59 protein-coding genes and 1 pseudogene (1 of these 60 running past the window's edge) are annotated in these 54688 nt (G+C 62.6%); 30 read left to right on the forward strand and 30 right to left on the reverse strand.

Features of this window, described 5'->3' with window-relative positions; all coding sequences use genetic code 11:
- Positions 1-797: the 5' portion of an aldo/keto reductase family oxidoreductase gene (locus FJ423_RS14735; RefSeq protein WP_140842762.1), read on the reverse strand. 76 nt of this gene lie to the left of the window's left edge; only the first 797 of its 873 coding nucleotides appear in the window; the start codon lies at positions 795-797; its stop codon lies off the left edge, out of view.
- A 95-nt stretch (positions 798-892) separates the two neighbouring features.
- Here FJ423_RS14735 and FJ423_RS14740 point away from each other — a divergent pair, with 95 nt between their 5' ends.
- Positions 893-1801, forward strand: coding sequence for a LysR family transcriptional regulator (locus tag FJ423_RS14740; RefSeq protein ID WP_140842764.1), 909 nt, complete (start codon positions 893-895; stop codon positions 1799-1801).
- Between the two features lie 91 nt (positions 1802-1892).
- On the opposite strand, the gene rpsI is transcribed toward FJ423_RS14740, so the two are convergent.
- From rpsI to FJ423_RS14760, 4 genes are all read right to left on the reverse strand, one after another.
- Positions 1893-2363, reverse strand: a complete 471-nt coding sequence (gene rpsI, locus FJ423_RS14745; RefSeq protein WP_040983171.1) for a 30S ribosomal protein S9 — start codon at positions 2361-2363, stop codon at positions 1893-1895.
- Positions 2363-2827 carry a 50S ribosomal protein L13 gene (gene rplM / locus FJ423_RS14750; RefSeq protein ID WP_040983169.1) on the reverse strand — a complete coding sequence of 155 codons (465 nt, stop codon included), beginning with the start codon at positions 2825-2827 and terminating at the stop codon, positions 2363-2365. Before rplM ends, rpsI begins: the two co-directional genes overlap by 1 nt.
- Positions 2828-3098: 271 nt before the next feature.
- Positions 3099-3710, reverse strand: coding sequence for a LysE family translocator (locus tag FJ423_RS14755; protein WP_246680169.1), 612 nt, complete (start codon positions 3708-3710; stop codon positions 3099-3101).
- Positions 3711-3790: 80 nt separating this feature from the next.
- Positions 3791-4255 carry a PaaI family thioesterase gene (locus FJ423_RS14760; RefSeq protein ID WP_095767634.1) on the reverse strand — a complete coding sequence of 155 codons (465 nt, stop codon included), beginning with the start codon at positions 4253-4255 and terminating at the stop codon, positions 3791-3793.
- Between the two features lie 150 nt (positions 4256-4405).
- Between FJ423_RS14760 and FJ423_RS14765 the strand changes: the two genes are divergently transcribed.
- The 4 genes from FJ423_RS14765 to FJ423_RS14780 all read left to right on the forward strand — a co-directional run bounded on the left by FJ423_RS14765 (position 4406) and on the right by FJ423_RS14780 (position 7650).
- Positions 4406-5227, forward strand: coding sequence for an enoyl-CoA hydratase (locus FJ423_RS14765; protein WP_140842768.1), 822 nt, complete (start codon positions 4406-4408; stop codon positions 5225-5227).
- A 117-nt stretch (positions 5228-5344) separates the two neighbouring features.
- A complete protein-coding gene (locus FJ423_RS14770) occupies positions 5345-5866 on the forward strand; it encodes a CoA-binding protein (protein WP_140842770.1) in 522 nt (173 codons plus the stop codon).
- Between the two features lie 157 nt (positions 5867-6023).
- Positions 6024-7304, forward strand: coding sequence for an O-acetylhomoserine aminocarboxypropyltransferase (locus FJ423_RS14775; protein WP_140842772.1), 1281 nt, complete (start codon positions 6024-6026; stop codon positions 7302-7304).
- A 1-nt stretch (position 7305) separates the two neighbouring features.
- On the forward strand, positions 7306-7650 hold the full coding sequence (locus FJ423_RS14780) for a cupin domain-containing protein (protein ID WP_140842774.1): 345 nt from the start codon (positions 7306-7308) through the stop codon (positions 7648-7650).
- 13 nt (positions 7651-7663) lie between these two features.
- Here FJ423_RS14780 and FJ423_RS14785 read toward each other — a convergent pair whose 3' ends face one another.
- The 3 genes from FJ423_RS14785 to FJ423_RS14795 all read right to left on the reverse strand — a co-directional run bounded on the left by FJ423_RS14785 (position 7664) and on the right by FJ423_RS14795 (position 10544).
- Positions 7664-8371, reverse strand: coding sequence for a transporter substrate-binding domain-containing protein (locus FJ423_RS14785; RefSeq protein WP_140842776.1), 708 nt, complete (start codon positions 8369-8371; stop codon positions 7664-7666).
- Between the two features lie 51 nt (positions 8372-8422).
- Positions 8423-9670, reverse strand: a complete 1248-nt coding sequence (locus FJ423_RS14790) for a cytochrome P450 (protein WP_140842778.1) — start codon at positions 9668-9670, stop codon at positions 8423-8425.
- A 145-nt stretch (positions 9671-9815) separates the two neighbouring features.
- Positions 9816-10544 carry a hypothetical protein gene (locus tag FJ423_RS14795; protein ID WP_140842780.1) on the reverse strand — a complete coding sequence of 243 codons (729 nt, stop codon included), beginning with the start codon at positions 10542-10544 and terminating at the stop codon, positions 9816-9818.
- Positions 10545-10654: 110 nt separating this feature from the next.
- Between FJ423_RS14795 and FJ423_RS14800 the strand changes: the two genes are divergently transcribed.
- Complete coding sequence (locus FJ423_RS14800) at positions 10655-10999, forward strand: hypothetical protein (RefSeq protein WP_140842782.1); 345 nt, start codon at positions 10655-10657, stop codon at positions 10997-10999.
- A gap of 19 nt (positions 11000-11018) precedes the next feature.
- Positions 11019-11546 carry a gamma carbonic anhydrase family protein gene (locus FJ423_RS14805; RefSeq protein WP_140842785.1) on the forward strand — a complete coding sequence of 176 codons (528 nt, stop codon included), beginning with the start codon at positions 11019-11021 and terminating at the stop codon, positions 11544-11546.
- 28 nt (positions 11547-11574) lie between these two features.
- Here FJ423_RS14805 and FJ423_RS14810 read toward each other — a convergent pair whose 3' ends face one another.
- From FJ423_RS14810 to FJ423_RS14830, 4 genes are all read right to left on the reverse strand, one after another.
- On the reverse strand, positions 11575-12126 hold the full coding sequence (locus FJ423_RS14810; protein WP_140842787.1) for an ankyrin repeat domain-containing protein: 552 nt from the start codon (positions 12124-12126) through the stop codon (positions 11575-11577).
- Positions 12127-12883: 757 nt separating this feature from the next.
- Positions 12884-13489: a transglutaminase-like cysteine peptidase gene (locus FJ423_RS14820; protein WP_140842791.1), complete on the reverse strand. Its 606-nt coding sequence runs from the start codon at positions 13487-13489 to the stop codon at positions 12884-12886.
- Positions 13490-13746: 257 nt separating this feature from the next.
- Positions 13747-14364: a PilZ domain-containing protein gene (locus FJ423_RS14825; RefSeq protein ID WP_095767620.1), complete on the reverse strand. Its 618-nt coding sequence runs from the start codon at positions 14362-14364 to the stop codon at positions 13747-13749.
- A gap of 172 nt (positions 14365-14536) precedes the next feature.
- The gene (locus tag FJ423_RS14830) at positions 14537-15175 is read right to left on the reverse strand and encodes a PAS domain-containing protein (RefSeq protein ID WP_140842794.1); all 639 of its coding nucleotides are present in this window, start codon (positions 15173-15175) and stop codon (positions 14537-14539) included.
- A 431-nt stretch (positions 15176-15606) separates the two neighbouring features.
- On the opposite strand from FJ423_RS14830, the gene FJ423_RS14835 reads away from it, so the two are divergent.
- The gene (locus FJ423_RS14835; protein WP_140842796.1) at positions 15607-16344 is read left to right on the forward strand and encodes a rhomboid family intramembrane serine protease; all 738 of its coding nucleotides are present in this window, start codon (positions 15607-15609) and stop codon (positions 16342-16344) included.
- A 205-nt stretch (positions 16345-16549) separates the two neighbouring features.
- Entirely contained in the window at positions 16550-16981 is a 432-nt protein-coding gene (locus FJ423_RS14840; RefSeq protein ID WP_040983461.1) for a CBS domain-containing protein, read from the forward strand.
- A 47-nt stretch (positions 16982-17028) separates the two neighbouring features.
- Here FJ423_RS14840 and FJ423_RS14845 read toward each other — a convergent pair.
- Positions 17029-17285: pseudogene (locus FJ423_RS14845) on the reverse strand (YjhX family toxin).
- A 309-nt stretch (positions 17286-17594) separates the two neighbouring features.
- On the opposite strand from FJ423_RS14845, the gene gatB reads away from it, so the two are divergent.
- The 3 genes from gatB to FJ423_RS14860 all read left to right on the forward strand — a co-directional run bounded on the left by gatB (position 17595) and on the right by FJ423_RS14860 (position 20415).
- Positions 17595-19097 (forward strand): Asp-tRNA(Asn)/Glu-tRNA(Gln) amidotransferase subunit GatB, encoded by a 1503-nt coding sequence (gene gatB, locus FJ423_RS14850; RefSeq protein WP_140842798.1) that lies wholly within the window; start codon positions 17595-17597, stop codon positions 19095-19097.
- A gap of 2 nt (positions 19098-19099) precedes the next feature.
- A complete protein-coding gene (locus tag FJ423_RS14855) occupies positions 19100-19588 on the forward strand; it encodes a GNAT family N-acetyltransferase (RefSeq protein ID WP_140842800.1) in 489 nt (162 codons plus the stop codon).
- 128 nt (positions 19589-19716) lie between these two features.
- Positions 19717-20415 carry an AIM24 family protein gene (locus FJ423_RS14860; protein WP_140842802.1) on the forward strand — a complete coding sequence of 233 codons (699 nt, stop codon included), beginning with the start codon at positions 19717-19719 and terminating at the stop codon, positions 20413-20415.
- A 29-nt stretch (positions 20416-20444) separates the two neighbouring features.
- Here FJ423_RS14860 and panC read toward each other — a convergent pair whose 3' ends face one another.
- Together panC and panB are read right to left on the reverse strand one after the other, a co-directional pair.
- Positions 20445-21296: a pantoate--beta-alanine ligase gene (panC, locus tag FJ423_RS14865; RefSeq protein WP_140842805.1), complete on the reverse strand. Its 852-nt coding sequence runs from the start codon at positions 21294-21296 to the stop codon at positions 20445-20447.
- The gene (panB, locus tag FJ423_RS14870) at positions 21293-22132 is read right to left on the reverse strand and encodes a 3-methyl-2-oxobutanoate hydroxymethyltransferase (RefSeq protein WP_140842807.1); all 840 of its coding nucleotides are present in this window, start codon (positions 22130-22132) and stop codon (positions 21293-21295) included. The genes panC and panB overlap by 4 nt, the downstream gene beginning before the upstream one ends.
- Before the next feature lie 270 nt (positions 22133-22402).
- Between panB and FJ423_RS14875 the strand changes: the two genes are divergently transcribed.
- From FJ423_RS14875 to FJ423_RS14885, 3 genes are all read left to right on the forward strand, one after another.
- Positions 22403-22801, forward strand: coding sequence for an NADH:ubiquinone oxidoreductase subunit NDUFA12 (locus tag FJ423_RS14875; protein ID WP_140541355.1), 399 nt, complete (start codon positions 22403-22405; stop codon positions 22799-22801).
- Between the two features lie 134 nt (positions 22802-22935).
- Entirely contained in the window at positions 22936-23508 is a 573-nt protein-coding gene (locus tag FJ423_RS14880) for a DUF2155 domain-containing protein (protein WP_140842809.1), read from the forward strand.
- Positions 23509-23569: 61 nt separating this feature from the next.
- A complete protein-coding gene (locus FJ423_RS14885) occupies positions 23570-23959 on the forward strand; it encodes a hypothetical protein (protein WP_095767611.1) in 390 nt (129 codons plus the stop codon).
- On the opposite strand, the gene aat is transcribed toward FJ423_RS14885, so the two are convergent.
- The 6 genes from aat to FJ423_RS14915 form a co-directional block, all read right to left on the reverse strand.
- Positions 23950-24567, reverse strand: coding sequence for a leucyl/phenylalanyl-tRNA--protein transferase (gene aat / locus FJ423_RS14890; RefSeq protein WP_140842811.1), 618 nt, complete (start codon positions 24565-24567; stop codon positions 23950-23952). The two genes, FJ423_RS14885 and aat, sit on opposite strands and share 10 nt — an antisense overlap.
- A gap of 12 nt (positions 24568-24579) precedes the next feature.
- Positions 24580-25923 (reverse strand): acetyl-CoA carboxylase biotin carboxylase subunit, encoded by a 1344-nt coding sequence (gene accC / locus FJ423_RS14895; protein WP_140842813.1) that lies wholly within the window; start codon positions 25921-25923, stop codon positions 24580-24582.
- Between the two features lie 19 nt (positions 25924-25942).
- Positions 25943-26407: an acetyl-CoA carboxylase biotin carboxyl carrier protein gene (gene accB / locus FJ423_RS14900; RefSeq protein WP_140842815.1), complete on the reverse strand. Its 465-nt coding sequence runs from the start codon at positions 26405-26407 to the stop codon at positions 25943-25945.
- A 26-nt stretch (positions 26408-26433) separates the two neighbouring features.
- A complete protein-coding gene (gene aroQ, locus FJ423_RS14905; RefSeq protein ID WP_095767887.1) occupies positions 26434-26868 on the reverse strand; it encodes a type II 3-dehydroquinate dehydratase in 435 nt (144 codons plus the stop codon).
- 133 nt (positions 26869-27001) lie between these two features.
- Complete coding sequence (locus tag FJ423_RS14910; protein WP_140842817.1) at positions 27002-27829, reverse strand: DsbA family protein; 828 nt, start codon at positions 27827-27829, stop codon at positions 27002-27004.
- 58 nt (positions 27830-27887) lie between these two features.
- On the reverse strand, positions 27888-29300 hold the full coding sequence (locus FJ423_RS14915) for a M48 family metalloprotease (RefSeq protein ID WP_140842819.1): 1413 nt from the start codon (positions 29298-29300) through the stop codon (positions 27888-27890).
- A 183-nt stretch (positions 29301-29483) separates the two neighbouring features.
- Here FJ423_RS14915 and FJ423_RS14920 point away from each other — a divergent pair, with 183 nt between their 5' ends.
- Together FJ423_RS14920 and FJ423_RS14925 are read left to right on the forward strand one after the other, a co-directional pair.
- Positions 29484-30632: an aminotransferase class I/II-fold pyridoxal phosphate-dependent enzyme gene (locus FJ423_RS14920; RefSeq protein WP_140842821.1), complete on the forward strand. Its 1149-nt coding sequence runs from the start codon at positions 29484-29486 to the stop codon at positions 30630-30632.
- Positions 30633-30637: 5 nt separating this feature from the next.
- Positions 30638-31567, forward strand: a complete 930-nt coding sequence (locus FJ423_RS14925; RefSeq protein WP_140842822.1) for a glutaminase — start codon at positions 30638-30640, stop codon at positions 31565-31567.
- Positions 31568-31692: 125 nt separating this feature from the next.
- On the opposite strand, the gene FJ423_RS14930 is transcribed toward FJ423_RS14925, so the two are convergent.
- Positions 31693-34641 (reverse strand): ribonuclease E/G, encoded by a 2949-nt coding sequence (locus tag FJ423_RS14930; RefSeq protein WP_140842824.1) that lies wholly within the window; start codon positions 34639-34641, stop codon positions 31693-31695.
- A 92-nt stretch (positions 34642-34733) separates the two neighbouring features.
- Between FJ423_RS14930 and FJ423_RS33535 the strand changes: the two genes are divergently transcribed.
- From FJ423_RS33535 to FJ423_RS14970, 10 genes are all read left to right on the forward strand, one after another.
- Positions 34734-34871: a hypothetical protein gene (locus FJ423_RS33535; protein WP_176477023.1), complete on the forward strand. Its 138-nt coding sequence runs from the start codon at positions 34734-34736 to the stop codon at positions 34869-34871.
- 473 nt (positions 34872-35344) lie between these two features.
- Positions 35345-36544, forward strand: a complete 1200-nt coding sequence (locus FJ423_RS14935; RefSeq protein ID WP_224712837.1) for an N-acetylmuramoyl-L-alanine amidase — start codon at positions 35345-35347, stop codon at positions 36542-36544.
- Positions 36545-36775: 231 nt separating this feature from the next.
- The gene (locus FJ423_RS14940; protein WP_140842825.1) at positions 36776-39232 is read left to right on the forward strand and encodes a penicillin-binding protein 1A; all 2457 of its coding nucleotides are present in this window, start codon (positions 36776-36778) and stop codon (positions 39230-39232) included.
- A gap of 17 nt (positions 39233-39249) precedes the next feature.
- Positions 39250-39441, forward strand: coding sequence for a hypothetical protein (locus tag FJ423_RS33540; RefSeq protein WP_181174803.1), 192 nt, complete (start codon positions 39250-39252; stop codon positions 39439-39441).
- Positions 39370-40501, forward strand: a protein-coding gene (gene prfB / locus FJ423_RS14945) for a peptide chain release factor 2 (RefSeq protein ID WP_140842915.1) whose coding sequence is annotated in 2 segments (ribosomal slippage) — positions 39370-39435 and positions 39437-40501 — 1131 coding nt in all. Because the reading frame shifts where the segments join, the coding sequence is not laid out codon by codon here. The genes FJ423_RS33540 and prfB overlap by 72 nt, the downstream gene beginning before the upstream one ends.
- Positions 40502-40526: 25 nt before the next feature.
- Positions 40527-40931, forward strand: coding sequence for a GFA family protein (locus FJ423_RS14950; RefSeq protein WP_140842827.1), 405 nt, complete (start codon positions 40527-40529; stop codon positions 40929-40931).
- Between the two features lie 293 nt (positions 40932-41224).
- Positions 41225-41602, forward strand: a complete 378-nt coding sequence (locus FJ423_RS14955; RefSeq protein ID WP_095767886.1) for a hypothetical protein — start codon at positions 41225-41227, stop codon at positions 41600-41602.
- 320 nt (positions 41603-41922) lie between these two features.
- Positions 41923-42291 (forward strand): GFA family protein, encoded by a 369-nt coding sequence (locus tag FJ423_RS14960; RefSeq protein ID WP_140842828.1) that lies wholly within the window; start codon positions 41923-41925, stop codon positions 42289-42291.
- Between the two features lie 137 nt (positions 42292-42428).
- A complete protein-coding gene (locus tag FJ423_RS14965) occupies positions 42429-43079 on the forward strand; it encodes an OmpA family protein (protein WP_027170410.1) in 651 nt (216 codons plus the stop codon).
- A 251-nt stretch (positions 43080-43330) separates the two neighbouring features.
- Positions 43331-43939: a hypothetical protein gene (locus FJ423_RS14970; RefSeq protein ID WP_140842830.1), complete on the forward strand. Its 609-nt coding sequence runs from the start codon at positions 43331-43333 to the stop codon at positions 43937-43939.
- 94 nt (positions 43940-44033) lie between these two features.
- Here the strand turns inward: FJ423_RS14970 and FJ423_RS14975 are convergent, their stop codons facing one another.
- Together FJ423_RS14975 and FJ423_RS14980 are read right to left on the reverse strand one after the other, a co-directional pair.
- The gene (locus tag FJ423_RS14975) at positions 44034-45575 is read right to left on the reverse strand and encodes a DEAD/DEAH box helicase (RefSeq protein WP_176477022.1); all 1542 of its coding nucleotides are present in this window, start codon (positions 45573-45575) and stop codon (positions 44034-44036) included.
- A gap of 290 nt (positions 45576-45865) precedes the next feature.
- The gene (locus FJ423_RS14980) at positions 45866-46639 is read right to left on the reverse strand and encodes an NAD kinase (RefSeq protein ID WP_140842832.1); all 774 of its coding nucleotides are present in this window, start codon (positions 46637-46639) and stop codon (positions 45866-45868) included.
- Between the two features lie 245 nt (positions 46640-46884).
- On the opposite strand from FJ423_RS14980, the gene FJ423_RS14985 reads away from it, so the two are divergent.
- Positions 46885-47049 (forward strand): hypothetical protein, encoded by a 165-nt coding sequence (locus tag FJ423_RS14985; protein ID WP_224532355.1) that lies wholly within the window; start codon positions 46885-46887, stop codon positions 47047-47049.
- A 19-nt stretch (positions 47050-47068) separates the two neighbouring features.
- On the opposite strand, the gene FJ423_RS14990 is transcribed toward FJ423_RS14985, so the two are convergent.
- The 5 genes from FJ423_RS14990 to FJ423_RS15010 are packed head-to-tail and all read right to left on the reverse strand — an operon-like array spanning position 47069 to position 51613.
- Positions 47069-47827: an MBL fold metallo-hydrolase gene (locus FJ423_RS14990; protein ID WP_140842834.1), complete on the reverse strand. Its 759-nt coding sequence runs from the start codon at positions 47825-47827 to the stop codon at positions 47069-47071.
- 3 nt (positions 47828-47830) lie between these two features.
- A complete protein-coding gene (locus FJ423_RS14995; RefSeq protein WP_140842836.1) occupies positions 47831-48895 on the reverse strand; it encodes an ABC transporter ATP-binding protein in 1065 nt (354 codons plus the stop codon).
- The gene (locus FJ423_RS15000) at positions 48892-49674 is read right to left on the reverse strand and encodes an ABC transporter permease (RefSeq protein ID WP_140842838.1); all 783 of its coding nucleotides are present in this window, start codon (positions 49672-49674) and stop codon (positions 48892-48894) included. The genes FJ423_RS14995 and FJ423_RS15000 overlap by 4 nt, the downstream gene beginning before the upstream one ends.
- A 2-nt stretch (positions 49675-49676) precedes the next feature.
- Entirely contained in the window at positions 49677-50522 is an 846-nt protein-coding gene (locus FJ423_RS15005; protein WP_140842841.1) for an ABC transporter permease, read from the reverse strand.
- Between the two features lie 8 nt (positions 50523-50530).
- Positions 50531-51613 carry a spermidine/putrescine ABC transporter substrate-binding protein gene (locus tag FJ423_RS15010; RefSeq protein ID WP_140842843.1) on the reverse strand — a complete coding sequence of 361 codons (1083 nt, stop codon included), beginning with the start codon at positions 51611-51613 and terminating at the stop codon, positions 50531-50533.
- Positions 51614-51706: 93 nt separating this feature from the next.
- Here FJ423_RS15010 and FJ423_RS15015 point away from each other — a divergent pair, with 93 nt between their 5' ends.
- Complete coding sequence (locus FJ423_RS15015) at positions 51707-52321, forward strand: TetR/AcrR family transcriptional regulator (RefSeq protein ID WP_140842844.1); 615 nt, start codon at positions 51707-51709, stop codon at positions 52319-52321.
- A gap of 27 nt (positions 52322-52348) precedes the next feature.
- Here the strand turns inward: FJ423_RS15015 and FJ423_RS15020 are convergent, their stop codons facing one another.
- On the reverse strand, positions 52349-52549 hold the full coding sequence (locus FJ423_RS15020; RefSeq protein ID WP_140842846.1) for a DUF2905 domain-containing protein: 201 nt from the start codon (positions 52547-52549) through the stop codon (positions 52349-52351).
- 330 nt (positions 52550-52879) lie between these two features.
- On the opposite strand from FJ423_RS15020, the gene FJ423_RS15025 reads away from it, so the two are divergent.
- Positions 52880-54151, forward strand: a complete 1272-nt coding sequence (locus tag FJ423_RS15025; protein WP_181174800.1) for a site-specific integrase — start codon at positions 52880-52882, stop codon at positions 54149-54151.
- The last annotated feature ends 537 nt before the right edge of the window (positions 54152-54688 follow it).

Consider the following 54688-nt stretch of genomic DNA (forward strand, 5'->3'; position numbering starts at 1 on the left):
TCGCGCAGATGCTCGACCGACGACGTGCCCGGGATAAGCAGGATGTTGGGCGAGCGCTGCAGCAGCCATGCCAGCGCAACCTGCATCGGCGTCGCACCGAGCCGTTCCGCGACGTCCGAGAGCGTCGACGACTGCAGCGGGCTGAAGCCGCCGAGCGGAAAGAACGGCACATAGGCGATACCGTCGCGCGCGAGCTCATCGATCAGCGCATCGTCGTCTCTGTGCGCGAGATTGTACTGGTTCTGCACGCAGACGATGTCGCAGATCTTTCGGCCTTCCGCGATCTGCGCGCGGGTGACGTTGCTCAAGCCGATATGGCGCACGAGGCCCTTGCGCTGAAGCTCGGCAAGCTTGGTGACCTGCGCTTCGATGGAGCCCTCCGCTGGACCGTGCACACCGAACATGATGCGCAGATTGACGACGTCCATCACCTCGAGGCCAAGGTTGCGAAGATTATCGTGCACGGCCTGTTCGAGCTCATCAGCTGTAAAAGCCGGCAGCCAGGAGGCGTCTTCCCCACGACGGGCGCCGATCTTGGTGACGATGGTGAGATTGTCGGGGTAGGGCGCCAACGCCTCGCGGATCAGCTTGTTGGTGACATAAGGCCCGTAGTAGTCGCTGGTGTCGATATGGTTCACACCTTGCGACACCGCTTCGCGCAGCACGGCGATGGCCGCGTTATGGTCTTTCGGCGGGCCGAACACGCCTTTGCCCGCAAGCTGCATGGCGCCATAGCCGAGCCGATGCACCGAGCGGTCGCCGAGTTTATAAGTACCGGATTTGTCTACACTGGACATTGTTGCTCTCCTTCGCTGTCGGCGAGGGAGATAAAGGATGGCTGCTGTCCTGAAAACCGGGTATAACCAGTACGACCTGTGCGGAAATAAGAACAATGGCGGCTGATCTCAACGATCTCCAGGCATTCATGGCCGTCGCTCGCGCCGGCGGCTTTCGCGAAGCGGCCCGCGTGACTGCAGGCAGCGCCTCAGTGCTCAGCGAAGCCGTCCGCCGTCTGGAAACCCAACTTGGTGTGCGGCTCTTCAATCGCACCACGCGCAGTGTTGCACTGACCGAGGCAGGCGCCAGCCTGCTGGCGCGTCTTGGCCCCGCGCTAGGCGAGGTGGAGGCCGCGCTCGACATCGTGAACGGCTTTCGTGACCGACCTGCCGGCACCTTGCGCCTCAACGTGCCGATAAGTGCGTCGCGGCTGGTGCTGCCGAAGATTGTTCCGGGATTTCTCGCTGCATATCCGGCCATCCGGCTGGAGGTGATCGCGGAGGAGAACTTTGTCGACCTGCTGGTGGCCGGCTGCGATGCTGGCATCCGCTATGACGAACGGCTGGAGCAGGACATGATCGCTGTGCCGATCGGGCCACGCGCGCAGCGTTTCACCACCTCGGCCGCGCCAGCCTATCTCGATCGGCACGGCCGGCCGCAACACCCGCGTGACCTGCTTGGGCACGCGTGCGTGCGCGGCCGCTTCCCGAGCGGGGTCATGACGCCCTGGGAATTCGAGCGCGACGGCGAGGTGGTGCGGGTCGATACCACGGGACCATTGCTCGTCAGCATCGGCGGCGGCGTCGATCTCGCCATCGATGCGGCGATCGCCGGGGTCGGCATTCTCTGGCTCTTCGAGGATTGGATACGCCCGCATTTCGAGAGCGGCGCGCTGGAACCTGTGCTGGAACCGTGGTGGCAGGAATTCTCCGGGCCGTTTCTCTACTATCCCGGGCGGCGGCTAGTGCCGGCCCCGCTGCGCGCCTTCATCGATTACATCAGGACCCCGGCCGGGCACTGGTAAGAAAAACAAAAAGGCCGCCCGGAGGCGGCCTTTTCGAAATGCTTGGATTTCGCGGCGCTTAGCGCTTCGAGAACTTGCCCCCAAGCGCTCCTTAGCGCTTGGAAAACTGGAAAGAGCGGCGGGCCTTCGCCTTGCCGTACTTCTTGCGCTCGACCACGCGGCTGTCGCGGGTCAGGAAGCCGCCCTTCTTCAGCACCGAGCGCAGGCCCGGCTCGTAGTAGGTCAGCGCCTTGGAGATGCCGTGACGCACCGCACCCGCCTGGCCGGAGAGGCCGCCGCCGATGACGGTGGCGACGATGTCGTACTGGCCGGCGCGGTTGGCCGCGACGATCGGCTGGTTGAGGATCATCTGCAGCACGGGACGCGCGAAATAGCTCGCGAATTCCTTGTCGTTGACGGTGATCTTGCCGGAGCCCGGCTTCACCCAGACGCGCGCGATGGCGTTCTTGCGCTTGCCGGTGGCATAGGCGCGGCCCGATTTGTCGAGCTTCTGGACATGCACGGGCGCGGCCGGCTGCGCGGCGACTGTGCCGAGTTCTGCGAGCGAGGAAAGCTCAGCCATTACGAGGCCCTCTTGTTCTTGGAGTTCAGCTTGGCCACGTCGAGCGTGACGGGCTGCTGGGCGGTGTGCGGATGCTCGGCGCCGGCATAGACGCGGAGATTCTTCATCTGGCGGCGGCCAAGCGGGCCGCGCGGGATCATGCGCTCGACGGCCTTCTCGACGACACGCTCGGGGAAACGGCCCTCGAGCAGCTGGCGCGCGGTGCGCTCCTTGATGCCGCCGGGGTGGCCGGTGTGCCAGTAATAGACCTTGTCGGTGTATTTCTTGCCGGTGAACACCACCTTGTCGGCATTGATGACGATGACATTGTCGCCGTCATCGACATGCGGGGTGAAGGTGGGCTTGTGCTTGCCGCGCAGATGGTTGGCGATGACAGTGGCCAGACGACCGACGACGAGACCTTCGGCGTCGATCAGCACCCACTTCTTCACCACATCCGCAGGCTTCTGCGAAAAGGTAGCCATGTTTTGCTCTCAGGTTTGACCTTTCCCGTCCAGGAGGGACAGAGAAGGCGTTTCTTGTTGCTTGGATTGACGGGATGACCGGAGCCGCTCCGCCAATAACAAAACGGCGGCCTTTGCGGGCCGCTGCTTCGGGTCGGCTTATAGGCGAGGGTGTTTGGCGCGTCAAGCGTCGGTTACGGTTTATGGTCGCGAAAAGCCGTTTAAATTCAACAACTAAGGTAGAAGGTATTATTTTACCTCACGCCTATTTGTCAAAATAGCTCTCTTTCGTTCACCGCCGCCCGGTCACGGCGACAAGGAGAAGCTTGACGCCGATCGCGATCATCAAGGCTCCTGCCAGCCTTTCTTGCCAAACGACGAACGTGCCTCGGCGCCCCAGCCAGCCGCCAACCGCGCCCGAGGTCAACGCGACGGCACTGAGGACAACCAGTCCCATCATCTTCATGGTCGTACCGAGAATGATGAACTGCAGTGCAGGCGAACCGACCCACGGATGAACGAATTGCGGCAGCACCGCCAGCATGAAAGCGAGCGTCGTCGGATTGGTGAGATTGCAGATCACGCCTTGCCGGAAAGCGGCTGGGATACTGCTCGTCTCGGCAAAGGTAGACGCGCCGCCACGTTTGCCCGACCGACGGGCCAACAGGAATTTGATCCCGATGGCGATCAGATAGATGGCGCCGACGATCTGAAGGAAGCTGTAAAGAGATGGGGAGGATGTGATCAGCGAGGCAAGCCCCATTGCCAGTAATGGAATCTGGACGACGCCGGCCGATACGCAGCCCGCTGCAGTCGCCAGGGCATGGCGCCAGCCTTGCCCGACGCCTTGGCTGATCACCAGCATCATGTCCGGACCGACACCAGAAAGCTGATAGGCGAGCACGGCGCCGACGAAGGCAAGGTAGGTCGTAACATCGGGCATGCCGCAGAACGAACCTATCGACTGGGAGTTCCGGCAAGACGTCAGGCCGGCTTGTCGCTTATTCGCTTCCTCGGGATCGAATAGGTGCCGGTGGCGTGCGCGACAGTGTGTCCGTCCGGGCCCGCGACAATATCGATATCGAACACCATCAGGCTCTTGCCAAGCTTCAGGATACGGCAATGGCCGTCGATCGGACCGGCTTCGGCCTTGCGCATGAAATTGATGTCGAGGTTGACCGTCACCGAAAGCGCGTCCGGGCCGGCGTGGCTGAGCACGCAGACATAGCCGCCGATGTCGGCCAGCGTGAACAGCGCCGGACCGGATACCGTGCCGCCGGGGCGCAGATGCCGCTCGTCGGCATTCAGCCGCACTGTGCAGCCGCCCGGAAAAACGTCGATCGCCTCATAGGAGGTGAAATTGTCGTTGAGCTGCGGATAGACGCTTGCCATCAGTGCATTGACTTCCGCCGCGTTGAGCATTGGCTTCAGATCGCTTTGGGCGGGCATGGCGACGTCCTATATGAATGAGCAGCTCCGGGCGGTGCGCCTGGACCAAACGGTGCGACGGAGAAAACACGTCTCGCGGCTGTTCTTCAACCGGCAGCATGGTAGTTCTGTTGCTCCATAAGCCGCGAGCGCTGATCGAGAGGTTTAAAAATGGCCGAAGTCGTCGCCATCAAGCCCGCCGTCGCCGACGGCCCCGTTCTTGTCAGCCAGGACAAGGACATCTTGCGCCTCACGCTCGCCAGCCCGCCGGCCAATGCGTTGTCGCTGGCGACGATGGCGGCGCTGCAGGCCGAATTCGATCGCGTTAAGACCGATAGATCCGTGCGCGTCATCATCCTGGCGGCGTCGGGAAAAGTGTTCTGTGCCGGCCATGACCTCAAGGAAATGACGGCGCACCGCGCCGAGCCGGATCGGGGCAAGGCCTTCTTCGAAAGGACCTTCGCGGCTTGCGCGAACCTGATGCAGACGATCGTGCGCCACCCGAAACCGGTAATCGCTGAGGTCGACGGCCTCGCCACCGCCGCCGGCCTGCAGCTGGTCGCCAGCTGCGACCTTGCCATCGCTTCGCACGAGGCGAGTTTCTGCACGCCTGGCGTCAACATCGGCCTGTTCTGCTCGACGCCGATGGTGGCGCTGTCGCGCAACGTCTCACGCAAGCAGGCGATGGAAATGCTGCTCACCGGCGAGACGATCGATGCGGCGACCGCCAAGGAGTTCGGGCTGATCAACCGCATCGTGCCGCGCGAATATCTGATTCAGGTTGTCAACAAATACGCGCAAACCATTGCATCCAAATCCTCTTTGGTGATCAAAACCGGCAAGGAGGCTTTCTATGCCCAGGCCGAAATGGGGTTGGCCGACGCTTATGCCCATACCGGCCGCGTGATGGTGGAAAACATGCTGGCGCGCGACGCCGAGGAAGGCATCGGTGCCTTCATCGGCAAGCGCAAGCCCGAATGGACCGACGAATAGTTCTTCCGCATGCCCGGCTTTTCTATCGCTGAACACGCCCGCACGCGCGCTCTACGCCTCTCTCGGCTTCAACCGCGAACTCTATCGCTACCATTACCGCAGGAAGACCATCGCAGCATGAATCACGATAGCTACGACAACAGCTACATCGCCGGCATCCTGAATTCGGTGAAGACGATCGCAATGGTCGGCGCTTCGCCCAACGATGTGCGGCCAAGCTACTTCGTGCTGAAATATCTTTTAGCCAAGGGCTTTTCGGTGCTCCCGATCAATCCCGGTCATGCCGGCAAGCAGATCCTCGGACAGACGGTCTATGCGAGCCTCGAAGATCTGCCGCATCCGGTCGACATGGTCGATATTTTTCGAGGCTCGGCGGCCGTGCCTGGCGTCGTCGACCAGGTGCTGCAGCTCGATCCGCTGCCCAAGGTCGTCTGGATGCAGCTTGGCGTGCGCAACGATGAGGCGGCTGCCCGCGCCGAAGCTGTAGGCATCAAGGTGGTGATGAACCGCTGCCCGAAGATCGAATACGGCAAGCTATCCGGCGAGATCGGCTGGACCGGCGTCAACTCCGGCGTGCTGTCGTCGAAAAAACCCCTGATGCGCCAGGGATTTCAGAGCTTTGGCGTAAGACAGAAATAAGCATGCGGTAGTTCGCGCAAAATTATTCCGGGACGAAATGGATTTTCCCGGGCGTTCGTCGCAGATCGCGCCCCGAACGGTATTTTCTTCTTTGCATTCCCCGCCGCGCTTCGCCAAGAATGCCCGGCGATTTTCGAACGTTAGGAGAGGGATTTCGATGACCCGTACGCCTGGTTTCAGCACTTTAGCCGTTCATGCAGGCGCAAAACCCGACCCGGCGACCGGCGCCCGCGCCACGCCGATCTACCAGACCACTTCCTTTGTCTTCGACGACGCCGACCATGCCGCCTCGCTGTTCGGGCTGAAGGCCTTCGGCAACATCTACACGCGTATCATGAATCCGACCCAGGCGGTTCTCGAGGAACGCGTCGCGGCGCTCGAAGGCGGCACTGCGGCACTTGCCATCGCCTCGGGCCACGCCGCGCAGGTCATCGTCTTCCACAATCTGATGCAGCCGGGCGACAACTTCATCGCCGCCAACAAGCTTTATGGCGGCTCGATCAACCAGTTCGGCCATGCCTTCAAGAACTTCGGCTGGGAAGTTCGCTGGGCAGAAGCAAACGACCCTGCGACTTTCGAGAGCCAGATCGACGACAGGACCAAGGCGATCTTCATCGAGAGCCTTGCCAACCCGGGCGGCGTCTTTGTCGATATCGAGAAGATCGGCGATATCGCCCGCAAGCACGGCCTGCCGCTGATCGTCGACAACACGTTGGCCTCGCCCTATCTGGTCCGGCCGATCGAGCACGGCGCCGACATCGTTGTGCACTCGCTGACCAAGTTCATCGGCGGCCACGGCAATTCGATCGGCGGCGTCATCGTCGATGGCGGCACCTTCGACTGGTCGAAGTCCGGCAAATACCCGATGCTGTCGGAGCCGCGCCCTGAATATGGCGGCCTCGTCCTGCACGAGACTTTCGGCAACTTCGCCTTCGCGATTGCCGCCCGCGTGCTTGGTCTGCGCGACATCGGCCCGGCGATCTCGCCCTTCAACGCCTTCCTGATCCTGACCGGCCTGGAAACGCTGCCGCTGCGCATGCAGCGTCATTGCGACAATGCCGCGAGCGTTGCCGGCTGGCTGTCGAACCATCCGAAGGTAGCCTGGGTGAACTATCCCGGCCTTCCAGGTGACAAGAACAACGCGCTGCAGAAGAAATATTCGCCGCAGGGCGCAGGCGCGGTGTTCACCTTCGGCCTCAAGGGTGGCTACGAGGCCGGCATCAAATTCGTCGAGGCGCTCGAACTGTTCTCGCACCTCGCCAATGTCGGCGACACCAAATCGCTGGTCATTCATCCGGCCTCGACCACGCACCGCCAGCTTTCCGACGAGCAGAAGGTCAAGGCCGGCGCCGGACCTGACACCGTCCGCCTTTCGGTCGGCATCGAGGACGTCAACGATATCGTTGCCGATCTCGAGCAGGCACTCGGCAAGGTCTGATATGTCGGCCTTTCTTGCGCTCAACATCGATGCGGTCGAACCTGAGGCCGGCGCGCCGGCCCGGGACCGGGTGATTTCGGGCGATCCCAAATTCCGCACCTGGAATGTCGAGGAGCGCGACGGCGGCCTCTATGCCGGCGTCTGGGAAGCGACGCCGGGCAAATGGCGCATCGTCTATGACGAATGGGAGTTTTGCCACATCCTGTCCGGCGTCTCGGTGATCGCTGAGGACGGCGGCGAGGCCCGCACCGTGCGGGCCGGCGACAGTTTCGTGCTGAGGCCAGGGTTCAAGGGCACATGGGAAGTGCTCGAGAAGACGCGCAAGGAATATGTGATCCGGCTTTGAATGCTTCCAGCAATCAAAGCAGCCGATCGACATCGCCGTCGGAAAAGCCGTATTTGCTCATGATCTCCCGGTGCCAGGCACTTCCGAGCAGATCGTCGAGACATTGATCGACGCGCCGGCGCAGCGCGTCGTTGCCCTTGGCGAGGGCGAAAGCGCCTGCCGCAGGCTGCTTTTCAAAGGCCGGGATGTCGATGACAGCAAGCGGTACGCCAATCCGTCCGTTGACATAGCCGCGATGCGCCATGGCGACGCTGGCATACGCATCGGCATGGCCTGCCGCAACGGCTTCGGCTGCTTCGGCCTGCGTGGCGAATATCCTGATCCGCTGGGGCGGAACGCCGTTCTGCAGCGCGGTCTGGTGCTGGATCTGGCCCGATATAACTGCGAGCACGGCGGAAGGATGTTGGGCGACGGAGCGATAGCCGTTCAGCTCCAGCGGATTGCCTTTGGCGACCATCAACCCGTCCGGCAGTGACCAGATCGGCCGCGTGAAGTCCACGAGCTTGCTGCGCTCCTCGGAGATGAACAGGCCGGTCGTCATGTCCCAGCGGCCGTCCACCAAACCGGGGAGCAGTTCGGCGAATTCCGCCTCGATCGGCGAGAAGTTCTCCAGGTCAACCATCTGGCAAACTTTCTCGGCGAGCACCGCGTCGCAACCGCCGAGCTTGCCCGCGGCATCGGTGAAGCAGAAGGGTGGCTCTTGCAGGAAGGCGAATCTCATTTCTGAATTCCGAATGACAATTTCAGCTGTTCGAGTCGCATCGTCCGCCGGTCAAAAGGTGACGGCGACCCGTTCCAGCCCGTGAAAATGGTAAGTGTCGCGGAAGCGCGGTGTCTCCGCCAGGCGCAACTCCGGAAGCCGATCGAACAGCGTCTTCAGCGATACTTGCAACTCCAGCCTGGCCAGCGGCGCGCCGATGCAGAAATGGATGCCGGCGCCGAAGGAAACATTCTTCTGGTCCGTGCGGGCCGGATTGAAGGTGTCGGGCTCAGCAAAGGCAAGCGGATCGTGGTTCGCCATGCCGAGCAGCAGCGCCACCATCTCCCCGGGCTTGACCAGGATGCCTGGCGAAACCTCCATCTCCTCATAGGCATAGCGCAGAAACATATGCAGCGGCGGGTCGTAGCGCAGGCATTCCTCGACCGTCGCGACATTCGCCTCCGGTGTCGCAAAGAAGCGGCGCGGATCGCCGCCTTGCGCGAGGATCGAGCGCACCGCATTGCCGGTCTGGTGCACGGTCGCTTCATGGCCGGCATTGAGAAGCAGGATCGCTGAGGAAACCAGCTCGTCTTCCGAAAGCTTCTGGCCGTTGTCCTGGGCTTCGATGAGCAGCGACAGCAGGTCGTCGCCGGGTTTCTTCCGCCGCTCCGCAATATAGCCCCGCAGGAAGTCGGAAAAATCGCGCGCGGCGTGGTTCGCCGTCTCCTCGGTCTCGCGCGTGCGGCCATGCATGTACATGGCGACCATCCGATGCGACCAGTCGAGCAGTTGCGGCCCCATCTCCACCGGTACGCCGAGCATTTCCGCAATGATGGTGATCGGCAAAGGCGAGGCGTAGGCGGGCAGAAGGTCGATGCCGCTTGGCTCGAAGCGGTCGACCAGCTCGTTGGCCAAAACCTCGATGCGTGGCCTGAGCCGCTCGACCTGACGTGAGACGAAGGCGCGATTGACCAGCGTTCTGAGCCGCGTATGCACCGGCGGCTCGAGCTCCAGCAGGGAATTGGCCTCGATCGCGTCGAAGGCGACGAGGTGCGAGCGGTCGTCGCCGACGCCGCGGCTGTCAGGAATGCCGGCGGGATTCTGCCGGCCGAAACGGCGGTCGCGCAGCAGACGGTTGACGTCATCGAAGCCGCCAAAGCACCAGAACCCGTAGTCTTCCCAGAAAAACGCGTTGGCAGTGCCGTGCAGGAAGGCGTAGGCCTCATAAGGGTTCTGCACGAAGGCTGGTTCGTGCGGATCGAGATTCAGGCGGCGGCTGGCGAGATCAAACGCGAGATAGGAAGGCATTAAATCGGTCATGCCCGACCATTAGCGCGCCTTGTCAGCCCGATGCCAGACCGTATTTTTGGCGCCCGTGAAATCGAACCGTTGAGCCAGATTGCCGGTTTGAAGCGCTGGCCATGCACCGAAATGATGTCGTTGGATATTCGGCTAGCCGCCAGCGTCAGTGGCCCGTCTTCAAGATGCTCGCCACTTTGGCTGCAATCGCCGCGTCGAGCGCCGGCCAGTTCGCGAGCAGCTCGCGCGGAAAGCGATAGGTGAGGCTGAGATCGTCGCCGACCTGGATGTCGCGCTCGCAGGGCGCCAGCGATTCCTCGGCACTCGGGCCGCTCAGGCAGCGGGCGACGAACGGATCCTTGCCGGGGCGTTCGGCAACAGCCAACACTTCATTCAGATAGCCTGATTTTTCGCTGAAGGCGTAAACCGTCGTGGCGCCCGGGCCGGGCGTCCCCGGCCTTTCGATCAGAGCGCTGTAGATGGGCGCGAAACGGCCGCTCATGTCGCGCGACATCATGCGCGGCTCGAACGACAGGAAGATGATCTTCCTGGTCGTCGCATGGTTGAAGTCGTCGCGCGCGGCCGTGCTGTAGCCGTCCATTTCGGGATAGCGCAGATAGAGGTCGAGCCGCGAGGCGATGCCGTCGCGCCTGGCCTGGTCGAAGCGGATGAAGTTTGCCGGCACGCTGATGAGATTGTTGCCCATGACGATCCGGCGCACCGTCGTGTCATCCGTATAGCCGGCCATGGCGATCGATCGTCCAAGCCATTTGCCGCCGACGCTGATGGCAATCGAAAGCAGCGCCAGCGCCGCGGAGATATAAAAGACCCGCTTCATCAAGGTCGAGTTGACGACCTCGAAGTCAGCGCCCTCGGCAACATTTGCCTCTCTCATTTGCTCTTCCCCGATCCGCCCACCTGTCCTTCGGCGGCACAGCTTGCGCGGCATGGCTCTTGCAGCGCGTTGGCACGACTGTGTGTCTTCATGGTAAACGGTTGGTAAACATGGATCCCGTTGTGCTTGTTCTTTACGCTTTCGCGGTTGGTCTCACGGCTTGCGGGCTGGCCGGATCAGCCATGGAATTGCTGGCCGGCCGACGCCTGGCCTTTGCCGAGCCTTATGTTTCGCCGGTCCATATCCTGCGTTCGCTTGCGGCAACGGCCTGCGCCGGGCCGTTCATGCTCACCAACGAGGCCTTGGCCGCCCGCCGCGAGGGTCGCATCGGCACGATGGCGCTGTTGTCCTGCGGCTGCACGGCCATTGCCTGGGCGCTGGCGCTCGGCATCGTGCTCATCGCCATTGCATCCTGGGCGACGGAAAACTTAGGGTCTTTCGAATTCGCTGGTTGAGACGATTCGGAGACGAACAATGCCGGTCTATGCGATCGATGGGAAAGCGCCTGAGTTCGAGGACGCCGATACGAACTGGATCGCGCCGGACGCCACGCTGATCGGCAATATCCGGATCGGCCGCAATGTCGGCTTCTGGTTCGGCGTCGCCATCCGCGGCGACGGCGAGCCCATTACGATCGGCGCCGATACCAATGTGCAGGAGCATACAATCATGCACACCGATCCGGGCTTTCCGCTGACCATCGGCGAAGGCTGCACGATCGGCCACCGCGCTCTGCTGCATGGCTGCACGATCGGTGACAACAGCCTGATCGGCATGGGCGCCATCGTGCTGAACGGCGCCAGGATCGGCAACAACTCGCTGGTCGGCGCCGGCGCGCTGGTGACGGAAAACAAGGTGTTTCCGGACAATTCGCTGATCGTCGGCTCGCCCGCCAAGGTGATAAGGACGCTGGACGAAGCGGCGATCGAGCGGCTGCGCGTCTCGGCGGCCCACTACGTGGCCAATGCCAAACGCTTCAAGACCAAGCTCAAGACAGTGTGACGGCGGCGGGCGGCAACTCCGCCTGCCTTCATCCGCGGCGGCTGTTCATCGCTTCACGCAACAGAAGGGCGCCAGCTTCGAAGCCGGCCTGCTCGGCGCCTTCCAGGGCCGTCTCATAGTCGTCGATGCGGGTCCTCAGCGAAGCGTCCGCGCCTGACAGGAGCAGCAGACGGATCGCCTCGGCGTCGCGCCGGGACACCGCGTAGTGCAGGGCGGTCCAGTCGTTCACGCCGCGCATATCCGGGTCGGCGCCATGCGCGAGCAGGATATGGATGACGTCCAACCGGTCCGGCCGTTCCGTCGACAGCGCGGCAATGATCGATGGAAACCCGGTCGGGTCTTCATAATTCGGGTTTGTGCCGGCATCGAGAAGCGCGGTGATGAACGCGGCCGGGCTCCAGTAGATCGCGTATTCCAGCGGGTGGCCAAGTCCGAGCTCGGACGGCATCCGCTCGTCGAACCAGCGCGGTGAACCGCCGAGCGCCTTGCCAAGGCCTTCGACGTCGCCGGCCTTAAAGGCGTCGTCTATGGCCTTGAAAAGCCGATGGCGCTCGCAGCGATCCTCAGGGACTTGCAGCATCTATCCTGTCACCCAATCGGTCGGGTAGGTTGTTGAGCCTTTGCTAAGAGGTGATGCAGGGACCGCGGGTGCCATTTGCCGGCCTTTACGCGTTTTTGCACCCGCCTTTGGTACTCTTCCGGGGATAGCGTCACTTTCGCTCGATGCCGAGTTTCATTGCAAAACTGGCACGCCGCAACAATGTTATCGATAGTTCCTCCACCGCCATTCGTTCTCGGCGTTAGATGCTCCGCAGTGCAACGGAAACGGTCCAGCAAGCCGGTCGGGATCTGATAGGTCGCCGCAAATTCCGCCGCGTTTCGGGACCACATTAGGAACTTGCAATAGAAACATCGCCATTGTTGTCTGTGGGCGAGCGCGGTTCTGAGTGATTTGATCGATCTATGCATTTTGCACACCCTTTGCTTCATCAACGTGAAGCGGATGTGCAGCAAGGCTTGAGCCGTTGCCCCTCTTTCGGAAGGATATTCCTCGCACGAGACAGCACTCACATGAGTGCCACTCCGCAGTATCAACGGTAGATGGAGATCCTTCGATCAACATCTGTACCCATTGTCGGAGACGGCTTAAGCTCATCTCCGCAATTGTTCTAATACTTTAAATTTATTCGGCTTGCAAGAATGGCGGAGCCGGCCCCGGGGACAGGGGCCGGCTCCTAAAACCCGGTCGTTGGGGACGGGGAGGGTGGGGACTCGACCGGGCTTTCTTCCTGGGCGCGCCGCCGCGTCACGGCGACGTACCCGATCGCTTTGGCGCTTTAGCGGACGCTGGCGACCGCGTCGTCGCGGCCGTCGTTGATCGTCACCCAAACGCCCGAATTCTCCGTCGATTGACGCTTGAGGTAAGTGTAGACCGTGTCGTTCCAGGCGAGCACTTTCGGCTCGAGATTGTCGAGGATGAATTCGCCGAGGCTGGTGCGCACCGTCAGCACCGCATGGCCGTCGCCATTCGGCTGGCGCACCACCGTCATCAGCAGATTGCCGGCTGGCACGCCCACCGCCATCAGCTCACGGCGCTTCTCCAGCGCGTAATCCTCGCAGTCGCCATAACCTTTGTCGGGATAGGCCCAGTATTCCTCGACACCGTAGATCTCCATGTCGGTGCGCGGCTTGACGCGGGTGTTGACCGAATTGTTGACGTTGACCATCGTCGCCCACAGCTTGCGCGTCAGCTCGACCGGCGAACCCTTCGGCGTCCGTTCATTGCATTCGACCGGAATGCGCTGGCAGAAATCGTAGTGACCGACCGGCTGGGTGGTGCGGCCACCCGTATGCATGAAAGCCGGTCCTGCGCTTGCCGTACCCCAGGCGGAAAGCTGCATCGCCATTGCCAAGAGCAACAGCTTGCCCCTCGTCATTTTCATTGTTGTAGTCTCCCCGTTTGCGGAGACTGTGCCACGTTGGGATTTATTTGACGCAAAAACCCGAAGTAGACATTGAGTAAAACGCCAGTAGAATAAACATAAAATTTGAGCTACCGCGATTTCGGATTATTCAGATTTCGCCGGCTCGCGTGAGATCTGGATAGCGCTGGCGATCCGCGTCCGACCCGCCAAAATCAGGCAACAAAAAACCGGCCGCTACCGGCCGGCTCGCTTCGCGCTTGCGGTGCGGGTTTGCGTCAGGACCGCGGCGCGTTGAATTCCTGATCCAGAGTTTCCGGCCGCTGGATGACGGCGAATTCGATGGCGACGCCGTCCTCGAAATGGCGCACGATCTGGCCGCGCATCGTGCCTAACGTGACCTGGACGCCGATTGCCGGCTTGACATCGATCTCGATGGCGGCACCGGAGAGCGACAGGTCGATGATGCGGCACTGATACTGGCGCCCATCGGTGAGCTGCAGGACGCTCATCGGATTGCGCGGCGCCACGCGCTCGTGGCGGCGATCCTCGGGCAGGTCGAGCTCATGCTTGTTGGCAAGCCAGGTGAGCTGCGCGGCAAGCTTGTCTTTCTTGCGCTCCGAGGCGATGACGGTCATGGCGAACCCGTCCTGCGACGTACGCGTCACGATGCCTTCGACACGACCGATATGGTCGATATAGGCGATAACCTTCTCGCCCGGCATGCCGATCCGGTCCGTGCGCAACGCAACGTTGCCGGGCGACATATCGATCACCTGGCAAGGATGCTCGGTGCGGTCTTCCAGCATGAAACGTCCGTAGATCTTGACGCGGACACGCTGGAAGTTGCGCCGCTCAGCTCGTGACGGCGCATATTCTACCGCCGCTGACCTCATGACTGCCTACACCCGGTTGGCATTCCGCGCGACGATGCGAGGAATTTCGCCCGAAAAGCTACAGCAAAGCAGGTTAACAAACGGGAAAAGTCGGCCGCAAAAGCCTGGGCCTGGGGCACGCGCAGCGCTGAAAAATCTAGCGAGAGCGGCGGGAAACCTCACACGGCGGGGCTCACTCGTGACGCCCGCCGTCGAGGACGACGAGATGGCGGATGCGGCGCACGCGGCCGAGCGCCGAAATGGTCTCCGGAGCATCGAATTCGGTCGGAACGAGCGAGGGGACCTCGATCGCCGGACGGTTCTTCAGGAACATCGGCTCCTTCTCGGGGTCTATCACCCGAATCGAATCGATGAGCGCGTCTGCGAGCGGGTCGGCGCCAAGCCAGAACGGCTTGTCGGCGGTGCTGATGATGCCCAGGCAGCGCGGGTTCTCGGCGCCGCCGTCCAACGGCAGCGCAAGGAGCTCGAATTTGTTGGAGCGGCCGTTCCGGCTGAATCCCTCATAGGTCATGAGCAGAACCGACTTCTGATCGAAAACGCCCTGCATGAGCCGCGACACCAGCCGTTGATCCTTCTCGCGCCAGAGCGAAGGGAAGGAGAAGCCCTTGAGCTCCCGGCCATAATAGGCGCAGAGCCTCGTGCCGGCCAGCCGGAACACCGCCTCGCCGCGCGTATCGCGCTCGAGGATGAAGGTGTCGGCCAGAAGCGACTTGATGTCTGCCGGCTCCACCTCCGATCGCTTCGGGGCAAGGCGGCCATCACGCAGCTGGTTCCAATATTGGAACAGCGCGATCGATCCTTTTTCGTTCATGTCCATCCTGCTCCGCACAACCTGTCTTTATGATGTCCCATCGGCGAACAGACAGGGCGCCCTCCGATGACCTTCATGCGGTGCGGAGCAGGATGCGTGCCAGTATCGTTAACGTTTGTTCACGCCTCGGGGTCGTTAAGGTTAACAAACGGTTTACATTGTGTGCCGCCGAGGCCTGTGGCACATCAAAACCACTCCAAAACGGTCGTTTCAGCAGCGATCGGCAGCACTTCAGTCACGAGTTTATGGGGAGCAGGGGGCTCGACCGGCCGTTCAGGGGGACACCTGAACGGCCTTCTTTTTGATTCGGCCTTTGCTCTTCTGATTCGCCTTTTTCTGCGCGGGCGCTGTGGCGATTAGCCGTTTGTGATTCCAAAGCGCGTGATCTACATGCTCGTCGAAAACGCCGAGTCCCGGACCTGCAAGGGTGCATGAGCGAGCCCGTAAGCCCCACTGAAAACGAACCACAGCCGGACGAGGCTTCCGAGCCGCGGCGGCGCGAACCTGTGTTCAACCTGCCGCCGGTGGTGCTTGCCGTGATCGGCATTTGCGCGGTCGTCTATCTGCTGCAGCAATATGTGCTGAACGAAACGCAGCAAATGACGCTGCTCTATGACGGCGCCTTCATTCCGGTGCTGTACACCGGCCAATACGGCTTCGACTGGTTCTTGTTCACGCGCCCGTTCACCTATGCGTTCATGCATGGGGGCGTCGCCCATATCGCCATCAACATGATCTGGCTTGCAGCCTTCGGCTCGCCGCTCGCCAATCGTCTTGGCGCGCTACGTTTCGCAATGTTCTACGCTGTGACCGGACTGGCCTCGGTCGCTCTGTTCTGGGCACTGCATCCCTATGGCGAGATGCCGCTCGTCGGCGCATCGGGCGCGATCTCCGGGATGATGGGCGCGGCCGCGCGCTACGGCTTCCGCGTCGACCGTTCGTCGGGCCGGGGTGCCTTCGCCGGCGAGCCGCTGCCGGTCGCATCGGTGTTGCGTTCGCGCGGCGTCATGACCTTTCTTGGCGTTTGGATGGTGATCAATCTGGCCACGGGCCTGCTCGGCTTCGCGCCGGGCATCGACGGCCAGATCGCCTGGGAAGCCCATATTGGCGGCTTCGTCGCCGGCTTTTTCGGACTGCGTTTCTTCGACCGTCCGCTGGCTGCCGCTTAGGGCATGATCCCGAGAAGTGGGAACCGGTTTCGGAGAAGATCATACTCCAACAAGAGATAGATCAGGATGGTGATTCAACGAGACGCCATCCTGATCTACTCCTTAGGCGCACTTGAAATGCAACCAATCACGGCGCACGATGTTGCCCAAGCACCCAGTGTCTTCCTAAGGGGCGCCGGGAGCGTCAAAGGCAGTGGAGGACGCCATGACGGTTAAGGCAATTCTTGAAAGCAAGGGCCATGACGTGTTCACGCTCGGGCCCAATGAAAAGCTCAGCGAGGCCATTCGCATGCTGGCCGAGCACAGGATCGGCGCGCTCGTCATCACGAATGGCGATCGCAAGATCGTCGGCATTCTCTCGGAACGCGATATCGTCAGGGTGGTGGCCAAGGAGGGCGCCGCCGCGCTCGACATCGCCGTGCGCTCGGCGATGACGCCGAAGGTCAAGATCTGCAACGAAAACCACACCGTCAACGAGGTGATGGAGATCATGACGCGCGGCCGCTTCCGCCATCTGCCGGTGGAGAAAAACGGGCTGCTCGACGGCATCGTCTCCATCGGCGACGTGGTCAAGCGCCGCATCGAGGATGTCGAGCGCGAAGCCGAAGAGATCAGGGCCTACATCGCCACGGCCTGAAGCAAACGGAAAGGTGCCGCCGGCGTTTCGGCCGGCGGCATTGGACATTAGCGATTGTCGAGTTCGGCGCGCACGAGCGCGAGCCCACGTCGGGTGATGCGGTAAGGGCCGCCGTTCGTCGAAGAAACTGCCTTCTTGCGCCTCAATTTCCGAAAGAGTTCCAGGTCGAAGCCCGGATAGCGCCAGCCATCGCGGGTCAGGCACAGGACCGAGGCGATCTTCCTGCTTTCGTTCTTTTCGATTTCAATGCGCCGCCCTGCGCGAGCAGGTGCAGGATGCGCTGCTCGTTACGCGAAATGTCCATTGGAGAAGTCCCGGGAAAAACAACAAAAGCCGCCGCTGCGAGACATCGCGGCACGGGGTTTCAGGTTTTCTGCCCTGCCTCGCTTAGGAGGTCAGGGCTTCACCGGGACTGAGCGTAAGTGGACATCCACTCTCCATTGGAATGGGGTATCCTATAAGCGAACGTGGCGGAAAAGGCCAGCGTGCGGGCTTTGCGCTTGTCTCGCAGGGCGGTTTGGACTAGCGAAGTTGCGCACCCAAAATGTGCATTAATGCATCTCAATGAGTACATTAATTGCAACTCCGAGAATTCAAAGTCTGCAGGCCATCCATGAGCATCATCGACACCCGCACCCCCGACGCAAAACGCCTGATCCCTGGCGCCACCGGCGACTGGGAGATCATCATCGGGCTCGAAGTGCATGCGCAAGTGATCTCGGAGGCAAAACTCTTTTCCGGCGCCTCGACGTCGTTCGGCGGGGCGCCCAATGCCAATGTCAGCCTTGTCGACGCGGCGATGCCGGGCATGCTGCCGGTCATCAACGAGGAATGCGTCAAGCAGGCGATCCGCACAGGGCTCGGCCTGAAGGCCGCGATCAATCATAAATCGGTCTTCGACCGGAAGAACTATTTCTATCCGGACCTGCCGCAGGGCTACCAGATTTCGCAGTTCAAGCAGCCGATCGTCGGCGAGGGCAAGGTGATCGTCTCCGTCGGGCCCGACCGCCAGGGCGAGTTCGAGGATATCGAGGTGGGCATCGAGCGCCTGCATCTGGAACAGGATGCAGGCAAGTCGATGCATGACCAGCATGCGACCATGTCCTATGTCGACCTCAACCGTTCCGGCGTGGCGCTGATGGAGATCGTCTCCAAGCCCGACATCCGCTCGGCCGACGAGGCCAAGGCATATGTGACGAAGCTGCGCACCATCATGCGCTATCTCGGCACATGCGACGGCAACATGGATGAAGGCTCGCTGCGCGCCGACGTCAACGTCTCGGTGCGCCGCCCGGGCGGCGCATTCGGCACACGCTGCGAAATCAAGAACGTCAACTCGATCCGCTTCATCGGCCAGGCGATCGAATCCGAGGCGCGCCGGCAGATCGCCATTCTGGAGGATGGCGGTAAGATCGACCAGGAGACCCGCCTGTTCGACCCGGTCAAGGGCGAGACGCGCTCGTTGCGCTCCAAGGAGGAGGCGCATGACTATCGCTATTTCCCGGATCCCGATCTTCTGCCGCTGGAATTCGACCAGGCCTATGTCGATGCGTTGGCGCAGCACCTGCCGGAACTGCCCGACGACAAGAAGGCGCGGCTGATTTCGTCGCTTGGCCTGTCGATCTATGACGCCTCGGTGCTGGTGTCGGAAAAGCCGATTGCCGACTATTTCGAGAAGGTGGCATCCGGCCGCGACGGCAAGCTCGCCGCCAACTGGGTCATCAACGACCTGCTCGGCGCTCTCAACAAAGCCGGCAAAGACATTGAAAATGCTCCGCTTTCGCCAGAGCAGCTAGGCGCCGTCATCGACCTGATCAAGGAAGGCACCATCTCCGGGAAGATCGCCAAGGACCTGTTCGAGATCGTCTGGAACGAAGGCGGCGATCCGCGCCAGCTCGTCGAGAGCCGCGGCATGAAGCAGGTCACCGACACCGGCGCCATCGAGAAGGCCGTCGACGAGGTGATCGCCGCCAACCCCGACAAGGCCGAGCAGGCGCGCGCCAAGCCGACCATGGCCGGCTGGTTCGTCGGCCAGGTGATGAAGGCGACCGGCGGCAAGGCCAACCCGCAGGCGGTCAACGACCTCGTCAAGGCCAAGCTCGGCATCGAGGGCTAGCGATGTTCGTGCGGACGGCCAGCGAACGCGATCTCGCAGCCATCCGTGCGTTGCTGGTCGAGACTTGGCATGCCACTTACGACGCCGTCTATGGCACCAAGCGGGTAACTGAAATCACCGATGACTGGCATTCGATCGCCTCGCTCAAGGCGCGGCTGGCGCGGCCGAATTCCGAGTTCCTGGTCGCTGACGACGGCAAGCGGCTCGGCGGCATGGCGTTCGCTGCCGCCACCACCGACCCGAAGATCGTCCTTTTGAACCAGCTTTACGTCCATCCGGCCTGCCAACGGCAGGGGATTGGCCAGTCGCTGCTCGATGACGTTGAAGCCAGCTTTCCGGAGATGCATACGCTGCGCCTCGAGGTCGAAGAAGCAAATGCCGCGGCGATCGCCTTCTACGAGGCGAACGGGTTTCGCGCGACAGGCAGAACCGCCGATTGCGGCGGCAATTCGGGACTGCCCGCCCTCATCATGGAGAAGCGGCTCCGCTAGGTCGGCGGCGAGCCCCCATTCATCGCGCGGTTTTGATTTGATAGCGCCGACCCGCGTGGTCAAGGCTGCGCATCGCCGGTGTCCCGCTCCCACTAGCCAGAGGCGTCGCCGGCAAATGAGGGATTGCCATGCCGAGCTTGCCTGAACTGATGCCGACAGAGGTGTCGGACGAGACTTTTGGCGGCGTGACCTATCACGTCGCCGGCGAACTTGTGCCGGTGCTGTCGGTCGATGTGACCAACATGCCGGTCTATTTCGAGCACCATATCCTGCTCTGGAAGAACACCGCCATCACCATCGGCCTGAAATCGCTGAAGGGCGCGCTGAAGCGCATGATCGCCGGCATGCAGATATTCGTCACCGAGGCGTCGGGGCCGGGCATCATCGCCTTCAGCCGCGACGGACCGGGCCATATCGTGCCGATCCATCTTCGGCGCGGCGAGGAAATCCAGGTGCGCGAGCACCAGTTCCTCGCCGCGACCGCCAGCGTCGACTACACGTTCGAGCGCGTGCGCGGGCTGGGAACGATGCTGTTTGGCCAGAGCGGCTTCTTCATCGACCGCTTCCGCGGCGAGACAGGCGACGGCATCGTCTGGCTGCACGGTTACGGCAATGTCTTCGAGAAAGTGCTGGCGCCCGGCGAGACCATCGACATCGAGCCGGGCGGCTGGCTGTTCAAGGACGCATCGATAAAGATGGATACGAGGGTCGACCGGCTTTCCAGCGGCTTCTTCGGCGCCGCCAAGAATTTCGTCGTCAATCGCTTCACCGGGCCAGGCCGCGTCGGCATCCAGTCGATGTATCTGCATATGCCGTCGGAAGAGTAGGCGGCGAGCCTGGTCGAACGAAGGTCCGATCAGGCGGAGGGAATTTCCACATTATCGATCAGGCGTGTCGTGCCGAGCCAGGCGGCCGCCAGCAGACGGCCGTCGCGGTCTTTCCGCCAGGGGCTGAGCGTCGCGGCTTCGCGCGCGGCGACATAGTCGACCTTCTGGAAGCCCGCGGAGACGAGGGCCTTCACTGCGGCATCGGTGGCGCCGGTTTCATCCGCGCCGCCCGCAAGCGCCGCCGCGGTGCGGCGCAGGATCACGTTGAGCTCGCGTGCTATGCCGAGCTCGGCCTCGCCGAGATAGGCATTGCGCGACGACATTGCGAGGCCATGGACGTCGCGCACCGTCGGCGCGCCGACGATCTCGACCGGCAGGTCGAGGTCGCGGCAGAGCTGCCTGACGACGCAAAGCTGCTGGTAGTCCTTCTCGCCGAACACGGCGCAATCGGGCGCGGCCTGCAGGAAGAGTTTTGCTACCACGGTCGCGACGCCGTCGAAGAAACTCGGCCTGAAGTCGGTTTCCAGGCCGCGAGAGGGGCCGCCCACCGAGATCTTCGTGGCGAAGCCGGCGGGGTACATTTCGTTTACGCCCGGCGTGAAGGCGAGATGCGCACCCGCATCCCGCAGCCGGTCGAGATCGTGCGCCAGCTGGCGTGGGTATTTGTCGAGATCCTCCGTCGGCGCGAACTGGGCCGGGTTGACAAAGATCGAGACGACGCAGCGATCGGCCCGTTCGAGCGCGATCCTGACCAGTGAGATATGGCCATCATGCAGCGCACCCATGGTCGGCACCATGGCGACCTTCAGGCCGGCCTGTCGCCAGTTCCTGACCTGTGTCCGAAGCGCGGCGACGCTGTCGACGACGATTGGCGCGTTCATGTGTCGTCCTTGCCGGATGCTGTCGTGAAGACGTGGTCGGGGCCAGGAAAGGCACGGCTGCGCACCTCGGCGGCATAGCGGGCCGCCGCATTCGCGATCATGCTGCGCAAGTCGGCGTATTCCTTGACGAATTTCGGCACGCGGTCGACGGTCATGCCGACCATGTCGTCGATCACCAGGATCTGGCCGTCGCAGTCGGCACTGGCGCCGATGCCGATGGTCGGTATGGAAATGTGACGGGTAAGCTTCGCAGCCACGGCCTCCATCGTGCCCTCGATGACCACCGAGAAGGCGCCGGCTTTTTCCACCGCCTCTGCATCGCGCAAGAGCGCTGCGATATTGTCGTCTGTCCGGCCCTTGATCTTGTAGCCGCCGTCCTTCTCCACCGATTGCGGCTGCAGGCCGATATGACCCATGACTGGTATTCCTTCGGCGACGATCGCCGCGATCTGGGCTGCCATGTCGACGCCGCCCTCGAGCTTCACGGCCTGGCAGCCTGTTTCCCCGACGATGCGCCGCGCCGAAGCGACGGCCTGGGCGGCCGACGTCTCGTAGCTGCCCGCAGGCATGTCGACCACCACGCAGGCCTTGGCCGAGCCGCGCATCACAGCCTGGCCGTGCGCGCTCATCATCTCCAGCGAGGCGCCGAGCGTGGTGGCGTGGCCGTGCAGGACCATGGCGACGCTGTCGCCGACCAGCAGCAGGTCGACATGCGGATCGAGCAGGCGGGCGACAGGATAGGTGTAGGCGGTAAGGCAAACGATCGGCACGCCGCCCTTGCGGCGGCGAATGTCTTCGGCGCTGATCCGGCTGTCTGCGGACGGATCCCGGCTCAATCGTCACCTCCTCAAGGCGTGCCCCGAACGGGCGGGCCGAGCTTTAGAAAGACAGGCGGCGCTTGGCAAGCCGCACTGCCGCCGGCAGGACAACTGCATCGATTAATGCATGTCGGCCGGAAGTGTGGAGCGGTTCTGGGACGACGACATGCATCAAGATATGAACGCATGGGGCATTTCCTTTCGGCACATGGCAAAACCCTTGCCTTCGCGATGACGTGACGCCATAAGCAGGGGAAAGGCGCAGCCGCTGCCGCCGCGAGGATTTGGATGAAGACTTTCCTGCTGCAGTTTTTCACCTGGTGGAACAGCCAGACGCTCGGCACCCGCTTCCACACCTGGCGCTTCGGCAAGCGGGTCGGCGAGGACGAAGCCGGCAACGTCTATTACGAGGGCGGCATCGATTCGGAAGGCCGCACGCGCCGGTGGGTCATCTATCGCGACTATTCGGAAGCCTCGAAGATCCCGCCGGGCTGGCATGGCTGGATCCACCACCGCGTCGACACCGCTCCCTCCAGCGAGAACTACAAGGCGCGCGAGTGGCAGAAGGAGCATCGGCCGAACCTGACCGGAACGCCCGGCGCCTATCGTCCGCAGGGTTCCATCCTGACCAACCAGCATCGCCCGCAGGTGACCGGCGACTACGACGCCTGGACGCCGGGGTCGTAATCCCTCGGATTGTAATCCAAGGCGCCGCTCCGGTCCGTTATCGCCACAATTGGCATTTAGCTGCTTGCTGACTGCGCAGCCATGACTAGCCTTGGGCGTTGAGAATCACCCGGGCGCAACCACCGGTATTTTGCATGAGCTCTTTCGGCAACATCTCAAAGGCGCTGATCGCGGCGACGTCCGTTCTGCTTGCCTCGACTGCGGTGTTCGCCGCCGCGCAGGCGCCGGCCGCTGCACCTGCGGCCTCCGACCGCATCACCAATCCGGTGGCCGCGTTCGCCGGCATCGACAAGATCACCGGCCGCATCATCACCTTCGACGTCTATATCGACGAGACCGTTCAGTTCGGCGCTTTGCAGGTGACGCCTCGCGTCTGCTATTCGCGGCCGGACACGGAGCAGCCGAAGACCGATTCCTTCGTCGAGGTCGACGAGATCACGCTCGACCGCAAGATCCGCCGCATCTTCACCGGCTGGATGTTTGCCGAAAGCCCCGGCCTCAACGCCGTCGAGCACGCCGTCTATGACGTCTGGCTCAAGGGCTGCAAGCAGAAGTCGGACGTGCCGCCGCCGACCGCGGCCAAGGCCGACGCAGGCAAGCCGAAGACCGAAGCCGCCAAGCCGAGGGCCCCGGCGCAGCCGGCGGACGCCGCGTCCGAACCGGCTGACGCGGCGCCGGCACCTGACGACACGACCGACACCAACTGATCTCGGAACCTGCCCGCCTTTGAGCCGTTCCAGATCGGCGACAGGCGAGGAGGATTCTGCGATGACCACCAGATCGATCACGGCCAACAAGCAGGAGCTTCTCGATATCGAGAAGGGCTTTTGGACAGGCGATTCCGCTTACTATGAAGCCAATGCCGATGTGGATTGCCTGGTGGCGTTCCCGCAGATGGCGCAGGCGATGACCAATGCCGATCTCGCAAAGACCGCCGCCAAGCCCAACAGATGGCGCGACCTCGATATCAAGTTGAAGGGCATGGTCGAGCCCGGCAGCGACATCGTCATGCTGACTTACGAGGCGCGCGCGACGCGCGAGAACGGCGAATCCTATGCTGCCCTCGTCAGCACCGGCTATGTCCATCGCGCTGACGGCTGGAAGATGATGTTCCATTCGCAAACGCCGATCGAGGCGGCAGCGCGGGCTCAAGGATAGAAGACGGCCTCGCCCTTCAGCGCCTCTGCGAGCAGCTTCTCATACTGGCCGCGCGGCACGTCGACAGCGCCGAAGCGCTTCAAATGCTCGGTCGTGAACTGCGTGTCGAGCAGCGCGAAGCCGCGCGCCTTCAGCCGCTCGACGAGATGGTAGAGACAGGTCTTCGACGCGTCGGTCTCCCTGGCGAACATGCTTTCGCCGAAGAACACGCGTCCGAGCGAGACGCCATAGAGGCCGCCGACCAGCCGTTCCTCGCGCCATGCTTCGACCGAATGGCAGTGGCCCAGGCGATAGAGCTCGACATAGGCTTCGCGGATCGGCGCGTTGATCCAGGTCGAGCGGCGCTCCTCGCGCTTTTCGGCGCAGCCGTCGATCGTCGCCTCGAAATCGAAGTCGTAGCGGATCTCGAACGGATGCTTGCGGATCGTCTTCTTCAGGCTGCGCGGTGCGTGGAATCCGTCCAGCGGAATGATGCCGCGCGTTTCCGGCCGCACCCAGAACACTTCCGGGTCGTTGGCGCTCTCGGCCATCGGGAAGACACCGGAAGCGTAAGCCCGAAGCAGCAGGTCGGTCGGAATGCGATAGCCTGGTGCGTAGGGGCGGGTCATCGCATCCCCGTGCTATTCACCCTTGGCCAGGTATTTTTCCAGCCAGTGGATGTCGTAGTCGCCATTGGCGATGTCGGGATTGCCGACCAGGTCGCGGAACAGCGGCAGCGTCGTCTTGATGCCGTCGACGACGAATTCGTCGAGCGCGCGGCGCAGCCGCATCATGCATTCGACGCGGTTGCGGCCATGCACGATCAGCTTGCCGATCAGGCTGTCGTAATAGGGCGGGATTTTGTAGCCCGAATACACGCCGGAATCGACGCGGATACCGAGGCCGCCGGGCGTATGGAAATGCGTGATCGTGCCGGGCGAGGGCGTGAAGGTGCGCGGATCCTCGGCGTTGATACGGCACTCGATGGCATGGCCGTTGAACTTGATGTCTTCCTGCTTGACCGACAGCCCGCCGCCCGAGGCGACGCGGATCTGCTCATGCACGAGGTCGATGCCGGTGATCGCTTCGGTCACCGGATGCTCGACCTGAAGACGCGTGTTCATCTCGATGAAATAGAACTCGCCATTCTCGTAGAGGAACTCGATCGTGCCGGCGCCCGAATAGCCGAGATCGGCGATAGCCCTGGCGCAGATGCCGCCGATGCGCGAACGCTCCTCGGCATTGAGCGCCGGCGAATTGGCTTCCTCCCAGACCTTCTGGTGGCGCCGCTGCAGCGAGCAGTCGCGCTCGCCGAAATGCACGCCTCGGCCGGCCCCGTCGCCGAACACCTGCACCTCGATATGGCGCGGCTTCTGCAGATATTTCTCGATATAGACGGCGTCGTCGCCGAAGGCCGCCCCCGCTTCCGACTTGGCCGTCTGCAAGGCGATTTCGAGGTCCGCCTCGGTGTGCGCCACCTTCATCCCGCGGCCGCCGCCGCCGGCGGAGGCCTTGATGATCACCGGATAGCCGATCTCGGCGGCGACGCGCTTGGCTTCCTTCTCTTCGCTGATCGCGCCATCGGATCCAGGCACGACGGGGATGCCGAGACGCTTCGCCGTGCGCTTGGCCTCGATCTTGTCGCCCATGACGCGGATATGGTCGCCTGACGGGCCAATGAAGGTGATGTTGTGGGCCGCTAGGATGTCGGCGAACTTGGCGTTCTCCGACAGGAAGCCGTAGCCCGGATGCACGGCATCTGCGCCGGTGATCTCGCAGGCGGCGACGATCTGGTGGATGTTGAGATAGCTTTCGCGGGACGGCGGCGGGCCGATGCAGACGCTCTCGTCGGCAAGCCGCACATGCATGGCGTCGGAATCCGCGGTCGAGTGGACCACCACTGTCTGGATGCCGAGCTCCTTGCAGGCGCGCAGCACCCGGAGCGCGATTTCGCCGCGATTGGCGATGAGGATTTTCTGGAACATCTCCTGATTGTTCCCGGCTCTACTCAAGAACCACCAGCGGCATTCCGTATTCGACCGGCTGGGCATCCTCGATGAGGATCGCCGTCACCGTGCCGGCACGCGGCGAGGGGATCTGGTTCATCGTCTTCATCGCTTCGATGATGAGCAGCGTCTGGCCTTCCTTGACCTTCTGGCCGACCTCGATGAACGCCTTGGCGTCGGGTGAGGGTGCCAGATAGGCGGTGCCGACCATCGGCGAGGGCACTGCGTTCTTGGACATATCGGGGGCCGCGGCTGCCGTTGCTGGCTGAGCCGCGGCGGTCGCAGGAGCCGCGGCGGGCGCCGGCAGCGCCGCTGCAACCGCATGGACGGCCTGCGCCTGGCGCGAGACGCGCACCTTGAGGTCGCCGAGCTCGACCTCGATCTCGGTCAGATTGGTGTCGTTCAGAATGCCCGCCAGATCGCGGATCAGCTGCTGGTCAACACCGTTCTTTTTTATCGACATTTTCGAGCCTTCTGTTTGGGGGTCGGTCACAGGCGTGCCGCCAGTGCCTGCAGCGCGAGCGTGTAGCCGAGCGGCCCGAACCCGCAGATCATGCCGACAGCGACCGGCGCGACCATGGAGACGTGGCGGAAGGGCTCCCGCGCGTGGATATTGGAAAGATGGACTTCCGCGACGGGCAGCGGTGCTGCGGCGCGGATGGCGTCATGGATGGCGATCGATGTGTGACTGTAGGCGCCGGGGTTGATGACGATGCCTGCCGCCTTCTCGCTGGCTTCCTGGATCCAGTCGACCAGATCGCCCTCATGGTTGGATTGGCGAAAATCGATCTCGAGCCCGAGCGCGGCGCCGGCCGCCTTGCAGTCCTCGGCGATGGCCGCAAGCGTCTTGCCGCCATAAATCCCCGGCTCGCGCTTGCCGAGCGCATTGAGATTGGGACCGTTGAGGACGAAAATCGTTTTCAATATGCCGACCTTGTTCTGCGCCGGCCCCAAGCCGGCGCACTGGGCCTCTATAATGGGCATAGCCGCCCGCGAAAAGAGCGCAAGTGCGTTCTTTCGCTGTCCACAGCGGCCGGCTTTTACGCCGCGGGCGCGCCTAGAGCGCGCTTTTTGCCTCTTCGATCTTTTCCGCCAGAACCTGCTGGCCGAGCGCTCCGAAGATCACCTCGTTGCCGACGACATAGGACGGCGTGCCGGTGATCGACAGTTTCGTCGCAAGATCATAGGTGCGCGAGAGCGTTTCGGCGATGCGCGGGTCCTTCATCTTCTCGCGCAGCGCTGCCTCGTCGGCGCCGAGCGAAAGCGCCACCTTGATCGCGGTCGCCTCGGTGGCGCGACCCTGGCCGCCGAGCAGCGCGGTGTGGAATTCACGATACTTCTCCGGATGCATCAGGTGGAACGCCATGGAGACGACGCTGGCCTTCTGCGAATCCGGGCTGAGGATCGGGAACTCCTTGAGCACGAAGCGCAGGTCCGGATCGGACTTGGTCAGCGCCTGCATGTCCTCGATGGCGCGTTTGCAGAAGCCGCAATTGTAATCGTAGAACTCGACGATCGTGACCTTGCCTTTCGGGTTGCCGACGACGCCGTCGAAGGTCGAGTTGAAGATCTCGTCCTTGGAGTTCTTGATGACGCCGAGCGCCGCGAGCCGCTGCTCTTCCTTCTGCTTGGCCTCGAGCGCGTCCTGCACCTCGAGCAGAACTTCCGGATTCTTCAAGAGATAATCGCGGATGATGCCTTCGACCTCCTTGCGATCGATCTTGGTATCGGCGGAGGCCTTGGTATCGGTGGAAGACGTGACCTGGGCGACTTGCACGGTGTCGGCCCTCGCGGGCTGCGGGTTTCCCGCCATGAAACCGAAAGCCAGCATGCCGAGCGCCACCGCCAGACCGCCGGCGCTGCCAAGCAGGATTGCCTTGTTCATATCGTCGTTCCTTTTGCCCGTTCCGGTCCGCCTTGGTCGCCGCCAGGGCCCGGGAGGTTTATTTGAGTTTGTTCGATGGCGTGTAGTTTATAATATCCTGGGCGCGAACCCAGCGGGGTTCGCCGCGCTTCAATTTCTGTTGAGCGCGCATGGCGAAGATCTTAGCGTTTTTGTAGTCGCCCGCATAATAGTGACCCTCGGCGGTGGCAAGATCGGCAGCCGGTATGTCGCCGAGCTCGCCATATGCCTGCGCCAGAAAACGATAGGCTTCGGAATTCTCCCTGTCCCGCGCGACGCCGTTGTTGAGCTGCGTGACAGCCTTTTTCAGCGAATCGGGCGTGCCGACCGCCATTAGCGACTGGCCGACCGAAACCAGCAGCAGGCCGGAGCGCGCGGGATCGAGGCTGGCCGCCTTGGCATAGGCGTCCGCCGCGTCCTTCGGCTTGTTGACCTTCATCAGGATGTCGCCGCGCAATTCGTGGAAATAGGGGTTCTTCGGTTGTTCCTTGATCAGCGCCGCCGTCTTGGCGAGCGCCGCGCCCGGATTGCCGTAAAGATAGGTCTGCTGCGCGTCGCCATAGCGCGAGGCGAGGCTGGTCGGGTTCTTGCGCATCAGCCGCGCGACGGCTGCCTGACCCTGCATATAAGCGGCGATCTTGATGCGCATCATGTCGTGCCGCTGCTGCAGTGCCGGCGGGTCGACAGCGTTGACGAAGGGGCTTTGTTTGACGAGGACTTCGAGGTTGGCGATGCGCTCCTGCGGCATCGGATGGCTGATCCGGTAGGGATCGACCTGAGTGCCGGCGAGCGAAAGCGCGCTCTGGAAGCGGGCGAAGGTCTTCAGCATGCCCATGCCGGACTGGCCGGTGGCGTTCAGATAGGTGATCGCCGAACGGTCGGCGGTGATCTCTTCGGTGCGCTGATAGGCAAGGATCGAGCGCTGCGCCATCTCGCCGCCGCCGGCGGCCATCCCCATGCCGGCGCCGGCAAGACCGCGGCTGTTGGTGGTGGCGCCGGCCACCATGGCGCCGGCGCCGAGCAGCGTGGCGATGATGGCCATGGTCTTGGCGCGGTCGAGCTGGTCGCGCAATTTCTCCTGGTGGCCGCCGGCGATATGGCCGGCCTCGTGCGCGATGACGCCGATGATCTCGTTCGGCGTTTCGGCGGTCACCAGCGCGCCGGTGTTGATGAACAGCCGCCGCCCGGTGACGAAGGCGTTGAAACTCTGGTCGTTGACCAGAACGATGTCGATGCCGTCGTTGGCAAGCCCGGCCGCCTTGAAGATCGGCCGGGCATAATCGCGCACCAGCGCCTCGATCTCGGCGTCGCGCACCACCGGCACGCCTTGCGCGAAGGCGCTGACCGAGCTCGATAAAGCAACGGTGGCGGCCAGCAGAATCGTCGCGAAGCCGCGCGCGGTTCGGCTGAGTGAGGTCGCTTTGCCAATTAACGGTCGGGGTCGGCTCAACATAGGTCCACTGGTAGACGAGCGGGCGAAAGATGAAAAGTCGGCGCCGGCAACTTCCTGCGCGCTTGTGATCCCCACATCAATCGGGCATTTGTGCGGCGCTGTCCCGTAACTAGGGCAGTTAGGGCAAGTCTGCTCTGGCTTGCGTCCAGAATTCGCCGAAATAGAGCAGTTGGAAGAGGTCAGATGGTCGTTTCGCTTTCGCGCCGCGGGGAAGTCGAGCCGTTCCACGCCATGGACATCCTGGCCGAAGCCAACCGGCTGAAGGCTACCGGCGTGCCCGTGGTGTCAATGGCGGTCGGCCAGCCGTCGGATCCCGCGCCGGTCGGCGTCCGCGAGGCGGCGGCCGCGGCTCTGCGGCATGGCCGCATCGGCTACACCGACGCCTTGGGTCTGGCCGATCTGCGCAAGGCGATCGCGGGGCATTACGGCGAGCACTACGGTATCGACGTCGCGCCATCGCGCATTGCCGTCACGACCGGCTCGTCGGCCGCCTTCAACCTGGCTTTCCTGGCCATGTTCGATCCGGGCGACCGTGTCGCCATCGCCGCGCCCGGCTATCCCGCCTACCGCAACATCATGGCCGCGCTCGGTATCGAGATCGTCGAGATAGAGCTCGGCTCGGATGCCTACCTGCATGCCGAGCACCTCAAGGCCGCGCATCGCGGGAAGCCGCTGAAGGGCGTGCTGTTCGCCAGTCCCGCCAATCCGACCGGCGCGGTGATTCCGGCCGATGAGCTTGCCGCGCTGGTGAAAACCGCCGAGGAGCTCGGCATCGCCGTGATCTCCGACGAGATCTATCACAGGCTGGCCTACGCGGCGCCGGATGTCACCGCTCTGGCGCACGGCCCCGGCGTGACCGCGATCAATTCCTTCTCGAAATACTATTGCATGACCGGCTGGCGGATCGGCTGGATGGTGCTGCCGGAAGAGCTTGTGCGGCCGATCGAGCGTGTTGCCCAGAGCCTCTATATCTCGCCGCCTGAACTGTCGCAGGTCGCGGCGATCGAGGCATTCAAGGCAACGCAGGAACTGGAAAAGGTGAAGGCGCGCTACGCCTGGAACCGCGACCTTCTGATGAAGCGTCTGCCGGAACTCGGCTTTGCGCTCGCCGCGCCGATGGACGGCGCCTTCTATGCGTTCTGCGATGTCACTCGCCACACCAACGACAGCATGGCCTTTGCGAGCAAGATGCTGGCCGAGGCGCATGTCGCAGCAACGCCCGGCCGCGATTTCGACCCGCTGCAGGGCCATCGCACCATGCGCTTTTCCTATGCCGGCAGCCATGAGGACATGGTCGAGGCGTTGGCGCGCATCGAACGCTGGCTGAAATAACTGCCATGCCGGAACTCGAGCAAGCACTGGCGGAAGTGGCCGCCGAAATGGCGGAGCGCACCGATCGCGGCGAGGTGGCGAGCTATATCCCGCAGTTGGGCAAGGTCGATCCGAAGAAATTCGGCATTGCCGCCGTGACCAATGACGGCCGCGTCATACTGGCCGGCGATGCCGAGCAGCCCTTTTCGATCCAGAGCGTCTCGAAAGTTTTCACGCTCACGCTGGCGCTGGGCAAGGTCGGCGATGCGTTATGGCTTCGCGTCGGCCGCGAGCCATCTGGCAACCCGTTCAACTCGATCGTCCAGCTCGAGCATGAGAACGGCATCCCGCGCAATCCCTTCATCAATGCCGGCGCCATCGTCGTCTCCGACGTCCTGCTCGCCGGCCATCAGCCGCGCGAGGCGATCGGCGAAATCCTGCGTTTCATCCAGTTCCTCGCCGATGACGAGACGATCATCATCGATCGCGAGGTGGCGGCGTCCGAGCGGGCCACCGGCCACCGCAACTTTGCCTTGGCCAACTACATGAAATCCTTCGGCAATCTCCATCATGCTCCCGAGCTCGCGCTGGGTGTCTATTTCCACCATTGCGCGGTTGCCATGAGCTGCCGTCAGCTCGCCATGGCCGGCCGGTTTCTAGCCAATGGCGGCAGGAATCCGGCGACCGGGCATTCGGTCGTCTCGGCCGAACGGGCACGCCGCATCGGCGCGCTGATGCTGACCTGCGGCCACTATGACGGTTCCGGCGATTTCGCTTTCCGCGTCGGCATCCCCGGCAAAAGCGGTGTCGGCGGCGGCATTCTCGGCATCGTGCCAGGGGTTGCTTCGCTGGCGGTGTGGTCGCCCGGCCTCAACGAGAACGGCAACTCCAAGCTCGGCTCCATCGCCATGGAGAAGCTCGCCCGGATGATGAACTGGTCGATCTTCGCGCCGTAAAACAGCAAAGCGCTGGCGGTTTGCCACCCGGAGCTGCGCTGAAAGGCAGTCGGCGAAAATGAAAAATCCCGCGCCTGATGGGGCGCGGGATTGTTTCAAAAGATCAGCTTAACGATCTGAAAGATCTAGAAAAAACCCTTGCGCTGCCACCAGCCGGCGCGCTTCGGCTTGTCTTCGGCCTTCGCCTCGTCGGAGACGTTCGAAGACACGACGGGAACAACCGGCGCGTCGACTGACTGTGGCTTGCGCCGCGTCGGATGGGCGTTGGTGGCAGGCTCCGCCTCGGTGGCCGCGGAAGCGGCAGCGGCCGGCTCCGGCTCGGGCTGGACAGCCGGGGGCGCGACCTGAGCCTCGGCCACAGGCTCCGATACCGTCTCGGCCGCGGCTTCCTCAGCCACCTTCTTAGCCCTCGAACGGCGGGGCTTCTTCGGCTTTTCGACCGCCTCGGCATCGTCATTAGCCGCGGCGGGAGCAGCAGGTTCCTCGGCAGGAGCAGCCATTGCCGGCTCGCTTACGGCATCCTGGCCTTCAACCGGCTCACCCTCGATGTCGCCGACAGTTTCGCCGGCAACGCCCTCCGAAGCTTCGTCCTCGCGGCGGTTGCGCTTGCCGCCGCGCTTCCCGCGCCGGCGCTTCTTTCCGGAACCGTCGTCGGCAGTGGCCGCCACAACCTCGCCGCCGGCGGTTGCCTCGTCGGCGGCCTCTTGCGTCATATCGTCGTCATCGGTTTCGCCGGCTTCCATCGGCGCCGCCGCGACGTCACCATTGTGGTCGCGGTCGCGATCCCTGCCGCCGCGCCGCCGCCGGCGCTTGCGCCGTTTGCGGTCACGGCCTTCGCCATCCTCGGACCGCTGCTGGTGCTGGCCCTGCTGCGCGTGGCGCGGCTGTTCGGGCTGGACCGAGACTTCCTCCTCCGCTTCCTCGACGACGATCTCGTCCTCGGGCTCTTCCGGCTCGACATAGGCCGGCAGGCTGCGCACCTCAACGAAGCCTTCCGGCTTCTCGGCAATGGCGCCGCGGAAGATCGCGTAGTGCTGGGTGCCGAGCGTCTCGTCAGCCTCGATCGTGATGGTCAGGCCGAAGCGGGCTTCGAGTTCCACCAGGTTGGCGCGCTTGTGGTTGAGCACATAGAGCGCGGTCGCCGACGGTGTGCGCACGATGATGTGGCTGCGCGAATCCTTGAGCAGGAATTCTTCGATCGCCCGCACGACCATCAGCGCCACGGAGGAATCGGAGCGCACATGGCCCGTGCCGCCGCAATGCGGGCAAGGCTTCATGGTCGATTCCAGCACGCTGGCGCGGATGCGCTGGCGCGACATTTCCATCAGGCCGAAGTGTGAGATGCGGCCTACCTGGATACGGGCGCGGTCGTTCTTGAGGTGATCCTTCAGCCGCTTCTCGACGGAGCGGTTGTTGCGGTTCTCCTCCATGTCGATGAAGTCGATGACGATCAGGCCGGCAAGGTCGCGCAATCGCAACTGCCGCGCGACTTCCTCTGCCGCTTCCAGATTGGTGTGGAGCGCCGTCTCCTCGATCGAATGCTCCTTGGTGGAGCGGCCGGAGTTGACGTCGATCGCAACCAGCGCCTCGGTCTGGTTGATGATGATGTAGCCGCCGCTCTTCAGCGTCACCTGCGGCTGCAGCATGCGGTCGAGCTGCGCTTCGATGCCGTTGCGCACGAAGATCGGCGTGGTGTCGCGGAATGGCTGAACCACCTTGGCGTGGCTCGGCATCAGCATGCGCATGAAATCCTTGGCCTCGCGGTAGCCGTCTTCGCCGGAGACAAGGATCTCGTCGATGTCCTTGTTGTAGAGGTCGCGCACCGAGCGCTTGATCAGGCTGCCTTCCTCATAGACCAGGGCTGGGGCCGAGGACTGCAGCGTCAGGTTGCGGACGTTTTCCCAAAGCCGCATCAAATATTCGTAGTCGCGCTTGATCTCGGCCTTGGTGCGGCTCTCGCCGGCGGTGCGCAGGATGACGCCCATGCCCTGCGGCACGTCGAGATCGGCCACGACCTCCTTCAGCCGCTTGCGGTCCTGGGCGTTGGTGATCTTGCGCGAGATGCCGCCGCCGCGCGCCGTGTTCGGCATCAGCACCGAATAGCGGCCGGCAAGCGACAGATAGGTGGTGAGCGCCGCGCCCTTGTTGCCGCGCTCTTCCTTGACCACCTGCACCAAAAGGATCTGCCGGCGCTTGATGACTTCCTGGATCTTGTACTGGCGACGCACCGGCTTGCGGCGGTTGCGGATTTCCTCGAGCGCGTCCTCGGCGCCGACCGATTCGACCTCGTGCTCGTCCGAATGCGAGGCCGAGACGTCCTCCAGCATGCCGCGATCATCGTCGCTAACGGCTGCTTCGCCGCTCTGCTGATCCGCCTGCGGCATCGCCTCGGAAATCACGTCGGCATCGATGCTCGCGGCAATCGAAGTAGGACCGCCTTCGGAAGGCTTGCCATTGTCGTCGTCCGCGGCGTCATCTCCGCCAGTCTCGGCGGCGGGTCCTTCAGCCGCTTCCGATACGGCCTCGACGGCCTCGGAGGCGGTTCCGGCATTTTCTGCCGGGGTAGCGGCGGTCTCGCTGGCGGCTTCCTCGCCCTCGGCTACCGCAGCGGCGGTTTCGTCAACGGCTATTGCTTCGGCCGGGCTTTCCTCGTTCTCCGATGAAGCGTGCTTGTGCTCGCCGCGGTCGCGGTTCTTGCCGCCGCGCCGGCGGTTGCGCCGCCCGCCGCGGTCGCGGGCATGCTGCTCTTCGCCGTTCTCGGTCTCCTCGTCGTCTTCGTCCTCGGCCTCCTGCGCCTCGGCGCGCAGCAGAGCCTGACGGTCGGCGACCGGGATCTGGTAATAATCGGGATGAATTTCGCTAAAGGCGAGAAAACCGTGACGGTTGCCGCCATATTCGACAAAGGCTGCCTGGAGGGACGGTTCGACGCGGGTTACGCGGGCGAGATAGATGTTTCCTTTAAGCTGCTTTTTGTCCTGGGATTCAAAGTCGAATTCTTCGATGCGGTTACCGCGAACGACAACAACGCGTGTTTCCTCCGGGTGGGAGGCGTCTATCAGCATCTTGTTGGGCATTATTTTGTTTCCTGCCGGCAGCCGACGGCCGCAGCTGGCGTGGCAATGCCCGCCGCTGTGCGCCTGTATCTGTGTGCATGCCGGATAATTGAATGTCCGCCGGCCGCCGCTTGAGCGCAATGGCGGTGCCGCCCGCAGCCATTACGGCGCGGTTTGATGCGGACCTTTCCATGATTGCGCTTGAAGCCATCGGCACCCGGCAGAACCTTTTGAACCAAAGCCCGGGCTAAGCCGGACCAGCTTGTTTGCTCATAAAGAGCCGGCGCGGGACAATCCCGGCCGTTTTCCTCACGCAAGCGATTCCCCCGCCACGAGGGCACGCCTGCGAAAATCGTCGCGACCACCTGAGCCTGGAAGGGTAAAGGAGCCGCCTTTGCATCCAGCCTTTGGCAGGAAACTGCTGAGGCGAGCGGTTCCAGGATTGCAGTGATCCAATGTCGCTTTTATGATTTGGCGGGATGGAAGGCAACCCCGATTTCGGATGCCGGCAAAAAGCGCTTCCCTTGGGGAAGGCGCCTTCGTCCCGCCCTATGAAAGGCTTGGTTAACCTTCTCTGAATACCAATCGTTAATCGAGTTGGCGGCCTGACAGGCATTCTGCGAGAAGACCGGGCGCAATGCGTCAAACCGGGAGCGACGGATAAGAGATGGGATCGGCGGGCGCCGCAAACAAGAGAGGTGGGGCCGCCGGGCATCTCCTGCGCGTGACCTGGACTGGCTTGCTGCTGGCGGTCCTGTCCTGTTTCGCCGCCGCCGTGCACGCCGAAACCTTGCTTGGCGCGACCGGCTACAAGATGGCCGGCGACGCCGCCAAGATGCGCATTGTCGTGAATTTCGACCACGAGCCGGACGTCAAATGGTTCCTGCTGCGCGGTCCCAATCGCCTGGTCGTCGATCTGCCGCGCACGCGATTCGCGCTCGACGCCAAGGATGTGAAGCCGCGGGGTCTTGTACGGGCAGTTCGCTACGGCGATCAGGGACATGGCTCGCGCCTGATCCTCACCGGCAAGGGCCCTTTCGTCATCGACAAGCTCGACGTGCTCAAGAATGACGACGGCAGCGGCTACCGCATCGCCATCGATATGTCGGCTGCCTCCGAGCGGGAGTTCGACGAAGCTCTCGCCAACCAGTCGCTGACCACTGGTTCGACGGTTTCGACCGAAAAAGGCGAACGGGTCGGCACCGGACCGGTCTCGGCGCCCGGCCATCGCTTCACGGTGGTTATCGATCCCGGTCATGGCGGCGTCGATGGCGGCGCCGAAAGCTCCGCCGGCACGGTCGAGAAGGACGTCACGCTCGCTTTTGCCAAGGAACTGCGCGACAAGCTGGCCGCGGTCGGCAAATACGATGTCTACATGACACGGGACAACGACGTGTACCTGGCGCTCGACGAACGCGTGCGCATCGCGCGCCAGCACGAGGCCGATCTTTTGATCTCCGTCCATGCTGATACCATCGCCGTCAAAGGTCTTCGCGGCGCCACGGTCTACACGCTTTCCGACAAGGCTTCCGACCCGGAAGCCCAGGCGCTCGCCGATCGCGAGAACCTGTCCGACCAGTTCGCCGGAATGAAGATCGAGGACGACAACAAGGAAGTTACTGACATTCTGATCGACCTGATCCGCCGTGAGACCCATGGTTTCTCGATGAGCTTCGCCCACACACTGGTCGGTCAGCTGTCGACCAGCGTCGGCATGATCAACAATCCGCAGCGCTCGGCCGGCTTCAGGGTGCTCAAGGCCCCGGACGTGCCGTCCGTCCTGGTCGAGCTCGGCTACCTCTCCAATAACAAGGACGAGGCGCAACTGCTGAACGCCGACTGGCGCGGCAAGGCGGCGCAAAGCATAACCAACGCGGTCGCCCTGTTTGCCGCCGCCAAGGCCGGAACCGCGACGGGCGGCTGACCCGCCGGAACCTGCCCGCAGCCGCCGGGCGCCTGCAACCGCAAGCAGCGTTGCATGACGACAACACCCGGCGTTATTATTCGGCAACCGAGTCCTCAAATTTCGCGCTGCCGTATTTTGTCCACATGGCCGCTACATGGGTTTTTCGATTGCGGATTGGGACCGCCCCGGGAAGCTTGCGCGACTGTCGGCTTCGTTTAGGAAATTCCCGAACCTCGGACTGGAGCGGGCATGATTCGTCTCATCGGCTATTTCTTTGGCATCGGCACGACGCTGGCGCTGCTGGTGGCGGCCGGTCTTGCCATCTATATCAGCCATCTGACCAAGGACCTGCCCGACTACGAGGTTCTGGCCAAATACGAACCGCCGGTGACGACGCGCATCCATGCCTCCGACGGCGCGCTGATGGCTGAATATGCGCGCGAGCGGCGTCTCTATCTGCCGATCCAGGCCATCCCGGACCGCGTCAAGGCCGCCTTCATGTCGGCCGAGGACAAGAACTTCTACAACCATCCCGGCATCGACATCACCGGCCTTGGCCGCGCCATCGTCGTCAACCTGCAGAATTTAGGTTCCGGCCGGCGCCAGGTCGGCGCCTCGACGATCACCCAGCAGGTGGCGAAGAACTTCCTGCTCTCTTCTGATCAGACCTATGAGCGCAAGATCAAGGAGATGATCCTGGCCTTCCGCATCGAGCAGGCCTATTCGAAGGACCGCATCCTCGAGCTCTATCTCAACGAAATCTTCTTCGGCTTTGGCGCCTATGGCGTCGCGGGCGCCGCGCTCACCTATTTCGACAAGTCCGTCAACGAGCTGACAGTCGCGGAAGCCGCTTATCTCGCCTCGTTGCCGAAGGGCCCGAACAACTATCACCCCTTCAAGCACGCCGACCGTGCCCTGGAGCGCCGCAACTGGGTCATCGACCAGATGGTCGAGAATGGCTACGTCACCCGCGAGGAGGGCGACAAGGCCAAGGCCGAACCGCTCGGCGTGACGCCGCGCCGCAACGGTTCCTACCTCTTTGCCGGCGAGTACTTCACCGAGGAAGTCCGCCGCCAGATCATCGCGCGCTACGGTGAGAATGCGCTTTACGAGGGCGGCCTGTCGGTGCGCACCACGCTCGATCCGAATGTCCAGCTTATCGCCCGCAAAGCGATGCAGAACGGCCTGCTCAAATACGACATGCTGCGCGGCTATCGCGGTCCGGTGACGCATATCGACGTCACCGGCGACTGGGGCGTGCCGCTCGGCAACGTGAAGGGTCTCGAGGATGTTCCGGAATGGACGCTGGCCGTCGTCCTCGACAGTTCGGCAACCGGGCTGACCATCGGCATCCAGCCGACGCGGCAGATTTCCGGCGATCTGGTCAAGGAGCGCGTCCAGGGCACCGTCAGCAAGGAGGACATGGGCTTCGCCATGCGCCACTTCGTCAACGGCAAGTCCGTTAGGGCGAAGTCTCCGGCGGAAGTGCTGGAGCCCGGCGACGTGATCTTCGTGCAGAAGAACGACGGCTCCGACAACACCTACATGCTGCGCCAGGTGCCGGAGGTCGAAGGTGGCCTCGTCGCCATGGATCCGCATACCGGCCGCGTGCTGGCCATGGTCGGCGGCTTCTCCTACGCGCAGTCGGAATTCAACCGCGCCACCCAGGCGATGCGCCAGCCCGGTTCCTCGTTCAAGCCGATCGTTTATTCGGCGGCGCTCGACAACGGCTACACGCCGGCTTCGGTGATCATGGACGGCCCGATCACCATCCAGAGCGGCAACACCACCTGGACGCCGAAGAACTATGACGGCACGGTCGCGGGCCCGGCCACCTTGCGCTCGGGCATCGAAAAGTCGCGCAATCTGATGACCGTGCGGCTGGCCAACGACATGGGCATGAAGCTGGTCGTGGAATATGCCGAACGCTTCGGCGTCTACGATCATCTGGCGCCCTATCTGCCGATGGCGCTGGGCTCCGGCGAGACGACCGTCATGCGCATGGTGTCGGCCTATTCGATCATGGCCAATGGCGGCAAATCGATCAAACCCTCGCTGATCGACCGCATTCAGGACCGTTACGGCAAGACGGTGTTCAAGCAGGACGAGCGCGGCTGCGAAGGCTGCAACGCCACTGAGTGGAAGAACCAGACCGAGCCGGAGCTGGTCGACAATTCCGAGCAGGTGCTCGACCCGATGACGGCATATCAGATCACCTCGATGATGGAGGGCGTCGTGCAGCGCGGCACCGGCGCCACCATCGGCGAGCTCGGCCGCCACATCGCCGGCAAGACCGGCACGACCAATGACGAGAAGGACGCCTGGTTCATCGGCTTCACCCCGAACCTCGTTGTCGGCCTCTATATGGGCTATGACACGCCGCGCGGCCTTGGCCACGGCGCCACCGGCGGCGGCTTGGCGGCCCCGATCTTCAAGGATTTCATGCGCGTTGCGCTCGACGGCAAGCCGAACACCGACTTCCAGGTTCCCGACGGCATGAAGCTGATCGCAATCAACCGCAAGACCGGCATGCGCGCCGCCGAAGGCGATCCGAACACCATCATCGAGGCTTTCAAGCCTGGCACCGGTCCGGCTGACAGCTACTGGGTGATTGGCATGGGCGCGGATGGCTCGAACGGTTCGGGCGGAGCGCTGTCGCCGCAGGCCAACCAGGCCATCCAGGACGGCGGCGGCGGCCTCTACTGACGTTGCCGGATTTGGCAATGGGCCGGCAGGGTGGTGCCGGCCCATTTCGCTTTACAGGCAGCGATGCCGTGCCTATGTATCGCGCCTATTCCGAAAAGACCGAAAAGACCGAAAAGAACAGGACCGAACCAAGAGCCATGCGCGCGGAAACGCTCAACATCGTCGACGAGATCAGGCAGGCGATAACCCTGCTGAGGAGGCATCTTTGACTGGGATCAGGCTGTAAAGCGGCTTGAATACCTGAATTCGCGCGCCGAGGATTCCAGCCTCTGGAATGACCCCATCGAAGCGCAGAAGCTGATGCGGGAGCGCCAGGAGCTCGAGGACGGCATCGCTGCCGTCAAGGGGATGACCCAGGCGCTGGAAGACAATATCGGGCTGATTGAGCTCGGCGAGGAAGAGGGCGACGACGGCATCATCGCGGAAGCGGAGGCGGCGCTGCGTTCGATGCAGGGCGAGGCGAAGGCGCGCCAGGTCGAAACGCTGCTGTCGGGCGAGGCCGACGCCAACGACACCTATCTCGAAATCCATGCCGGCGCCGGCGGCACCGAGAGCCAGGACTGGGCCTCGATGCTCCTGCGCATGTACACGCGCTGGGCCGAGCGCCGCCGCTTTAAGGTCGAGGTGCTGGAAGTCCATGACGGCGAAGAAGCGGGCATCAAATCCGCCACTGTGATGATCAAGGGCCACAACGCCTATGGCTGGCTTAAGACGGAGTCCGGCGTCCATCGCCTGGTGCGCATTTCGCCCTACGACAGCAACGCGCGGCGCCACACCTCCTTCGCCAGCGTCTGGGTCTATCCGGTTATCGACGACTCGATCGAGATCAATGTTTCCGAATCCGACGTGCGCATCGACACCTATCGTTCCTCGGGTTCGGGCGGCCAGCACGTCAACACTACCGACTCGGCGGTGCGCATCACCCATCTGGCGACCGGCATAGCGGTCGCCTGCCAGGCCGAGCGCTCCCAGCACAAGAACCGCGCCAAGGCTTGGGAAATGCTGCGCTCGCGGCTTTACGAGGAAGAGCTGAAGAAGCGCGAGGCGGTCGCCAATGCCACCGAGGCGTCGAAGAGCGATATCGGCTGGGGCCACCAGATCCGCTCCTACGTGCTGCAGCCCTATCAGCTTGTGAAGGATCTGCGCACCGGCGTCGAAAGCACCTCGCCTTCGAGCGTGCTCGACGGCGACCTCGACGAATTCATGGAAGCCTCGCTCTCGCATCGCATCGACGGCGGCGCAGGCGAAGCGGTGGCGGACCTCGACTAGTACGCTGCAGGAGCGGAGGAAGCCGGTGTCTACGGTACTTGCGGGAAAATGCTTCTGCGGCACCGTCCACTATGAGGTTGCGGACGAATTCGTTTACGCGGCGAACTGCCATTGCTCGAACTGCCGGCGCACGACGGGCTCCGCGTTCAAGCCGTTCGCCGGTATCGAGCGCGACAAGTTCCGGCTCATCGCGGGCGAGGGCGGGCTGCTGATCTTCGGCGACGAGAGCGGCCACGACGCGCATTGCGGGCGATGCGGCTCGCTCATCTATTCGTTGGTCCGCGACGGCGCCTACGTGCATGTCGCCATGGGCACGCTGGTCGACGATCCGACGATACGGCCGAGCGCGCACATTTTTGTCGGGTCCAAGGCGAAGTGGTTCACAATCGCCGACGACCTGCCGCAGTATGATGAGCACGTTCCCGACTGAACGTCTGGAACCAGCTTGAGCCGAATCTCGTTGTCGGGCACCAGATCCGCGCGGCTAACCGCTCATTAACCAAGCCGACGCACGATTCTGGATGGCAGAGGTTGGCGTGAAGCGCGGCATTGCCGTTGCAAGCGGATGCTTGCGCCAGCCAGGGAATCAGACCAGCCTTCGGGCTGGGTAAAAAGCATTTATGGCCGGATGCGGCATATCTGCGACCGACGATCCGGCCACTGGGAAGATACGTTCCGGGAACGGGCAAGCGAAAACGCTTGATGCTCGAAAGGAACGCTTCGATGTCTGCTGCCATATCAAGATCGGCCCAAGCCGTTCGACCGGCTGGCCGACTTTTGTTCTCCCTGTTCGCCGTTGGAGCGATCGCGGCGCTGGCGCCGCCGGCTGCTGCGCACGATGCCCAGCCCACGGCGGCCATGCCGCAAGGCTGGAAATATCCCTTTGCCTGTTGTGCCAACTACGATTGCAAGGAGGTGCCGCAGTCATCGATTAGCGAGCGGCCCGAGGGCTACGTCATAAAAGGTACGGGCGAGGTGGTGGCTTATGCCGACAAGCGGGTCAAGAATTCGCCCGACGGCGAGTACCATTGGTGCGCGCACCAGGCCGGGCTCGACGCCGGCAAGACCATCTGCCTGTTCGTGCCGCCTCCCTCTTACTAGGGCTCCGAACCTGCCGCGGAAGGCGAGGCGCTGGGGCTCGATCCACGGCAGGAGAAGGCTGCCGACCTTGCTGACAGACGGTTGTCAGGACGGTTTCTTTATGTTGCCTTGCACCGAGCAATTCCAGGAAAAGTGCGCAGCGGTTTTCCGTCCGGAATTGCGTGAATCCAAAGTGCGCAATTCCAGGAAAAGTGCGTAGCGGTTTTCCGTCCGGAATTGCGTGAATCCAGAGTGCGCAATTCCAGGAAAAGTGCGTAGCGGTTTTCGGTCCGGAATTGTGTGAAACTAAGGACGCGGCGGACAACGGAGAGGTTGAGTCCATGACCATCAGGGGAAGCTGTCACTGCAAGGCGACAACCTTCGAGGTTGCCGAGGCGCCGCGGACGGTGACGCAATGCACATGCTCGTTCTGCTCGAAGCGGGGCTCGTTATGGGCCTATTATGTGCCGTCGCAATTCAAGCTGACGAGCCCGCCGGAGAATGTCTCCTTCTATCGCTGGGGCTCAAAGACGGTGAAGCATGGTTTCTGCGCCATTTGCGGCTGCGGCACCTTCACCGAGACGCCTGATTGGGCGACCGGAGAGCCGGATTTCGACAACCCGAAGATCAGCGTCAATTCGCGCCTGTTCGATGATTTCGATCTGGACAAGGTCGAGGTGGTGGTCATCGACGGCAAGAATTTGTGGTAGAGCCGACACGGGAGCCACCGCCGGACTTTACCGGCGGCATTCCCGTTCCGTTTTTCGCCGCATTTCATGCTACAAGGCTGCGGAAGGGCTGATTTGGCGCGGTCGCAAAGGCCGCGAATTGGAGAGGGACCAATCTCATGAAGAAGACTGTGCTCGTCGCCGTGGCGACGGCTCTATTGGTGAGCGCCTGCACCACCACCGATCCGTATACCGGCGACCAGAAGATCTCCAACACGGCGGCCGGTGCCGGCCTCGGCGCGCTGGCAGGCGCCAGCCTTGGCCTGCTGGCCGGTGGCAACGACCGCCGCAACGCGTTGATCGGCGCCGGCATCGGCGCGCTCGCCGGCGGCGCGATCGGCGCGACGATGGACCAAAACGAGGCCGAGCTTCGCCGCCAATTGCAGGGCACCGGCGTCAGCGTCACCCGCAGCGGCGACCAGATCATCCTCAACATGCCGTCCGACATCACCTTCAATGTCGACCAGGACGCGGTGAAGCCGGGCTTCTATCCGGTGCTGAACTCGGTCGCGCTGGTGCTGAAGAAATTCCGCCAGACCACTGTGGACGTGTTCGGCCACACCGATTCGACAGGCGGCGACGAGCACAATTTCGACCTGTCGCAGCGTCGCGCGCTTGCCGTCGCCAACTACCTGTCCGGTCAGGGCGTCGATCAGCGCCGCTTCGCCGTCACCGGCTTCGGCAAGACCCGCCCGATCGCATCCAATGCGACCGCCGCCGGCCGCGAGCAGAACCGCCGCGTCGAAATCCAGCTGTCGCCGCTCACCTGAGAAAACGGCGCGCAGAGGCGAAATTCCATCAAGACAAACGGCTCCGAAGGGGGCCGTTTTTGTTTGAAATGGTCCAAAGATGGGTCGAAGGCCTTAGGACATTAGTTTGTTCTAATTAATGCTTTTCCAAAACCAGGGAAAGGACTAACATTCTGCTGTTCCAGAGGGGATGGGGCGGTCAATCGGCCGCGCAATCAACATCTACCGCCCCGGTCTTGCACGGCCAGATCAAGAGAATCTGGGAGGAATGCATGACAAGAACAGCTCGCTTGGGGCGCTGCGGCGTCGTCGTTTTGGCATGTCTTATCGGCACATCGTTCGGGCTCGCTTCGGCCCGGGCCGAGGACGCCAACAAGGCCGACATCGAAGCCTTGAAGAAATCGCTGGCCAAGTATGAAGATTACACCGCCGCTGTTCGCGACCTCTATTTGTCGACAGTCGGCTGCATCCACTATGCCGGCGAGAAGATAGACGGCGCTATGTACTATCAGAAGGGCGCGATGGGCATCCATTTCGTCAACGTCCCGAGCGTCGGCAAGCCGCTCGACCCAATGAAACCCAACGTCCTGATCTACGAGCCGACCAAGAAAGGCTTGAAGCTGGTTGGGGTGGAATGGCTGGTGCCGCTGACGCCGGACACCAAGGAGGTGCCGACGCTGTTCGGGCAGAAATTCATGGGGCCGATGGAAGGCCACTACCCGCTCATTCCGAGGGAGTTCGTCCATTACGACCTGCATGCATGGCTGTTCAGGGACAATCCGAACGGCATGTTCAGCCCGACGAACCCGAACGTGAAATGCAGCAAGGCCGAGTTCCCGATGCTTGAGAAGCCGACCAAGATGATGCCGGGTCCGATGTAGGCATCGCCTTTGGCTGGATTGCTTCAGGCGAAGCCAAAAACGAAACGGCCCCGTGTGAGGGCCGTTTTCAATTCAAGCTATGCTGATATCGGCTTCAGACCTTCGCGACGATCCGCATGAAGGCCGGCACGTCGTCGCCGAAGCCGACGGTTGCGTCGTCTTCTTCCTGACGATGGCGGCCGGGGCGGTCGCGCTGCGGACGGGCGTCGCCGCGCTGCTCGTGACGGCTGCCAGGACCCTTGCGCTCGTTCTCGGAACGGATCGCGTCCTTGCGGGCGCGGCGTTCGGCGATGTCGGCCACTTCGGCGACAGGCTGTTCCTCACGCGCGGCATCGGGAGTCTCGTCGCGCTTTGCGTGACGGTCCTTCTTGCGCTCGCCCCGATCCTTGCGGTCCTCGTCCTTGCGGCCGGCGCGACGCGGGGCGCCGCGGCCGCGGCGCGGCTGCTCCTCGCCCTCGCTCTCGGTCACGGTCGACAGGTCGCCGTCATGCCACTCGATCTTGGTGCCGATCAGCCTCTCGATGGCGTCGACATATTTGGTGTCGGAGCGGGTGGCGATGGTGAAGGACTTGCCTGCGCGTCCGGCGCGGCCGGTGCGGCCGATGCGGTGGACGTAATCCTCGGCGTGGATGGGCACGTCATAATTGAAGACATGGCTGACATCGGGAATGTCGAGACCGCGCGCTGCGACGTCCGAGGCAACGAGGTAGCGCAGCTTGCCGTCGCGGAAATTGGCGAGCATCTGCATGCGGGCGCGCTGGTCCATGTCGCCATGCAGCGCGCCGGCATCGAAATCATGCTTCAACAGCGAGCGGAACAGCTCCGACACCTCGACCTTGCGGTTGCAGAAGATGATGGCGTTCTTCAGATCGGCGTCTTCGGCCTTGATCAGGTCGCGCAGCGTCTCGCGCTTTTCCCAGGGTTTCGAGCCGGACTTGACCAGCCGCTGCGTGATGCTGGTCGCCGTGGAGGCGGCCTTCGAAACCTCGACGCGCACCGGCGCGTGCAGGAACTTCTCGGTGAGCTTGGTGATCTCCGGCGGCATCGTCGCCGAGAAGAACAGCGTCTGGCGCGTAAACGGTATCATCTCGCAGATGCGCTCGATATCGGGAATGAAGCCCATGTCGAGCATGCGGTCGGCCTCGTCGATGACGAGGATCTCGACGCCGTTGAGCAAAAGCTTGCCGCGCTCGCGGTGGTCGAGCAGGCGGCCGGGCGTCGCGATCAGCACGTCGGCGCCGCGCTCGAGCTTCTTGTCCTGTTCGTCGAAGGAGACGCCTCCGATCAGCAGCGCGATATTGAGCTTGTGGTTCTTGCCGTATTTGATGAAGTTTTCCTCGACCTGCGCGGCGAGCTCACGGGTCGGTTCTAGGATCAGCGTGCGCGGCATGCGGGCGCGCGCCCGGCCCTTTTCCAGGCGCGTCAGCATCGGCAGCACGAAGGAAGCGGTCTTGCCGGTGCCGGTCTGGGCGATACCCAGCACGTCCTTGCCGAGCAGCGCATGCGGGATGGCGCCGGCCTGGATCGGAGTCGGCGTGGTGTAGCCGGCATCGGTGACCGCGGAGAGAACCTTCGGCGACAAGCCGAGGTCTGAGAATGTCAACGCTTCTTGAGCGATCGTGGTGTCTGAGGACAAGTGTTTGTTGTCTTTGTTGGTTGGGAAAATCGCGACACAGTAGCCGCGGCAGGCGCCGCGCGCCTGCAAGATCGGTGTTGCAGTTAGGCGCAAGCCCTCGATTTGTCAACAGAAACGGACCGAAATACAGCGATTGTGAAGACGTAACCTTAATCGCGATGCTTAAAGCGGGTCGAGCTGAAACGGTTGAGGCTCCGCGCTTTATATCTTTGCTTGATCACGCCGTATGCCCAAAACCGCTGCGCGCTTTTGGGCGACACGCATTGATCGAAACAATATCCTTGCGCCGCTCAGTAGCGGAACTGCTCGGCAAGGATACGCTCGTTCCAGGAATGGTTCGGATCGAACAGCAAAGTTGCCGTCGCCGTCGGCGATTCCCGCACGGTGACGGAGGCCACCGCCTTGACCTCGGTATGATCAGCCGCGGCATTCACCGGGCGCTTTTCGGCTTCCAGGATGTCGAAGCGCACGGTCGCCTTGTTGGACAGCAGCGCCCCGCGCCAGCGGCGCGGCCGGAAAGGACTGACCGGCGTCAGCGCCAGAAGCGGCGCATCGAGCGGCAGGATCGGCCCATGCGCCGACAGATTGTAGGCAGTGGAACCGGCGGGCGTCGCGATCATCACGCCGTCGCAGTTCAGCTCCTCCAGCCGCACCTGGCCGTCGACGGTGATGCGGATCTTCGCCGTCTGGTAGGATTGGCGCCACAGCGCCACCTCGTTGATCGCCGGCGCCGAAATCGTTTCGCCGTCATGCGTCACAGCGACCATTTCCAGCGGCCGGATCGTCTCGGAGACGGCGTTGGCGATGCGTTCCTCGAGGCCGCCGGCGCGATATTCGTTCATCAGGAAGCCGATGGTGCCACGGTTCATGCCGTAGACCTTCTTGCCCGTGCTCATCGTCTCGCGCAGCGTCTGCAGAAGAAAGCCGTCGCCGCCGAGCGCGATGATGATCTCGGCATCCGCGACAGGCACCTGTCCATAGCGCGCGGACAGGCTTTCCAGCGCCGCGCGGGCGTCGTCGGTGTCGGAAGAAACGAAGGCGAAACGGCTGGCGGCTTTGCTCATGGCTCCCGGAGGGCGACCGTCTGCGGGGCCGCGCCGGCGACGGCGTAGCATGCGCCGCCCACGTCTGTGAAGGGCGCTGCGCCGGACGACGGGCACATCCGACAATCGCGCTTCGTGACAGCCGCTACACGAATGTGATGGCCGCAATGGTTAAGGCGAAGCTTAAACACTCGTAAAGCCGGATCGATCATGTTAGCCGACAGTGGATGGGTTGGCGGGGGCTAGCCAGTCGAGAGACCTGTCTATTGCCGGTAACGCGTCTGATCATAGTCTTCCTGATGATGGGAAGTTTCGCGCTGATGTTCGCCGAGCTGGTGCGTCATTCCGAAGAGATGAGCCAGCGGCCGCAGCCGACAGCTTCCCGCTGCGGCGACGCCACGGGAACACTTTGCCCGCAAAGGGCGCTGTAGGCTTCGCTTCCCTGATCGCTCAGCCGCTCTGCAAGTGGCACCCGGCCTTGCGTTTGCCCGCGACATACTCATCGATGAGTTGCCGGTAGCGCACCTTGCCGAAGCTCGGGAAATGGCCGCCATGCACGACCGAGACGTCGAGCTCGCGCATGGAAAGCAGGGTCCCGACATAGTCATCGATGTCGGAGTGATAGACGTCGTCGATCAGCGGCCCTTCATAAACTATGTCGCCCGACAGCAGGATGCCGGTCTTTTTCTCATAAAGCGCGATCCCGCCGGGCGAATGTCCAGGTGTGTGGATGACCTCGAAGGCGCGGTCGCCGAGATCGACCACATCGCCATGCTCGAGCAGCCGGCCGGCCGGCGCGGGCAGGATGCGGTAGCGCGCCGTATCCCAGCCCACCGGCGCGCCGTCGAACATCGCCTCATTGGCGTAGCGGTCCGCCACCGTCCATTCGTTGCGCGGATCGGCGAGGATTGCCGCTTCGGCGGAGTGCACGCAGCGGTCCGGGAATTCGTGATGGCAGCCGATATGATCGAAATGCGTGTGGCTGGCGACGCAGGTAAGCTTGCGCTCGCTCACCAGCGGCACATGGCGTTTCAGGCTGAAATGGCCGAGGCCGGTGTCGAACAACAGGTCGCGGTCGCGCCCGCGCGCATGCCAGATGTTGCAGCGGAAGAACGGTTTTATCCACGGCTCATGGATGAGCGTGATATCGTTGCCCATGCGGATGGTTTCGTACCAGTCCGGAGCCTCGATGACCGGAAGCATACCCATGGATCAGTCCGCCAGCAGGATGATGTCTTGAGCGTTGCACGAAACCGGGATCGTGTCGCCTGTCCGGACGGTGGCGGAAGCGGGCGCCTTGGCGATGAATTGTAGCGCGGTATCCTGCGTCGAGATGGCCAGCACACGCTTGAAGCTGCCCTGGAAGACGACATCGCCGACCTTGGCCGTGCCGAGCGCGACATCGCTCTTCGCTTCGCCGAGGGCGATATGCTCAGGCCTGATGGCGAGCGTGACCTTGGCGCCGGCAGGCGATGCACCTGGCAGTGAAATCGACCCCAACGCCGTCTTGGCCGTGACGATCCCGTTCTTCGCCTCGGTCACGGTGGCGGCAAGGATCGTGCTCTCGCCCATGAAGGTCGCGGAAAAGCGCGTCGCCGGCCGCGCATAGACGCGCTCGGGCGGACCTTCGTCCTCGATGCGGCCGTCGTTCATCACCACGCAATGGTCGGCCAACGCCATCGCTTCCTCCTGGTCGTGCGTGACGTGGATAAAGGCGGTGCCGACGCGCTTGTGGATCGCCTTCAGCTCGTCCTGCATCTGCCGGCGCAGTTTGAGATCGAGCGCACCGAGCGGCTCGTCGAGCAGAAGCACCGCCGGTTCGTTGACCAGCGCTCGGGCGAGCGCCACGCGCTGGCGCTGGCCGCCGGAGAGCTGATGCGGCTTCTTGTCGAAGGCGGCCGCCAGCCCCACGAGAGCGAGCGCCTCGCGCGCCTTGGTCGCTCGGGTCGCGCCGTCGACGCCCTGCATGCGCAGCCCGAAGCCGACATTGCCGCCGACGCTCATATGCGGGAATAGCGCGTAGTCCTGGAACACGGTGGTCGTCGGACGCTTGGCCGGCGGCAGAGCGGTGCAATCCGTGCCGCGGATGAACACTTTGCCTTCGCTGGGCGTGACGAAGCCGCCGAGGATCGAAAGCAGCGTGGTCTTGCCGGAGCCGGACGGCCCGAGCAGGATCGTGTAGCTGCCCGGCTCGATTGCCAGCGAGACGTTCTTCAGCACCGCTAGCTGGCCGAAGCGGTGCGAGACATTGCGGATGTCGACCAAGGGCGCGCTCATGCCGGCTTTCTCCGCAACAGCGTCAATTCGAAAAACACCACCAGGACGATGGAGACGGCAAAGACCAGCGAGCCGACGGCATTGGTCTTGGGATTGAGGCCGGAGCGCAGCAGGTTCCAGATCTCCACCGGCAGCGTCGTCTCGAAGCGGGTGAGCAGGAAGGAGATGACGAACTCGTCCCAGGAGAAGGTCATCGACAGGAAGAAACCGGCGAAGATCGCCGGCGCCATCACTGGCACGGTGATCATGAGCAGCACCTTCCACTCGGCGGCGCCGAGATCGCGCGCCGCGCGCTCGATGTTGATCTGGTGGTCGCCCATCTGGCTATAGATGATGGCAAAGCAGAGCGGCAGGTTGATCACGACATGGCCGATGCCGGCGGCCAAGAGCGACTTCGGCACGCCGGCCCAGTTGAACAGCACCAGCATGCCCATGCCGATGATGAGATAGCTGACGGTCAGCGGCAGTGTGATCAGGCCGCGCAGGATGGCCGAGCCCGGCAGCACGAAGCGGGCGAAACCCCAGGCTGAGAGGAAGCCGAGCGTGACGGAGGCAAGCGAGGAGAGCACCGCCACAAGCAGCGAGTTGAGGAGCGCCGAGGTCAGCCTCGCATCCGACAGCACCGCCTGATACCAGCGCAGCGACGGGCCGGTGAAGGGCGGGATCGGGAAAGACGTGGCCTGCAGCGAGAAAAGCACCAGCACGATCACCGGCAGGAAGATGAAGCCGTATATCGCGATGGCGTAGACCCAGGCGGCGAGGCGGATGGCGGCGCGCATGGTCAGGCCCGCTCGATCTTCAGCCAGCGGGCGCAGGCAAGATAGGCGATGGTCACCACAGCCATCAGGATGATCGACAGTGCCGAAGCCAACGGGAAGTCGCCGCGGCGGCCGATCTGCATCATGACGAGCTGCGGCATGACCAGCTCGTTGTTGCCGCCGAGGATCTGCGGCGTGATGTAGTCGCCGATGCAGAGCACGAAGGTGAGGAAGGCGCCCACCATGATGCCGGGCAAGGTCAGCGGCAGCACCACATGCAGGAAGGTGCGTACCGGCCCGGCGCCGAGATCGGCGGCAGCCTTGCGGTAGCTCGGGCTGAGCTGTTTCAGATTGGCGAAGATCGTCAGCGTCAACAACATGACGAAGAAATGCACGAAGCCGGTGACGGTCGCGAAACGCGTGTTGGCAAGCTGGAGCGGCTCGCCGATCAGCCCTATGCCGGTCAGCGCCCGGTTGATGACGCCGGTCTGCGCCAGCACCAGCAGCCAGGAATAGGAGCGCACGACATAGGAGGTCCAGAACGGCAGCACGGCCAGCATCAGCGCCAGCCGCTGCCAGCGTTCCGGCACCATCTCGGCAAGAATCCAGGCAAAGGGATAGGCAAGCAGGATCGAGATCACGGTGACGATCGCCGTTACCTCCAGCGAGTTCACCATCGCCCGCCAGTAGGACGGATCGGTGAAGAACTGGCTGTAATTGGTCAGAGTGAAGCCGCCGCCTTCATGCGCCGTCAGGCTGGAAAACCCCATGGCGATGAAGGGCAGCACGAAGAAAGCACATGTCCATGCCAGCGCCGGCGTGACCAGCGCCCAGGGCAGGGCACGCGACTTGTTTCCCGCTGATGTCATCGGCCGGTTTACTGCGCCTGCAGCATCTCGGTCCACATATCCTGCATCTTCTTATCGAGATCGGCGCTCGGCGCCGGATAGGCCTGGGCGCGGGCAAGGAAGCCGGGCTGCTCGTCGAAGCGCAGGATCTTCTTCTGATCATCAGTCAGCGCCGCCTTCTTGTTCGAAGGCATGCCCCAGTAGCAGGAAGAGGTGGCAAGCCGCGCCTGGCCCTCGGGGCTCAGGATGTATTGGATGAATTTCAGCGCCATGTCCTTGTTCTTGGAATCCTTGAACATGGCGAGCGACTGCGACCAGAGCACAGCGCCCTCCTTCGGGATCGAGAAGTCGAGCGCGGGGTTCTCCTTGGCAAGGCCAGCCGTCACCCATTCGCCGCCGCCGACCAAGATATCCACCTCGCCGGTGGCAAGAGCCGTCTGGCTGGCTGTGACCTCGCCGACCAGCTTGGCATTGGCCTTCATCTTGAGCAGCTCGGCTTTGAGGGCAGGCAGGTCGGCCTCGGTGAGGTCGGCCGTCTTCTTGCCGATGGCCAGAGCGGCCATGCCGATCACCGGCAGGTAATAGTCGTAGATCGCGACCTTGCCCTTGTATTTGTCGCTGGTGAGCGAGGCCAGCGACTGCATGTCGGCCGGGTCGACCTTGGTCTTGTTGAAGCCGATCGTGTTGTAGCCGAACTTTTCGGTGATGCCGTAGCGTTTGCCGTCGACGATGGTCGACTTGTCCATCGTCACTTCCGGGAAGAGGTCGGCGAAGGGCAGCTTGCCTTCGGGCAGCGGCTCGAACAGGCCTTTCTCGACTCCGCGCGGCACGTCGATGCTATCGATCACCATCACGTCCCAGTCGCCCGGTTGCGACTGGTCGACGATGGCCAGCCCCGCGCCTGTGCCTTCGAATTCCTTGACGTTGACCTTAACGTTGTTGGCTTCCTCGAAGGGCCGCAGCAGCGCCGGATCGGAATGATCGCACCAGATCAGAGCGTTGAGATCGGCGGCCTGGGCGCCGCCGGCCCCGAGGAGCAGAGCCGCGGCCGCGCAAGCGGCTGAAAGATAAGATTTCAGGGTGGAAAGCGGAGTCCGGGCGGTGATGGTCATCGAGTGTTCTCCCTGCCTTGCTGGCTTGTTGGAAGAAAAGTTGAACCAATTCTAAAATTGAGTCAATTATGATTTTGTGGCAGAGAGGCCGATATGAGCGGATTGCGCGAACGGCAGAAGGCGGACCGGCACCGCCGCATCATCGATGCGGCGACGGAGCTGTTCCGCGAGGCCGGCTACGAAGGTGCCAAGATCGAGGCGATCGCAGCGCAGGCCGAGGTCTCGATCGGCACGATCTACAACTACTACCAGAACAAGGGCGACATTCTCGGCGCCATCGTGTCGATGGAGGTCAACGAGGTGCTGAATGCCGGGCGAGGGGTGGTCGCCAACCCGCCCGCCAATGTCGGCGACGCGCTGGACACGCTGATCGGCATCTATATCGAGCACTCGCTGAATTATCTGAGCAAAGAGATGTGGCGCCAGGCGATGGCGATCTCGACGCAACTGCCCGACAGCCCCTTCGGCCAGGCCTACACCGCCCTCGACCGCGAGCTAACCAGGCAGATCAGCGCGCTGATAGTCCGCCTGCAGGAGATCGGGCTTGTGCGCTCGGACATCGACGGGCCGGCGGTGGGCGAGCTGATCTTCAACAACATGAACATGATGTTCATCGAGTTCGTGAAGCGCGACGAGGCAAAGATACCGGAACTGCGCGCGGCGATACGAAGGCAGAACAGGGTGCTGGTGGTGGCGATTGGGGTGTGAAACGAAATCGCTGCCGCCGAAGCGCCCCTAACGGTTGATCAGCCACAGGATCGCCGAGACCACGACGCTGATCAGTATTCCCGTGGTGATGGGAATGTAGAGCCTGAAATGCTCGCGCTCGATCACGATATCGCCTGGTAGCCGGCCAAGGCCGATCCGGCCCACCCAGGGCCATAGCAGACCTACGGCAACCAAACAGAGACCAACGATGATCAGGGTTCGCGACATGCTTCCCCGCGTCTGCGTCACGCCACTAGCGATCATACCGGCGTGCTCAGCCGCGTGCGCTCGCGAACAGCGTTTGTTCGAAGGGCATTGCGGGCGTCTCCGCTACAGGATGGTGCCCCCGGCAGGGATCGAACCCGCGACCTTCGGTTTACAAATTTTGTGCCACAGCACCCCAAAGCGTAACGACGCCTAACGTGCCGACCGGTTAACACATTGATATAGCGCCATTTTAAGCAATTTTTTGGCGCGCACGGCATCGGTTTGCATAACGCTCCATAACGTAATATCACATACCCCGAATTACCCCTGATGTTACCCGGAGCCACAACGATGCCCCAAGCGATACCCGGCCAATTCAAGAAGGCCGCCGCGTTCATTGCCAATTTGGAGCCGACAGCCACCCGGCAAGAAATACCGGACAGCACTCAATCTGGATTGTATCTCGTTATGCAACCAAGCGGCGCTTTATCGTGGGCAGTGAGGACCAAAATAGACGGTAAAGCCGCGAAGGTCACAATCGGGCGCTATGACGAAACCGGCAGCGTCGAACGCGGAGCAATTATCGTATCCGCAACGCAAGCGTTGAACGTTACCCAAGCTCGGGCGCTCGCCGAACATGTGGTTGCAGATGCTCGACGCGGAAACGATCCCCGGCAACAGAAGATCGACAAGACGAGTGTGGCCGCTTGGTTTGACGAATTTATCAAGACCGCCAGGACGACCGGATTTAAGGGCAGGGCGGTCAAAGCAACCACAGCTGACGAATACGAACGCATTATCGCGACCAACATCAAGCCGCACTGGAAACACGTCACGGACATTCGCACGGTCGATTACCGGGACGTTGAAAAGCTCTTGGCGAAGCTATCACCGGGCGCGAGGCGGAACGCCTTTGCGGTCCTGTCCGCTTTCTTCCGCTGGAAGCCGGTTGCGCGGATCATGGGTCGGAACATCATCGAGCTTGCCGAAGCACCGGCCAAACCGACCAGCCGCGACCGCGTGTTGTCCCATGAGGAAATCAAGACAGTTTGGAACGCGTCCGAAAAGTGCGGCTATCCATTCGGTCCGATGACACAATTGCTGCTGTTGACCGGGCAGCGCCGCGATGAGATCGCCAATCTGAAATGGTCCGAAATAGCCGATGACGCAATTACGCTTGAAGCGGCTCGCACCAAGAATTCACGACCGCATGTCGTGCCGCTTGCTCCGTTGGCAAAAACAATAATTGAAGCGCTGCCGAAGATGCACGACGCGGACGGGAATTTGTCGGAATACGTATTCACCACGACCGCAACCACGCCGTTCAGCGGATTCAGCAACGGCAAGAAAGCGCTCGATAAGCATTGCGGCGAACCCGCATTGCCCGATTGGCATTTGCACGATTTGCGCCGCACTTGTGCAACCGAACTCGCCAAGCTTGGAATTAAGCAGGAAGTGACCGAAGCAATCCTAAATCACAAAACGGGTAAAGTGTCTGGCGTCGCCGCGATCTACAATCGGTATGATTATCAAGACGAAAAACGCGATGCGTTAGAAAAATGGGCAACGCGCATTCAGTCAATTATCGCAAACAATGTAGCGATATTCAAAAAGACCGCTTAGGGCTGAGGTTCTGCCGGACTTATCCACAGCGGAGTTATCGAGAGTTATTGACCACTAGACTTTGTTATGGTCGGTTGCCCGTGCCAAAGGTTGGACGACCGATGGTGTGAGGGGCTGGACGGCCCAAGGCCGCGAGGAAGACGCGGCGATAGGGGTTGGACGACCCGAAGCCGGGGAACGGCCCGGCGCTCTGCGATGGATCGCGAGGGCCAGGACTAAGCCATTTCCCTCACCAATAAGGTCTGTCCCATGTCTTCCGTGGAACTTATCCCCGCACCCGTAGTGCGCGCCGCTTGCGGCAACATCACCGATATGACGCTCTATCGCTGGCTTAACGGCTCATGCGATCCCCGAACGGGAAAGGTAACGCCGCCCGTTTCCGACTTTCCCAAACCTCGCATGATCAACAAGCGGCGCTATTGGGTGCGCGCCGAAGTGGAGCAATTCATGCTCGCGCACAGGGGGTGACAAATTCCCCGGTGGCTTACCCGCGCCGCTTTTGGCGGGACTGCGTTTTCAGCAAGTATTTGAGTGAAC

It is taken from the genome of Mesorhizobium sp. B2-8-9, from assembly GCF_006439475.1.
Taxonomy (GTDB): Bacteria; Pseudomonadota; Alphaproteobacteria; order Rhizobiales; family Rhizobiaceae; genus Mesorhizobium.

What these genes read in the sequence shown, in the direction of transcription:
- FJ423_RS14740 (WP_140842764.1), top strand. Translation starts at nt 893, where the DNA reads ATGGCGGCTGATCTCAACGATCTCCAGGCATTCATGGCCGTCGCTCGC.
- rpsI (WP_040983171.1), bottom strand. Translation starts at nt 2,363, where the DNA reads ATGGCTGAGCTTTCCTCGCTCGCAGAACTCGGCACAGTCGCCGCGCAG.
- rplM (WP_040983169.1), bottom strand. Translation starts at nt 2,827, where the DNA reads ATGGCTACCTTTTCGCAGAAGCCTGCGGATGTGGTGAAGAAGTGGGTG.
- FJ423_RS14760 (WP_095767634.1), bottom strand. Translation starts at nt 4,255, where the DNA reads ATGCCCGCCCAAAGCGATCTGAAGCCAATGCTCAACGCGGCGGAAGTC.
- FJ423_RS14765 (WP_140842768.1), top strand. Translation starts at nt 4,406, where the DNA reads ATGGCCGAAGTCGTCGCCATCAAGCCCGCCGTCGCCGACGGCCCCGTT.
- FJ423_RS14770 (WP_140842770.1), top strand. Translation starts at nt 5,345, where the DNA reads ATGAATCACGATAGCTACGACAACAGCTACATCGCCGGCATCCTGAAT.
- FJ423_RS14775 (WP_140842772.1), top strand. Translation starts at nt 6,024, where the DNA reads ATGACCCGTACGCCTGGTTTCAGCACTTTAGCCGTTCATGCAGGCGCA.
- FJ423_RS14780 (WP_140842774.1), top strand. Translation starts at nt 7,306, where the DNA reads ATGTCGGCCTTTCTTGCGCTCAACATCGATGCGGTCGAACCTGAGGCC.
- FJ423_RS14785 (WP_140842776.1), bottom strand. Translation starts at nt 8,371, where the DNA reads ATGAGATTCGCCTTCCTGCAAGAGCCACCCTTCTGCTTCACCGATGCC.
- FJ423_RS14790 (WP_140842778.1), bottom strand. Translation starts at nt 9,670, where the DNA reads ATGACCGATTTAATGCCTTCCTATCTCGCGTTTGATCTCGCCAGCCGC.
- FJ423_RS14795 (WP_140842780.1), bottom strand. Translation starts at nt 10,544, where the DNA reads ATGAGAGAGGCAAATGTTGCCGAGGGCGCTGACTTCGAGGTCGTCAAC.
- FJ423_RS14800 (WP_140842782.1), top strand. Translation starts at nt 10,655, where the DNA reads ATGGATCCCGTTGTGCTTGTTCTTTACGCTTTCGCGGTTGGTCTCACG.
- FJ423_RS14805 (WP_140842785.1), top strand. Translation starts at nt 11,019, where the DNA reads ATGCCGGTCTATGCGATCGATGGGAAAGCGCCTGAGTTCGAGGACGCC.
- FJ423_RS14810 (WP_140842787.1), bottom strand. Translation starts at nt 12,126, where the DNA reads ATGCTGCAAGTCCCTGAGGATCGCTGCGAGCGCCATCGGCTTTTCAAG.
- FJ423_RS14820 (WP_140842791.1), bottom strand. Translation starts at nt 13,489, where the DNA reads ATGAAAATGACGAGGGGCAAGCTGTTGCTCTTGGCAATGGCGATGCAG.
- FJ423_RS14825 (WP_095767620.1), bottom strand. Translation starts at nt 14,364, where the DNA reads ATGAGGTCAGCGGCGGTAGAATATGCGCCGTCACGAGCTGAGCGGCGC.
- FJ423_RS14830 (WP_140842794.1), bottom strand. Translation starts at nt 15,175, where the DNA reads ATGAACGAAAAAGGATCGATCGCGCTGTTCCAATATTGGAACCAGCTG.
- FJ423_RS14835 (WP_140842796.1), top strand. Translation starts at nt 15,607, where the DNA reads ATGAGCGAGCCCGTAAGCCCCACTGAAAACGAACCACAGCCGGACGAG.
- FJ423_RS14840 (WP_040983461.1), top strand. Translation starts at nt 16,550, where the DNA reads ATGACGGTTAAGGCAATTCTTGAAAGCAAGGGCCATGACGTGTTCACG.
- gatB (WP_140842798.1), top strand. Translation starts at nt 17,595, where the DNA reads ATGAGCATCATCGACACCCGCACCCCCGACGCAAAACGCCTGATCCCT.
- FJ423_RS14855 (WP_140842800.1), top strand. Translation starts at nt 19,100, where the DNA reads ATGTTCGTGCGGACGGCCAGCGAACGCGATCTCGCAGCCATCCGTGCG.
- FJ423_RS14860 (WP_140842802.1), top strand. Translation starts at nt 19,717, where the DNA reads ATGCCGAGCTTGCCTGAACTGATGCCGACAGAGGTGTCGGACGAGACT.
- panC (WP_140842805.1), bottom strand. Translation starts at nt 21,296, where the DNA reads ATGAACGCGCCAATCGTCGTCGACAGCGTCGCCGCGCTTCGGACACAG.
- FJ423_RS14875 (WP_140541355.1), top strand. Translation starts at nt 22,403, where the DNA reads ATGAAGACTTTCCTGCTGCAGTTTTTCACCTGGTGGAACAGCCAGACG.
- FJ423_RS14880 (WP_140842809.1), top strand. Translation starts at nt 22,936, where the DNA reads ATGAGCTCTTTCGGCAACATCTCAAAGGCGCTGATCGCGGCGACGTCC.
- FJ423_RS14885 (WP_095767611.1), top strand. Translation starts at nt 23,570, where the DNA reads ATGACCACCAGATCGATCACGGCCAACAAGCAGGAGCTTCTCGATATC.
- aat (WP_140842811.1), bottom strand. Translation starts at nt 24,567, where the DNA reads ATGACCCGCCCCTACGCACCAGGCTATCGCATTCCGACCGACCTGCTG.
- accC (WP_140842813.1), bottom strand. Translation starts at nt 25,923, where the DNA reads ATGTTCCAGAAAATCCTCATCGCCAATCGCGGCGAAATCGCGCTCCGG.
- accB (WP_140842815.1), bottom strand. Translation starts at nt 26,407, where the DNA reads ATGTCGATAAAAAAGAACGGTGTTGACCAGCAGCTGATCCGCGATCTG.
- FJ423_RS14910 (WP_140842817.1), bottom strand. Translation starts at nt 27,829, where the DNA reads ATGAACAAGGCAATCCTGCTTGGCAGCGCCGGCGGTCTGGCGGTGGCG.
- FJ423_RS14915 (WP_140842819.1), bottom strand. Translation starts at nt 29,300, where the DNA reads ATGTTGAGCCGACCCCGACCGTTAATTGGCAAAGCGACCTCACTCAGC.
- FJ423_RS14920 (WP_140842821.1), top strand. Translation starts at nt 29,484, where the DNA reads ATGGTCGTTTCGCTTTCGCGCCGCGGGGAAGTCGAGCCGTTCCACGCC.
- FJ423_RS14925 (WP_140842822.1), top strand. Translation starts at nt 30,638, where the DNA reads ATGCCGGAACTCGAGCAAGCACTGGCGGAAGTGGCCGCCGAAATGGCG.
- FJ423_RS14930 (WP_140842824.1), bottom strand. Translation starts at nt 34,641, where the DNA reads ATGCCCAACAAGATGCTGATAGACGCCTCCCACCCGGAGGAAACACGC.
- FJ423_RS33535 (WP_176477023.1), top strand. Translation starts at nt 34,734, where the DNA reads ATGTCCGCCGGCCGCCGCTTGAGCGCAATGGCGGTGCCGCCCGCAGCC.
- FJ423_RS14940 (WP_140842825.1), top strand. Translation starts at nt 36,776, where the DNA reads ATGATTCGTCTCATCGGCTATTTCTTTGGCATCGGCACGACGCTGGCG.
- FJ423_RS33540 (WP_181174803.1), top strand. Translation starts at nt 39,250, where the DNA reads ATGGGCCGGCAGGGTGGTGCCGGCCCATTTCGCTTTACAGGCAGCGAT.
- FJ423_RS14955 (WP_095767886.1), top strand. Translation starts at nt 41,225, where the DNA reads ATGTCTGCTGCCATATCAAGATCGGCCCAAGCCGTTCGACCGGCTGGC.
- FJ423_RS14960 (WP_140842828.1), top strand. Translation starts at nt 41,923, where the DNA reads ATGACCATCAGGGGAAGCTGTCACTGCAAGGCGACAACCTTCGAGGTT.
- FJ423_RS14965 (WP_027170410.1), top strand. Translation starts at nt 42,429, where the DNA reads ATGAAGAAGACTGTGCTCGTCGCCGTGGCGACGGCTCTATTGGTGAGC.
- FJ423_RS14970 (WP_140842830.1), top strand. Translation starts at nt 43,331, where the DNA reads ATGACAAGAACAGCTCGCTTGGGGCGCTGCGGCGTCGTCGTTTTGGCA.
- FJ423_RS14980 (WP_140842832.1), bottom strand. Translation starts at nt 46,639, where the DNA reads ATGAGCAAAGCCGCCAGCCGTTTCGCCTTCGTTTCTTCCGACACCGAC.
- FJ423_RS14990 (WP_140842834.1), bottom strand. Translation starts at nt 47,827, where the DNA reads ATGGGTATGCTTCCGGTCATCGAGGCTCCGGACTGGTACGAAACCATC.
- FJ423_RS14995 (WP_140842836.1), bottom strand. Translation starts at nt 48,895, where the DNA reads ATGAGCGCGCCCTTGGTCGACATCCGCAATGTCTCGCACCGCTTCGGC.
- FJ423_RS15000 (WP_140842838.1), bottom strand. Translation starts at nt 49,674, where the DNA reads ATGCGCGCCGCCATCCGCCTCGCCGCCTGGGTCTACGCCATCGCGATA.
- FJ423_RS15005 (WP_140842841.1), bottom strand. Translation starts at nt 50,522, where the DNA reads ATGACATCAGCGGGAAACAAGTCGCGTGCCCTGCCCTGGGCGCTGGTC.
- FJ423_RS15010 (WP_140842843.1), bottom strand. Translation starts at nt 51,613, where the DNA reads ATGACCATCACCGCCCGGACTCCGCTTTCCACCCTGAAATCTTATCTT.
- FJ423_RS15015 (WP_140842844.1), top strand. Translation starts at nt 51,707, where the DNA reads ATGAGCGGATTGCGCGAACGGCAGAAGGCGGACCGGCACCGCCGCATC.
- FJ423_RS15020 (WP_140842846.1), bottom strand. Translation starts at nt 52,549, where the DNA reads ATGTCGCGAACCCTGATCATCGTTGGTCTCTGTTTGGTTGCCGTAGGT.
- FJ423_RS15025 (WP_181174800.1), top strand. Translation starts at nt 52,880, where the DNA reads ATGCCCCAAGCGATACCCGGCCAATTCAAGAAGGCCGCCGCGTTCATT.